The sequence below is a fragment of the Suttonella ornithocola genome (genome assembly GCF_001889065.1).
GTDB lineage: Bacteria > Pseudomonadota > Gammaproteobacteria > Cardiobacteriales > Cardiobacteriaceae > Suttonella_A > Suttonella_A ornithocola.
On the sequence record NZ_LWHB01000012.1, the window covers coordinates 1 to 51,440 of the forward strand.

Below are 51,440 nucleotides of genomic sequence, written 5' to 3' on the forward strand. Positions count from 1 at the left end.
GTTYTGTTGTTGATTTTGTTTTGTTTTGTTTTGTTTTGTTTTGTTTTGTTTTGTTTTGTTTTGTTTTGTTTTGTTTTGTTTTGTTTTGTTTTGTTTTGTTTTGTTTTGTTTTGTTTTGTTTTGTTTTGTTTTGTTTTGTTTTGTTTTGTTGTATGCATAGTTGGGGGATTGGGATATAGCGATAATTTTTTTATAAATTATGAGTATTTTCATTGGTTAAAATCTCTGTATAATATTTTCGTATGTTAAATTTAAACTTTACGAACTATATGGCAAAAAGATTACTATCTGTGGCTTTAGGACTAACTTCTGCTTATTTATTTAGGACAGCAAGCGCTTGCTGAAACTAGCGATAATTTAGCGGAAAAAATGAATACTTATATTGATTGTTATAATGATGCGGATGAACGTGCAATCAGTAGTATTCATCGTTATGAAAGTTGGGTTAAAGACAAGCAAAAGAGTCCTACTGGTAAAGAAAAAAATATTTATGGCTTATATAGCTTAAATGGTGTAGAAGCTTGTAAAGAGAATATGCCTCAAGCGATTGCTGCCGAACCTAAGAATGAAGCGTTAGATACAGCAGCGCAAAAATATTTAGATGCGTTATTAGCATTAGATGAAAAAGTGCAAGAAGCAGATAAATATTATAGTCGTGAGAATTACAAAGACGACAATTTTGCCAAAGGAAAAGAAATTCATCCCGGTCTAGTGAAGGCAATGGATGACTTTGAAGTGGCAAGTGAAAATCTTTCTGGTGAGCTTGATAACATCAATGATAAAAGCCAACGTGAATTATTAGAAAAACTCAAAGCAGAAGATCCAAAAAGTACAGAATATGCAACGCTTTTAATGGTGGTTACTGCAAAAGATTTGACAAATTCAATGACGAACGATGAGTTTGATATTGATAACGCCACTAAAGAAATTAGCACTTTTGAGGATGCAAATGATATTTTGCTGAATTACCTTAAAGAGCATCCTAATGAGGAAGTTGATTTTATTAGGGTAAACCAAGCAGCAGAAAACTTTATTGTTGCAGCGAAAGAGCGTATGCGTCGTGTCAGAGATAAAACGCCTTATAGTAAAGGTGAGCAAACCCAGTTAAATCCGCAAAGTGGTTGGATGGTTTCTGGCAGTCCTTATAAACTACTTCGTGCTTTTAATCAGTTGATTGATGCATTTAATGGCTAAAATCTTTTTCTAAGAATAAAGAATGTCTTTAAGAAATTATTTATTCTTATTTTTTATCTAAAACAAAAGGAAATGAAATGAAAAAATTATTAATCGCTTCTTTAGCAATGACTGCTTTTGCTGCTCATGCAGATGACTATCCTGCAGCTTGTGCTGAGTTAGAGGATTTATCTGCTCAAGCAGCTGAAATTATGCCAGAAATGAAAGCGCAATTTGAAGCAGTTGGTGATGAAGCTACTCGTAAGAAAATGGCTCGTGAAGCTTATGAAAAAATGTCAGATACTGAAAAGGAACAAGCTAAAAAAGGTTGTGAAGCGGCTGTGCCACAAGTGAAACAAATTATTGAAATGGCGAAAGCACAGCAAAAATAATTCTTTATTTTTGCTAAGAGTATTTTTGATTTAACTCAAGTACTCTTAATCTAGATGCTATCTTTGAGATAGCATCTTTTTTTTTTTTGAAAAATTAGTATTAGGACTTTTATTTCTGGATAAGAAATAGTCTAATCAAATAAGATTTAGGGTATTCTTTAATACTTTGAGCTTTCTTATAATGAAAGCGCAATTTTATGTTTATCTGCCAAATAATTATTAAGCTATAGCAGAAAGAGAAAAGTCTAAATAGACAAAGGGTTTTAAAATATGTTGAATTTTTTTGAACGCTGGACCAATCCATTTCCTGATAATTCTCTCGATTCTCCACCCAAAAAGTTATTAGCTTTTTGTCGATTTTATGCGAAAGGTTTTTGGCTACCAGTGATTTCGGTAGCTGTATTTAGTTTGTTGTTAGCCATTATGGAAGTGTCTTTATTTGCTTTTATGGGGCGCATTGTAGATTGGCTAGGCAATTCACATCCAGAAACTTTTTTACAAGATGAACAATGGCGATTATGGTCAATGGCCTTTGTTTTGGTTATCGCTTTACCAGTTGTCAATACATTATCGTCTTTAGTCCGACATCAATCTTTGATGGGTAATTTTCCAATGGCAGTGCGTTGGCGAATGCATCGTCATCTTTTAGATCAAAGTATGAGTTTCTATCAAGATGAGTTTGCTGGACGAATTTCAACTAAGGTGATGCAAACAGCATTAGCTATTAGAGAGTTGATTTTAAAAACAATGGATGTCATGGTTTATGTGGCAGTGTATTTTTTATCGATGTTTGTATTGCTGGCAAGCTTGCATTGGGCATTGTTAATTCCAATCGGTTTATGGTTTATTGGCTATATTTTTCTACAACGCTGTTTTGTCCCTCGTTTAAAGCAAGTGTCTCAAGAGCAAGCACATGCGCGCTCAACGATGACTGGGCGAATTACAGACGCTTATACTAATATTTCAACAGTCAAGCTTTTTGCGCATACACATAGGGAAAGTGAGTATGCAAGAGATTCTATGAATGGTTTTATGCAAACGGTTTATCGGCAATTTCGGTTAGTAACAGGGCTTGATGTCCTTATGGGGCTAATGAATTATCTTTTAATTTTCTTTGTTGCAGCGACAGGGATTGGCTTGTGGATAGAATGCGTTCTTGGTGCAGGTGCGATTGCAGTTGCGGTAAGTTTGGCATTAAGAATGAATGGTATGTCGCATTGGGTTATGTGGGAAATTAGCGGACTTTTTGAGCAGATTGGCACGATTACTGATGGGATGAATATGTTGGCACTACCAAAAACAGTGATGGATGCGGTAGATGCTAAGCCATTGGTCTTAACAGCAGGTGATATTCGATTTGAGCATGTGAGTTTTAGTTATCGACGAATGGCAAAGGATGGAGAGGCGCATTTGTCGGTGATTAAGGATTTGAATTTACATATTCGAGCAGGTGAAAAAATAGGTTTGGTTGGAAGAAGTGGCGCAGGAAAATCCACTTTGGTTAATGCGCTATTACGTTTTTATGATGTTCAATCGGGAAAAATTTTGATTGATGATCAAGATATTGCACAGGTTACGCAGGAAAGTTTACGTTCGCATATTGCAATGGTAACCCAAGATACATCTTTATTACATCGCTCTGTTCGCGAGAATATTTTGTATGGAAAACCAGATGCGACAGAGGCAGAGCTAGTAAGAGCCATTGCACAAGCTGAAGCAGCGGAATTTATTGCGACGCTTTCTGATCCGCAAGGAAATACTGGTCTGTCAGCGCAGGTAGGGGAAAGAGGCGTGAAATTATCAGGCGGGCAACGCCAACGAATCGCGATTGCAAGGGTATTGTTAAAAGATGCGCCAATTTTAATTTTAGATGAAGCAACTTCTGCATTAGATTCGGAAGTAGAAGCAGCTATTCAGGAAAGTTTAAATCAATTGATGGAGGGTAAAACGGTGATTGCGATTGCACATCGTCTTTCAACGATTGCTCAAATGGATAGATTGATTGTTTTGGAAGCGGGACAGATTATTGAGCAAGGTAGTCATGATGAGTTATTAGCTCAAAATGGGATGTATGCACGGTTATGGTCACGGCAAACGGGTGGGTATTTAGGAGATGATGAGTAAAGTTTTTTGATATTTTGAGTTTATATCTAAATTATTATAAAAAACGGTACATTCTATACACGTTATTTGGTCATTCTTTAATGATTTGAGACCTTTGCAAAATTCCGTTTTATACTAATTTTTGCTACTAGTAGAAAAGTTAACACTATGATTTTAATATATTTTCAAAACTTAAAAAATTGAAATTTCTCTATTTTATGTTTTTTTGCAAAGGTCTCAATTTAATAATATCTCTCATAAGTGGCTATTTCTATATACATACTAAGAAGTTTTGAAAATTATTTTGTTGAGGTTTAGTGTGCGCAGGCCGCTGACGGTCTTTAATGGCATTATATGAATTTTTAAGTGAGTTAAGCAGAATGAAAAGCAGCAGTGAATTAGAGAAGTATGCACAGAAAATGAAAGGGAAAAAGGGGTTATATAGAATTCGTAATGCTTATTTTTATTCCATAGATGGACTTAAAGCGGCTTGTAGTGAATCTGGGTTTCGTCAATTATTGGTATTGCACAGTATTTTATGTTTAGTGGCGGTTTTATTTATTCCTAATATCGCCGTTAAAATGTTACTGATTTTTGCTTCTTTTTTTTCATTGATTGTAGAGTTAATCAATACGGCAGTCGAGGCGGCAGTTGATCATACGTCTTTAGAGAAACATCCTTTAGCGAAACGTGCTAAAGATGTTGTATCCGCCGCACAGTTTATCAGTTTAGGATTATGTGCTTTGCTTTGGCTCATTGCGTTGATAGGTTAAGAAATTTATTTTAGAGATTAATGTTTTTCTCTGGGTCTTAGACGAACCAATACGGCCCCACTTTCTCCTCGGCTATCTTGGATAGAAACCAAAGCAGAAATTGCTGAATGAATGCGCAAGTGCTCAATAATAAAGACTTTTAGAGGAGAAATGGTTTCGTTTTGTGTATTTCGTCCTTTGCCATGAATAATTTGCCAATAAATTGGGCGGCGGTTGCGTCGTTCTATTAGGGCATCATCTAAGACACGTAAGGCTTCATCGACAAAGTAACCATGAAAATCTAAAATTCTATCGATGAAAACGCGTCCAGATTGCATGGCATTCCATTCATGAGGCGAGAGAAAATCGTAACACTCAGCAATTTGGGATGAATAAGTTCGTGTTGCAAGGCGAATATTTTGAGCTCAATTCGGCGTTTTTGTCGGATTTTGGGTTGTCGTCCAAAGTCTTTAACGGTTTTTGATGGCTTGATTGGTTCGATTTTGCCAATAAGCGCCGCAAAACTATTAGGTTGATCATCAGAGTGAGACATTGAACATGCTTTTTTCGTGGAAAACGGTATGATACCGTTTATAGTAGGATATGTTGAGTTGTAATTGGGTAGATAAGGAGTTAAAAAGTGAAAATCGCTATTCACGGTGTTAACGGGAAAATGGGGCAGGAAATTGCTAAAGCTGCTTTGGCAGATGAGGATGTTGAGTTAACAGCAGTATCCGTGCGTAGTAGCCATGAATGGTATAACAAGCCATTAGATAAGATTTCTGATATTCCCTCTTCTTTAAAGCCGACAGCAAATTTAGAAATTTTGTGTCAAAAATCAGAGGTGATTATTGATTTTACTCGTCCTGATGCCACATTGGCACTTCTCCCTTTGTGTCAGCGATATGATCGCCCTTTGATGATTGGAACAACGGGATTTAATAATGATACAAGACAGTGGATAGAAAAAGCGGCAAAACATATCCCGATTGTGTTAGCAGCAAATACGAGTTTGGGAGTCAATGTTTTAATTGAAGTGACTAGGCGTGTAGCAGAGGTTTTGCCAGCCAAAGATTGGGATGTAGAAATTTTTGAAAGTCATCATCGTAGAAAGATTGACTCGCCTTCAGGAACAGCGTTACGGCTTGGGGAAGCGGTTGCACAAGGGCGAAAAATTGATTTTGCACAGCATAAATCTTATCCCCATGATACTGCCAGAAAAGAAGGAGAGATTGGCTTTTCTGTGTTGCGCGGTGGCGATATTTGTGGTGAGCATACGGTATATTTCATTAATGATCATGAAAGACTAGAGCTAACACATCGCGCTCAAGATAGGACTATTTTTGCAAGAGGTGCTTTGGTAGCAGCAAAATGGTTGAAGGGACGTGAGCCAGGCTTATATTCAATGAGCGATGTTTTGGGCTTTTAGGAATGCGTTTAAATGCTTGGCATTTATCGGTATGATAATAGACTTTAGGCCGGTTTATAAGGAGTAGATGATGAAACGATGGGGTTTATATATAGTAGTTATTCTATTAGGCATATTATTTGCTGTTTTGGGATTATTTAATAGTACAAAAGTAAATTTTGATTATGTTGTTGCGCAAAAAGAAATTCCTCTGATTTTTGTTATGCTAATTTCATTTGTTTTTGGCGCATTGCTAACTTTATTAGTGTTTGGTATTAAAACTCTCTATTGGCGTAGCCGTGCTTTAGCTTTAGAAAAACAGCTTGTAGCAGAATATGATAAATTTGAAGAATCTGAGTTGCGTCGTGAATTTGAGAATAGCAGAAAAGTTTAATTTTTGCTTAAATCAAAATGAGTGAGTGGTTAGTTATTTTTTTACTCCCACTGGCAGCATGGTCTGGCTGGTGGATTGGTATGCGTAAAGAGGCGCGGGATTTGCGTTTATCAAAATCTCGTACGGCTTATTTTGAAGGGTTAAGTTTTTTATTAAATGATCAAACGGATAAAGCGATAGATGTATTTCTTTCTATGGCAGAAATTGATCGTCAGACATTTGATAACCAGCTAACGCTAGGTGCGCTTTTTCGTAAGCGTGGAGAGTTAGATAGGGCACTTCATTTACATCGCCAGTTGGCAGATTTACCGGCCTTAGAGCAGAATCAGCTTTTTGCAGTTGAGTATGAGCTAGCAGAAGATTATTTAGCGTCAGGTATGTTTCGTCAGGCGCAAGAGTTGCTTGAACCATTAGCAGATAAAAACTTTCGTTCGCAAGAGGTTTATATCGCTTTATGGCGGATTTATGAGCGAACCGCACAATGGCAGAAAGCAATAGAAATTAGTGAGCTATGGCAAAATTCAGGCTATGGTAATCGTCGATCACAAATTGCACATTATTATTGTGAGTTGGCTGAAAAATATTTTTTAAAAAAATGTCTTACGAAGGCAAATGAATATTTGAAGTTGGCATTGGAAAGTGACTCTCGTTGTGGAAGAGCGTATTGGATGCAAGCGCAAATTGCTGTCCAAAATGCCAACTGGGTATCTGCTATTTATCATTATCATTCTATTGCAGAACAAGCAGATGATTTTGTTCCCGATATTTTGCCAGCTATGTTTGAGGCTTATCATGCTATTGCTAGAGACGATGAGTATTTGAGTTGGTTAAAAGACAAAGAAGCTTCGCTAAAACAAACTCGTTTAACTTTAGCTGTTGCGCAATATCTTGCCACCTTCGATGTGTCAAAAGCTTTTGCGCTAATAAAATCGCGTTTAGAAGGGCAACATCAACCTTTGTTATTATCGGCTTTTCTTCATTATCATCCAGATGCCTCAGCTAAAGCACTTGGGGAGTTATTGGGACGCAGTATCGAACCTAAAACGGTTTATCAATGTAATGAATGCGGATTTCGTCAGCAAAGAATAGTATGGCATTGTCCTGCTTGTCATGCATGGAGCAGTTTTAGACCTTTAATTGAGCTTAAATTGGAGCAGCGTTAATGCCAAATTCTCCCATTATTGTCGCAGTAGATACGGCTAATTTATCTGAAGCGATTGCGTTAGCCGAACAGCTTTCACCAAATCAATGTCGTTTGAAAATCGGTAAAGCAATGTTTACGCGCTCTGGTATTGCTGTGATTGAAGCACTTCATCAAAGAGGTTTTGAAGTTTTTTTAGATTTGAAATATCACGATATTCCCAATACAGTAGCAGATGCGGTTAGTGCGGCAGCAGATTTAGGGGTTTGGATGGTGAATGTTCATGCTTCCGGTGGGCAGAAAATGTTGGCTACAGCTGCCGAACGATTAGCCCAGTATCATCATCGACCATTACTTATTGCAGTAACGGTTTTAACCAGTTTGTCTGAAATAGAGTTAGCTGTTATTGGAATTCGTGATCATTTAGATGAGCAGGTCAACCGTTTAGCGCGTTTATCTTATGATTGTGGGTTAGATGGTGTCGTTTGCTCTGCTCACGAAGCTTCTGCAATTAAGGAGAGAACTGCTCAATCGTTTTTAACGGTAACGCCTGGTATTCGGCCAGAAGGAACAGCAGTTAATGATCAATCTCGTATTATGACACCAAAGCAAGCGCTAGCAGCAGGTAGCGATTATTTGGTTATTGGTCGCCCAATTACAGCCTCATCTTCACCTGCTAATATATTATTGAAAATTTATCAATCTATTACAGGAGAATAATATGACAAGCCCTAGTCGCGGCGTATATATTCTGCCAAATTTAGTAACAACAGCAGCAATGTTTTGTGGCTTTTATGCCATTTTAGCTTCTGCTGATGGAAGATTTGCTTTTGCAGCAGCTTTAATTTTTGTGGCGATGATTTTTGATGGTCTTGATGGACGAGTGGCAAGGCTAACAGGTACACAAAGTGATTTTGGTGTGCAATATGATTCGTTATCCGATTTGGTTTCTTTTGGCGTTGCGCCTGCCATGGTGATGTATCAATGGTCTTTGCATTTAATTGCAGAAGAACCGATGGTACCTAGTCGACTAGGATGGATGGCCGCTTTTATTTATGCTGTTTGCGCAGCTTTACGGTTAGCGCGCTTTAATACACAAGTAAATGTTGTTGATAAGGCTTTTTTTGTAGGATTACCTAGTCCAGCTTCAGCAGGCGTCGTTGCGGGATTTGTTTGGGTGGGGACGCATTATGATTGGTCGCCTAAAGCAGTAACACTTGTAGCGACGGGTTTGTTAATTCTTTGTGGATTAGCAATGGTAACAAATATTAAGTATTTTAGTGGTAAGTCATTAAAAATAGAAGGAAGAATTCCTTTTACTTATGCTGTTATTCCTGCAATTATTCTAGCATTAGTTTTTTTAGAGCCGGCTCCGATGTTATTTGGTTTGTTTGTTGTTTATGCCTTACATGGTCCTGTGTGGATGATATGGCGATGGTACAAAAAACGTCGTCCTCGTTAGAACCAACGCCAAAGCTTAGGCGGACTTGGCAGTTATTAGGGTATCGACGTTATTTACCTAGAGCGCAGTTTCTTACTCAGCAATCAACAACTAGACAGATAGTATCCGATAGTCCTACTGAGCATTCGACGTGCTTGGTTCAAAAAGCGGATAATTTGTCTTCTTTGTCTGATCAACAGTTATTAACCGATAATAAATCTTTATCCATAGGCTATACAATAGGCGACTTACAGGTTTTTGACGCTAAGACTTTTACGGCTATTTATGCCAAAAATACTTCGCTAGCTTGGCTATTTCCCCCACTGTGGTATCGAAACCCTCATTTTCATTTATTTGCAGCAGTTGCTGAAGAAGAATTATTTTTGAATGCTTTGCAATCTGTTAATTTGGTAAAAATAGCTGAAGATTTTAAACAAGTATTTAGTCATTCGTTTGAGCAAGCGCCACGTTATGCCGTTTCTAAAGAAATGTCTTTTGTTAAGCGGCTTTCAGAACGTCAATGGATAAGTGTTGGTTCAGACAATGTGGTAAAGCAGCTAATAGAATATGGTTATAGGTTTTCTATACAGCCTTTAAAGCTAACTCACCCTGCCTTGCTCTTAGACAATCCTCTGGAAAAAAAAACATTATGGATAGAATTATTAGCCTTAGCGCAACGAGAGAATATTTAAAGAGAGAATGTTTTATGAAAAGATTGATGATTTCGCTGATTGGCTTGTTAGGTTTTTGTTTGTCTATATCAAGTTATGCCGCTGAGCAAGCTTGGATTAGCGATGCATTGCAAACTTCTGTAAGCGATGCGCCAGAAGTTAATGGGAAGTATATCGGTTCATTAAAAGCAGGCGTACCTATTACGGTTTTAGGCAAAAGTAAAGATGGCCGATATATGCATATTAAAACGGAGCACTTAGAAGGCTGGGTTTGGGCAAAAAATATTATGTATAGTCCCAGTATTCAAATCCGCTTTAATGAACAAAATACGCAGCTTAATCAGCTACAAAGTCAAAATACAGTATTAGCAAATGATAAAGAAAATCATACTGCAATGATTTCAACACTTCAAAATCGTCTAGCAGTGGCAGAAGAAAATGCCACCAGAAGTCGAGCTGAATTAGTCGCATTGCAAAGAGCATCCGCAAATGTGGTTGCTATTGATGCACGTAATCGCGAGTTGCAGAGTCAAGTAGTGACACTTGAGCAAGAAAATTTAAATTTAAGACATAGTAACAAGCGATTAGAGGAAGATAAGTCTCAAAAGCAAATGACTATAGGTGGACTATTAGTTGTTGCAGGATTCTTATTAAATGGGCTTTTAGGAATGATGCGCACTCATAGACGTAGAGACAGTTTTAACGACTTATAGTTAAAAAGCCAGTAGAAGGGTATATGACTATTCAGGTAGAAACTCACGAGAGGATATAGCTTGTGCTATGATTGCGTCGTTTTTTTCAATGTTAGGTAACGGTAATGGCATTACACCATCCGCAATTTGATCCGGTTATTTTTTCAATAGGTCCTGTTAGCGCCACTTGGTATGGGCTAATGTATGTAATTGGTTTTCTATTAGGTTATTGGCTAGGGCTTTATCAAGCAAAAACCCGTCCCGGGCTTGGCTGGAATGCAGAACAAGTTGGTGATTTGCTGACATGGTTGATGATTGGCACCATTGTTGGGGGGCGATTAGGTTATGTTTTGTTTTATATTATCGGTGCAGATGGTTTAGCGCCAATTATTGCAGATCCGTTGCTGCCTTTTAAAATTACAGATGGTGGAATGTCGTTCCATGGTGGATTGATAGGCGTAACGTTAGCTTGCATCGGCTATGCTTATTGCTATCATCGCCACACTTTAGATATCGGGGATTTTATTGCGCCGTTAGTACCATTTGGTTTATTTTTTGGTCGAATGGGTAATTTTATCAATGGGGAATTATGGGGCAGACCAACAGATTTACCTTGGGGAATGATTTTTACAACCGCGCCTGACCGTCTTCCTCGACATCCTTCGCAATTATATGAAGCGTTTTGGGAGGGGATTGTGCTGCTGATTTTGCTAAATTGGTATGCCCGTAAACCTAGACCACGCGGTAGAGTGACAGGACTTTTTTTAGTGGGATATGCATTAGGTCGTTTCTTGGTAGAATTTGTCCGCGAGAAGGACGCACAAATGAGTTATTATCTTTTCCATATGACAATGGGGCAGATGTTAACTATTCCTATGGCAGCCATTGGAATATGGCTTTTGGTTCGTCCAGTAAAAGCCGCGTCACTTCCCTTTGTTAATAAGGCATCGGTATGAAAGTTTATCAAGATTTACTCAATCATATTTTAATGCATGGTAGTCAAAAAACAGATCGAACAGGCACAGGAACGTTATCAATTTTTGGTTATCAAATGCGGTTTGATTTGAATCAAGGATTTCCTTTATTGACAACCAAAAAAGTTCATTTCAAGTCAGTGGTACATGAACTATTATGGTTTTTAAAAGGGGATACAAATATTGCTTATCTTAAAGAAAACGGCGTGTCTATTTGGGATGAATGGGCAGATGAGTCAGGCAATCTAGGACCTATTTATGGTAAGCAATGGCGGGATTTTGGCGGCGTTGATCAAATTACAGAAGTTTTACAGATGTTAAAAACGCAGCCAGATTCTCGCCGAATGTTGGTATCTGCTTGGAACGTTCCTGAATTAGGGCGTATGGCGTTGATGCCTTGCCATGTATTGTTTCAATTTTATGTTGCAGATAATCGTCTTTCTTGTCAGCTTTATCAGCGTTCCGCAGATGTTTTTTTAGGTGTTCCATTTAATATTGCTAGTTATGCTTTATTGACGATAATGATGGCGCAGCAGGCAGAACTTGAGTTAGGAGATTTTGTTTGGACAGGTGGAGATGTGCATTTATATCTAAATCATTTAGACCAAGCAAAAACGCAATTATCAAGAGAGCCTTATCCGTTACCAACATTAAAATTAAGTAAAGCATCGAACATTGACAAATATCGTTTTGAAGATATTCAGTTAGAAAATTACCACAGCCATTCAGCAATTAAAGCGCCTGTTGCGGTCTAAGAAAAGGAAAAATCGTGTTAAAAATTCTACGAAATTTGTTTTATGTTGGCGTGGTATTATTTATTTTCGGTATTATCATTGCTTGGACGTATGCAAAGAAATTAGAGCATGATTATCATTTGGACGATCAAGATTTGGGTGGGGCTTTATGGTCAATGCCAGCTCGAGTTTACGCCCGACCATTAGAGCTATATGTAGGCGCGCCGATAAGCTTAGAGCAATTGGTTCGAGAGTTGAAATTACTGGAATATCAGAGAACAAGCAATGTTATTAAACCGGAGCAATATAGTGTTAGTGAAAATAGTGTTATTTACTACGCGCCTGAATTTCATTTTTGGGATCAAACTCGTCATGCCCGCCGGATGCAGATTCAATTTGATAGTGATAAGATTTCTGCCGTTGATGATTTAACCAGTTTAGAGTCAGTCGCTTTAGAAAGGCTGAATCCGCTTAGAATTGCAAGTATCTATCCTCAACATAGAGAAGATAGAATTCTGGTTAAACTCAGCGAAGTGCCAGAAGTGCTAATTGATACTATTTTAGTCACAGAGGATAGAAATTTTTGGAAACATCCGGGTATAGACCCTAAAGGGCTTATTCGCTCTATTTATGTGACTTTTGTTAAAAAACAAGATCAACAAGGTGGTTCGACCTTAACACAGCAATTTATTAAAAATCATTATTTGACCAACGAGCGTAAAATTTCTCGTAAAGTTAAAGAAATGCTCATGGCATTGGTATTAGAGCGTCATGCAACTAAAAAGCAAATTTTAGAAGGTTATCTCAATGAAATTTATTTGGGACAAGATGGACAGCGGGCTATTCATGGTTTTGGTCTGGCCAGTGAGTATTATTTTAATAAAAAGCTAAATGAATTAAATCTTCATCAAATTGCTTTGTTAGTGGCTTTAGTGCGAGAGCCGGGTAATGCTGATCCAAGAGCGCATCCAGAATATGCAATTCGCCGAAGAAATTTAATTTTATCGGTAATGGCGCAACAAGGTTTGATTAGTCATGAAGATGAAAAATTGGCGACAGCCCTTCCGCTAGATGTTGTACCAAAAGAAAAAACACGAGATAGAATCCGCTTCCCAGCGTTTGTGGATTTGGTGTATCAACAGCTTTACCAAAACTATAACAAAGAGGACTTAACGAAGCAGGGATTAAATATCTTTACCACTTTAAATCCTCAAGTCCAAGAAGATATGCAAAATACTTTATCAGACACTTTGCCAAAATTAGAGCGTAGCAAGGGATTGAGAAGTAAGTTCTTACAAGGAGCTGCGGTCATTGTGGATTCTCAAACGGCGGAAGTGGTTTCTGTTGTTGGCTCAAGAGTGGCTGGAGAACAGGGCTTTAATAGAGCGCTATCTGCGAAGCGGCAAATCGGCTCTTTAGTGAAACCAATGGTATATTTGAGCGCTTTGGAATATCCAACACGTTATTCGCTTTCGACTTTATTAGATGATAGCCCGCTAAATTATTCACGAGGTGGAGAAAAATGGTCACCTAAGAATTATGACCGTCGTAATCATGGGCAAGTGATGCTGATAGATTCACTGGTTAAATCTTATAATATTCCAACGGTGAGAATTGCGCTGGATTTAGGATTAAATGATATTGTAGGAACGTTAAAACGTTTGGGCGCAAGAGATAATATTCGTCCCTATCCTTCATTGGCACTAGGCGCAGTACAGATGACGCCTTTGGAAGTCGCGCAGATTTATGAAACTTTCGCATCTGGTGGTTATTATCAGCCTTTGCGCTCAATCCGTGAAATTACTACACCAGATGGTAAAGTGGTTCATCGGTTTGAAATGAAAAGTATTCGTGCCATTGAGCCAACCCCTTACTATTTAATTATGACGGCAATGCAAGAAATTCCTCGCCGAGGAACAGCAGCTTCTATTTATAAAAGCTTTGATAAGAAATATAATTTTGCAGGAAAAACAGGAACGACTGATGATTATCGAGATAGCTGGTTTGCAGGATTCGCTGGCAATTATCTAACGGTTGCTTGGGTAGGTAATGATCAAAACCGTTCTACTAAGCTTTCTGGTGGAACTGGCGGTTTACCTTTATGGGTTGCTTTAATGAAAAAGCTCTCTTTAGAACCTTTAGTGGTTAAGCAACCTGACGGCATCGTAAATGCTAAAATTAACCGTAATAATGGATTAGTTGCGGGTAGTGGTTGTGGTAATACGCTTAATTTGCCTTTTATTGCTGGTTATCAACCAAGTTTTGGTGGAAATTGCGCAGCACCTAGACCAGTCACGCCACAATATGATGATATTTATGACAGTGGTTTTGGTGGCTTTAGTGCGCCAAGAGTTGATATGACGCCACCAAGAGTAGACAATCCGCCACCGGTTAGCAGCGGTGATCCAAGCGGTTGGTTTAACAATTAACATTTTTTAGATTAAAATTGTGCTTTTATCTCACTCAAAAATAGAATTTAAGGTGGAAAATATGAAAATCTCCCGGTTGACACTTGTTGTGGCTATTGCGCTTTTAACCGGCTGTAGCAATATGATGTATGGTGGTGGAATAGCACCAGTAGCGAATCAAAACACTTATTATGGACATCAGCAAGCTCAGCAGATGCCAAACTATCAGCCACCTGTTACACAAGCACTGCCTACTTCAACAGTTGTAAATCAGCAACCTGCTCAGACGGCTGTTTATCGCGTTCCAACACCGCCGTATTCGGTGAGAAATTCGGCAGAAAATTATGGCGGAGGCATTCAAGAAAGTAGTTCATCGCCTTATGCGACCACGCCTGTTAGACCAACAGCTGTGCAAAATAATACAGCAAATGTAGATGACGGTTGGTCGGTTCGCCCGAATAATACTCGTAATGAAGCTCCGCCCAGTGTAACGGATACGCCTAAAGTTGCAGAAGAGACTTCAACAAATAATACAACGCTTTCAGAAAGTCGTTCAGATGCGCGTCCAGTTCGTCCAGTTCAACAAGAGGTTGTTAAGCAATCGGTGAGTGATGAAGTTAGTGCACCAGCATCTGAAAATAGAACAAATAATAATTCTCAAGAGAGTGATACAAAAGTTGCAAAAGCAACAAACCCGCCTGCGCAAAATAAGTCTGGCGGAACAGCAGTTAGTAGCTTACTGAAACAAGCAAATGCTGAGCTAGGAAAAGGCAATTTAGATGGTGCTGTAAGCTATTTGGAAAATGCGCATCGTATTGACAGTAAAAATGCAAAAATTCTCTATGACATTGCCAATATCCGTTATCATCAAGGGCGTTATCGTGATGCGGAAAATATGGCAGTAAAATCTATTAGAGAGGGGGGCAGTAATGCAATGATGAAAAAAAGTTGGTCATTAATTGCTAATGCGCGTAAAGCATTAGGCGATAATCAAGGCGCAATTTTAGCTGCTGAAAAAGCAGCCTCTTATTAAGTTCTCTGATCTTGGTGAATGAGATTGAAACGCTATTTGCCCCGAAAGGGGCTTTGGCGTCTTTATTAAAAGGTTATCGTCCGCGAGAAAGTCAGCAACTATTGGCACAAGCGGTTGCAGATAATCTTGATGATAATTCAGTTTTATTAGCAGAAGCGGGTACAGGTACAGGCAAAACATTTGCTTATCTTTTACCCGCTATTTATCGTGGTAAGAAAACGCTCGTTTCAACGGCAACCAAAACTTTACAAGAGCAAATTTTTACCCATGATATTCCTTTGGTTAAAAAAGGTTTGAAAAGTGGTGTTTCAGTAGCCTTATTGAAAGGCAGAAGAAATTATTTTTGTCATTACCACTATGCACAACTTCAATCTCGTCCTTTGCTGTCTGCTGAAGATAAGACGTATCGTTTACGCATTGATCATTTTGCGAAAACGACTAAGGATGGAGATTTAGTTAATTTAAAAAATATTCCGGAAGATCATGAGATTATTCAACACATCACCAGTACGACAGATAATTGTTTAGGCAGAGAGTGTGAATTTTTTGAAGAATGTTTTGTGCAGAAAGCTCGCCAAAAAGCAAAAGAAGCTGATTTAGTTGTTGTCAATCATCATTTATTATTAGCTGATTTTGCATTGAAAAGCGATGGATTTGCGGAAATTCTTCCAGATATTGAAGCGTTTATTATTGATGAAGCGCATCATCTTCCACAAATTGCCGTTAATTTTTTAGGAGAGCGTGTTTCTCAAAGACAAATTCGTTTATTTCTGGATGATTTAAACATTGCTGTTGCTGAAGAAGCGCCTGATGCGCTAGATTTGAGAGCGGCAATTTCGCCTTGTGCACTAGCGTTAGCAGAAGTTATTAATTCGCTAAAGGAAACTAAAGAAACGCATTATGAAAGTGAGGAGCTGTTAGCTTTAGCGCCTTTTTGGAAAGCTTTAAAATCTTTATCAGACAGGCTTTATAAGATTAAAAAACAGTTCTCTCCACATCATGAGCGTGGGAAACAGCTTCATCAATTAAGTGAACGACTTGGAAAAATGCTAGATATTCTGGCATTATTTATTGATCGATCAGGCAATCCAGTATTATCTAAACAGACTGTTGAAGCAGCCTCTGTTAAAGCGGTTGCTGAAAATCTCTCCTTATCAGAGAAAGTAGATATTACTTCCTCTGAGCAAGCAGAAAGTGAAAAAAAGGAAAACTCATCGATTTTTTTAGCGCAATGGCTAGATGTTGGTCAAAAGAGTTTTGTTTTAAATTCTGTTCCTGTCAATGCGGCTGGACGCTTTGCTTATTGGATTAAGCAAAGCGGAGCTAGTTGGACGTTCTTATCCGCTACTTTAGCTGTGGGCGGAAAATTTGATCATTTTAGACGAGAATTGGGGTTATCGGAGCAGGTATCAACATTGCAATTGGAAAGTCCTTTTGACTATCGTATGCAATCTTTGCTATATCATCCTCAAAATTTACCTAATCCGAATGAAAATAGTTATACAAAAAAGCTTATTGAAGCAAGTTTGCCCGTATTAAAACGAACCAAAGGAAGGGCCTTTTTATTATTTACTAGCTATAAAGCGATGCATACGGCAAAAGAGGTGTTGAAAGATGAACGTTTTCAGCTTTTTGTACAAGGTGATGCACCAAAGGCGCAGTTACTAGCTGATTTTCGTGAAAGCAAACAAGGTTTATTATTAGCGACGGCAAGCTTTTGGGAAGGGGTCGATGTCCGCGGAGATCGTTTAGTCTGTGTGGTAATCGACCGTTTACCATTCGCTGTTCCTAATGATCCAGTGACGAAAACACGACATCGTTTGTTAGAAGAAAAAGGGTTATCGCCTTTTATCCACGATAGCTTACCTCAGGCGGTGATTTCTCTTAAACAGGGCGTGGGGCGTTTAATTCGCGATGTGGAAGATTATGGTGTTTTAGTAATTGGTGATCCGCGTCTTACAGGAAAGCGTTATGGAAAGATTTTTTTAGAGAGTTTGCCTAGAATGACTCGTACAACTAAGCTTGATATCGTTAACCGGTTTTTTGATTATCATGAACAATCCTGATTTTTCTTGCCCATTATTGGCGATTGATACTTCAACTCCTGCCTGCTCAGTCGCACTACGTGCGGATGAACGTATTTTTTCTCGCTTCCATCAAGGTCATGGAAAGCACACAGATGTTATTTTGCCGATGATTGATGAGTTATTTCAAGCATCTGGCTACACACTGCAATCTTTAGCAGGCATTATTCTTTCCGCTGGACCTGGAGCTTTTACAGGTTTGCGCGTTGGCGCTAGCGTTGCTGCTGGATTAGCTGCCGCTTTTAATACGCCGATAGGTTGTTTGTCATCTTTGGCTTTACTGGCAGCAGGTAGCGAAAAAGAAGGCGCTGTTTTAGCGCTTTTAGACGCCAGAATGCAGCAATGTTATGCAGGGCTATATCAAAGCGTAAATAGTGGTTTTCAATGCTTACAGAAAGATAGATTGGTAATGCCTCAGCAATTGTCTGATTGGCAAGTCAGCAATGTAGTTGGTCCGGGCGCAATTTATTTCCCACAATGGGCGCATTTAGAGAGTGTTCAATCCATTCCTGATGCAAAGAATGCTTTTAAGGCATTGAACTTAGTACGCTGGCAGTCAGCCAGTCAGCCGATTGAGATTGATTATTTGCGTAATGATGTAACGAGTTAATATTTAAGAGAGAAGAAATGAAAAAAATAACGATTTATCGTTTTAAGGTATCTTTGCTTGAGGCATCTTATCTGTTTGATTGTTTAAATTTAAATAAGAGTGGTTAAAGAGAAAAGTCATGAATGGAAAAGCGAATTATCAAACAGCGTTAACGGTTCGAGTAGGCGATATTAATTATGGAGGGCATCTTGGGCATGACCGTTTGATTACGCTACTACATCAAGCCAGAATTGATTTTTTTAATGCCCTTGGTGGAAATGAATTGGATTTTTTTGGCATCGGGTTAATTATGCGACGGCTGCAAGTGGATTATTTAGCAGAAGCCTTTTTAGGAGAGGTATTAACCGTCGAAATGGAAATTGTGGAGGTTAAGCCTAGCCGTTTTTCTATTGCTTATCGTGTGCTAAATAGTGAAAAATTAGTGGCAACAGCACAGACTTTAATGGTTGCTTTTGATTATCAGTTGCGCAAGGTTCGTCCGTTACCAGATGAATTTTATGCAGCCATAGGAGCTTAGATGGATAGTGTAAAGTTATTACGTCAAATTTTTATTTTATTGACCGTAATTGTTATTTTGGCGGTTTTTTTAATTATTTTTCAATTAACGGATTTAGGCTTTCGGGCGTATGACCGCTTATCTACCGCTTCTCCATGGTTAATTGGTGCTTATTTATTGATGGTGGCAGTCATTGCTGGCACTGGCTTATTTTTGATTATTAAAATTTGGACGATAGGGCGTCGGAAGCCTAAGTCTAGCAATGCTGCTAAACCTAAAGCAACAGCCGAAGCTTTGCGAACTAAGCTTAATAAGGCACGTGCACAAGGTGCTGATGTTGCTGCTATTGAAGCGGATTTAGAGGTTTTGTCTGATGAACCGCCAACGACTTTAGAGATTGCTTTTTTTGGTAAGATTAGCACAGGAAAAAGTTCTTTAATTCGTACATTGTTGCCTAATGCGCATGTAGAAACGTCTGTTATTGGGGGCTCAACAGCAGCGATTGAGCGTTTTCACTATACAACAGAGCATGGATTGTCTTTGACGTTAATTGATATGCCAGGAACGCATCAAGCACAAACGATTGCTTCTTTAGATAATAGTGTGATGCAGGCAGCTCGTCGGGTGCATATTGTCTGCTATGTGTTAGATCAAGATATAACGGCTTCAGACCAAGAATCAATCGCTTTATTACATCAATTCGGCAAACCTTTAGTGGTGATTTTAAATAAAAGTAACCGTTATGATGAAGCTGAAAGAGCGTTATTAAAAGAAAGAATTCAATCAAGAATTCCAGCAGATGCGCAATTGGTTTTAGCTGCTAGCGCTTATCCTCAGGAAGTAAAACGCATTGCCAAAGACGGAACGGTAAGTTTTACTGAGCGATTGACAGGTGGAGATATTCATCCTTTATTAAAGGTTTTTGCGCAGTTAGAAGGTCAAAGAGGCGAACTGGGTAAACGTCAACAGCAGGCTTTATTGGAATTGGCAGATGATTCTTTAGCACAAACTTTAGGCGCATTTCGTCGTGAACGCGGACAAGCCATGGTAAAAGCCTATTCTCGCAAGGCGATGTTGGGTGGGGTTGCAGCAGTAGGGCCGGGAACAGATGTCTTAATTCAAGGCTATTTGGGTATGGATATGCTAAAAGCATTGACGAAGCTTTATGATGTCCCAGCGCAAGAGATTGATTTGCAATCGTTGTTAGAAACGATTAGTGGCAAGATTAAATCGCAAGTCACTTTAGTATTAGCTTTAGCGGGTAATGTTTGTAAGGCGTTTCCAGGTGTGGGAACTGTTTTAGGTGGGGCAAGTCATGCGGTTGCTTATGGCTTGATTTTTGAGAGTCTAGGACAAGCGGTTTTAACGGTTTTAGAACAAAATGATGGTAAATTAACTTCACAAAATATTTTGCAACAGTTTGAAACGCAAATAAATAAAGATTTAGAAAGTCGAGCGATTGGCTTAGTGAAGACAGTCATGCTCAGTAAAAAGGAAGACGCTAATGAATAATGAGCGTGGTCAAAACCATTTAGGTAAAGCAAGAGATTCTTTAAGTCGTTTATTAGAAGATAAGCGCTTACCTGGAGAAGCAAAAGCACGATTATCTGAGGATTTTCGACAATTACAGCGTTTGTTAGATAAGTTAGAAAAAGGGCATGTACATGTTGCGGCGTTTGGTCGTGTTAGTGTTGGAAAGTCTGCGTTATTAAATGCATTAGCAGGTAAAACGGTTTTTGAAACCAGTGTCTTACATGGCCATACGAAACACAGCGCCGAAACGTTATGGCAAAGTTTTGATACGGGGGGCGTGTATTTATTAGATACGCCAGGGATTGATGAGGTTAACGGCGAAGAACGCGCCAAAATTGCGGATAATGTGGCTCGTCAAGCAGATGTGATTCTGTTTGTGGTTGATGGTGATATGACTGATATTGAATATGAAGCGTTATTTGCACTGCATCAGGAAACGCAGCCAATTATTTTGGTATTAAATAAAGCAGATCGTTATAGTGCGCGTGAGCAAGAGGCATTATTAAAGCATTTGCGTCATCGCGTCGCTGAGATGGTTCCGTCTGAGCGAGTGGTTGTCGCAGCAGCTCAGCCTGATAAGCAGTTAGAGATTATCGAACGAGAAAATGGTTCTGAAGAAGAACGTTGGGTAATGCCAGAACCGCGTGTAGAAGAATTACGCCAAGTTTTATGGCAGTTATTACAGGCTGGCGGGCAAAGTTATGCCGCGCTCAATGCCAGTGTTTTTGCTGGTCGAATGAGTGAAAAGATTGGAATGGAAATTATTGAAGCAAAAAGAAGCATTGCTGAAAAGATTATCCGTCAATATGCTTTGTTTAAATCCATTGGGGTGGCAATTAATCCTATTCCTGCCGTCGATTTATTAGCTTTAGCGGCTGATAGTGGAATGGTCGTGCATTTATCAAAAGTGTATGGGGTTGAGCTTACCCGCCATGAAGCAGGTAGTTTGATACGAACGATTGCGGTGCAAACGGGTATGTTAATGGGAACGGTTTATGGCATACAGGTTTTATCTTCTGTTTTAAAAGGCTTAACAGGTGGTCTTTCCACAATTATTACCGCAGGGGCACAGGCAGGTGTCGCTTTTTATGGCAGCTATGTTGTCGGAAAAGCTGCACAACAATATTTTGCTCAAGGTGCTAGCTGGGGCGAAGGCGGTGCCAAGCGCGTGATTGAGGAAATTATGGCAGATTTGGATAAGGATCAATTAATGAGCGAGGCAAAGGCTTCTGTTCAGCAGCTATTAAAAAAGGGTAAAAAATGACAGGACAATGGTGGGAAGAAAATTTATCTATGCAAGCGCTAGATAAAGGGCTATCGCTTTTAAGTTTTCAAGGTATTGATGACGCTGATATTTATTTACAACGGAGTCGTACAGAAAACTGGGGGCTATCCGAACATCAAGTAAAAACAGCTTCTTATGATGCAGAAGCGGGACTAGGAGTAAGAGCGATTATCGGAGAGCGGACGGGGTTTGCTTATGCCGATGCACTGCAAGAAGAGGCTTTATTTGATGCTTGTCGTTTTGCACGCCAGATTGGTCGAGAAGCAAAAGATTATGCTATTCAAGTTCCTCAAAAGGCGATTACGGTTTCAGCGCTTTATCCAGATATTGATCCATTAGCCAGTCTAAGTGCAGAAAGAAAGGTGGCTTTATTACATTTGGCAGATGAGTATGCTTATCAAAAAGATTCTCATGTAGTTGATGTTAGTGCTAGCTTTGCTGCCAGTTATGAGGAAATCTTTGTTTTGCGTTTGGATGGACAGTTTGCTTGGGATATTCGTCCATTAGTGCATTTTAATGTTTCTGTTGTTTTAGAAAAAGCGGGACGTCGAGAAAGCGGATATGCTGGCGGTGGTGGTCGTGATAGTTATTTAGCGCTATTAGATGAGCAGACAATACGCCATTATATTGATGAAGCAATCGCACAAGCGCAAGTAAATTTAGAGGCAATTGCTGCACCGGCAGGACAAATGTCTGTGGTTTTGGGCAATGGTTGGCCGGGAGTTTTGCTGCATGAAGCGGTTGGTCATGGATTGGAAGGGGATTTTAATCGCAAAGGAACCTCTGTTTTTGCGGGTAGAGTGGGCGAGCAGGTGTGTTCGCCACTATGCACGGTGATTGATGATGGAACGTTATCTGGCCGCCGTGGATCTTTGTCTGTAGATGATGAAGGAACGCCTACTGCAAAAAATGTGCTAATTGAAAAGGGTGTTTTAAAGGGCTATATGCAGGATAGGTTAAATGCGCGACTAATGGGCGTTGCCCCAACAGGCAATGGTCGGCGGGAAAGCTATGCGTATTTACCGATGCCAAGAATGACGAATACGTATTTAGCAGCTGGTGAGCATCAACGAGAAGAAATGATTCGCTCGGTTAAGCGCGGTATTTATGCTGAACAGTTTGGCGGTGGACAAGTGGATATCACTAACGGGCAATTTGTTTTTGCAGCAACACAAGCTTATTTGATTGAAGATGGAAAAATTACTGCGCCGATTAAAGGAGCAACTTTAATTGGAAATGGTCCAGAGGTTATGGGAAAAATCTCAATGGTTGGGGCGGATTTGGCATTAGACAGTGGCATTGGTGTCTGTGGAAAGAATGGGCAGTCAGTTCCTGTTGGTGTTGGGCAACCTAGTGTCAAAATTGATGAACTGACAGTAGGAGGGACAGCGCTATGAGTTTGGCAGAAAAGCGTATCTTTGAAGAAAAAGCGGCTTTTATTCTCAATAAAGCTAAGGCTTTAGGAGCGGATGAAGCTTCTGTGAGTTTGCATCAAACAGAAGGCGCTTCTGTTGATTGGCGCATGGGGGCGATTGAAGGCATTTCACGTGAGCAATCTTTAAATATTGGTATTGCTGTGCTTAAGAATAAAGCACAAGGGATGAGTACGTTAAGTGATTGGTCAGAGGCGGCATTAGAAGCGGGTGTTGCTGCGGCGATAAATGCCGCCAGTTTTACAGAGGCAGACGAGCATTATGGCTTGCCTTCTCCCGAGCAATATGCTCAGATAACGGCTGAACAGTTAGCAGAATTGAATTGCGATAGTGGCGAATTACCTGATAGTGCTTGGTTAGAGGCTCAGGCGGAGGCTTGTGAACAAGCAGCATTGGCATTTGATAAGCGGATTGTGATGAGTGATGGTGCTAGTGCAGATGCTATGCGCAGTTATCAATATAAGGCAACTTCTAATGGTTTTTCGGCTGGAATTTCACGAAGCCAAGTCAGTCTTTCAGTATCTGTTCTAGCGCGTGAGGATAATGATCAACAAAGTGATTATGATTGGGACAGCGCTTGCTATCGACAAGATTTGCGTTTAGCAGATAATATTGGTCGAGTGGCTGCTGAACGTGCATTAGCGGCCTTGCAACCTAAAAATATTCAAACAGGCAGTTATCCTGTTATTTTTTCTCCAGAGATGGCGACTGGTTTATTCGGGCATTTATTAGCCACATTGGGCGGGCGAGCGCAATATCGTCAGTTGAGTTTTTTAAATGACAGTTTGGGGCAAAAGATATTACCAGAATGGTTAAGCTTGCTAGAAAAGCCCTATTTGCCGAAAAGCAATGTTTCAACGCTTTTTGATAGCGATGGATTACCGCCAGCGCAAGGCGCTTTGATTGAAAATGGACGCGTTGTTCACTATTTATTAAGCCTTTATTCTGCTCGTCGGTTAAATTTATCACCGACTGGAAATGCTAGCGGTGTGCATAATTTGTGTTTTGAGGCAGATAAGACATATGCACTGCCTCCTCAGCAGCTTTATCAAACAATGAAGCGGGGACTAATTGTTACGCGTTTAATGGGGCAGGGCGTGAATACACTAACGGGCGATTATTCTCGCGGTGCCAGTGGTTTTTGGGTGGAAAATGGGGAAGTCGCTTATCCTGTTGACGGATTAACAATTGCTGGCAATTTACGCGATATGTATCAAGGCATTCAAGCCATTGGTACGGATGTTGATACTAAAAGAAATATTCGCGCACCTTCTATACTACTTTCTCCAATGACGGTTGCCCAATAATTGTGATGACAGATGAAGACTGGATGCGTCTTGCGCTTGAAGAAGCGAAGCTTGCAGCAGATAATGATGAAGTACCGATTGGTGCGGTTTTGATACGGGGTGAGCAACTATTGGCAAAAGCGGGTAATCGAACCATTCGTGATTGTGATCCTAGTGCGCATGCAGAGGTATTGGTTTTACGGGAAGGCGCAAAATGCTTAGGAAATTATCGTTTAGGCAATTGTGCTTTGTATGTCACCGTAGAGCCTTGTGTCATGTGTGTGGGCGCATTAGTACAAGCAAGAGTTCGTAAATTGGTTTATGGTGCGTATAATCTGCGAGGTGGCGCGTGTGGTACGAGCTTTGATTTAGCGCGTCACCCTATTTTAAATCATCAGATTACCGAATTAAAAAGTGGTATTTTGGCGCAAGAATGTGGCGCATTGATGCAAGATTTTTTCGAAAAAAAACGAAAGAGGTAATAAAAAATGGCGACGATTTTTACCGTAATTGGATTAGGCGCGTTTGGTCGCTCTGCTGCCATGACTTTGCAATCTTTAGGGAATACAGTTATCGGTATTGATACTGACCCTAAAATGGTAGATGAAATTAAAAATGATATTCCACACGCAATGATCGCCGATGCAACCAGTCGTGATATGTTAGAAGAAATCAATGTGGCACAATCTCAAGGAGTGTTGGTAAGTATCGGTGAGGATTTGGAAGCGAGTTTGCTGTGTGTGTTAAATTTAAAACAGCTTGGTGTCACCAATATCTGGGTAAAAGCTAAAAGCCATGCGCATCATGCGATTTTAACGGATATGGGCGTGCGTCGCGTGATTCATCCTGAAAGTAGCATGGGAAAACGGGTTGCTCAGAAAATGAATTTCCCATTGATGAAAGACATGCTGAATATCGCTTCAGATTGTGTGATGACAGTCATGGATATGCCAGTGAGAGAAGAACCATTAACAGTAGGCGATGTTTTAAATATGCATGAATCGGTTAGATTCTTTGGATTGTATCGCGATGGTGAACTCTATACGAATCTAGCGCCAGAAAATGAGCTTCATGCGGAAGACCGCTTATTATTTGCTGGCAGTCAAGCGGCTTTACGAACTTTGATTAAAGAGTTTCGTGGGAAATAAGTTGATTTATGATCAGTTTTAAACGTATCGCCTTTTTGCTTAGACATCCCCCTGTTGTGTTAGCAATGGGATTTTTAGTGTTGATTATTGGCGGCGCTATTTTATTAAAATTACCGGGATTTACGACTAAGCCGTTAGGTTTTCTGCAAGCAATGTTTATGACAACTTCGTCTGTTACTGTTACAGGGCTTGCGGTCGCAGATTTAAGTGATTTTACATTGTATGGACAGCTGGTGATGCTGTTTTTAATGGAAACCGGTGGCTTAGGATTTATGACATTCACAGTTTTAGCCATTATGGCACTCCAGCGCCGGATAGGGATGCATGGACAGCTCATTGTTTCTCAAGCAATGGGTGGCGTAAAATTGAGTGAAATTAATGAAATTGCTAAGAAAATTATTTTCTTAGCACTGATTGTCCAAAGTATCGGTTGGTTTTTATTATGTGTATTATGGGCAGGCGATTTCGGATGGAAAGAATCGGCGTATAGTGCGTTTTTCTATACAATTTCTGCGTTTAATAATGCTGGGTTTGCTCTTACTGGCGATAACTTGATGGTTTATTCGCATCAAACCACGGTGCTTTTTATTTTCACTTTGCTGATTATGATCGGTGGGCTGGGCTTTTTCGTCGTGACAGATTTTGCGAAAAAACCCTTGGGTCAAGAGCTAAGTGTGAATACGAAAGTCATTATCATTGCGACATTAGGGCTAAATTTAATTGCTGCGACCATTTTCTGGCTACTTGAACATAAAAATTTACATACGATTGGCACGATGCCGCTTTCTGAACAAGTTATGAATTCATGGTTTGCGGCAGTAACGCCGAGAACAGCCGGTTTTAATACGATTCCAACGGATCAATATACCGATGCCAGTACGTTTTTAACGTTAGTCTTGATGTTTATTGGCGCGGGCTCTTTTTCTACCGGTGGGGGAATTAAGCTCGGAACAATGGTTGTCTTACTTTTAACGACTTGGTCATTCATTCAACAGCGCGATAGCGTAACAGTTATGCGTCGAAAGATTGCGGAAAAACAAGTGAAAAAGGCAATTGCGGTGGTGATTGTTACGGCATTGATGATTGCATTAAGTATTTTTATTTTATTAGCGATTGAAGCGCATCATGAATTTATTGATGTGTTATTTGAAGTGGTATCAGCTATTTCGACTGTGGGGTTATCGCGAGGAATTACTTCTGTGCTCACTCCAATGGGAGAAGTAGTAATTATGTTTATGATGTTTGCTGGAAGGGTTGGGCCATTAACTATCGGTTATTTAATTGCTTTACCTAAAACGACAAAAATTGAATACCCTGAAGCAAGAATTGATGTGGGTTAACCTTTTTAAGGAAAAATTATGCGTAGCGAAAGATTGTGGTTTAGTTTTTTTACTTTATTGGCATTAACGCTAAATTTTGGGTTTGTCTACGGCGATATTGGCAACCCAGAACACCATGATAAATTAGAATTGTTTTTCACCTTTGTGGTGAGTATCGTTTGTACTATCTTAAAATTTGGTGACCGAACACAAATGGGGGCGCTTTTATTAGCGACCAGTTTGGTGGCAGACGTTCAGTTGTTTTGTGCAGTAATGGCGTGGACATTTGGCGTTGGACCTTTAGATGGTGCAACAATGGCAACGATTGTTTCTTTCACGGCTGGTGCATTGGTAGCCAATATTGTATCAGTGGCTTTATTGGTGATTGAAACCGCTAGTTTACGTCGATAAAACCCTGTGAACGAAGTCGTCTATCTTATTTTCCGACAAATGCGCCGACCCGCTTTGGTGTTGGTCATTGGTTATTCTATTGCTGTGCTTGGAATGTCATTGATGCCAACCGTAGGCGAAGATGGCGAAATCACGCATCTCACTATTTTCCAATCATTTTATTGGCTGTCTTATACGGCTACGACCATTGGTTATGGGGAAGTTCCCGTAGAATTTTCTGACTGGCAGCGTGTTTGGGTCGCATTTAGTATTTACTATACGGTTCCGGCTTGGCTATATGCGGCAGGGAAAATTATTGCGCTACTAAGTGATCCCGTTTTTCAGCATGCAATTCGTGAAAATAGCTTTGCGCGACGTGTACGAAATATGCGTACGCGATTTGTTGTCGTTTGCGGATTTGGAGAGTCTGGGCATAGAATTGTAAAGCGTTTACTGCATTCTGGTTATGAATGCGTAGTGATTGATAATGATTCTGATCGAATCAATCGAATGTCATTAGACCCAGTATTGCATAATGTTTTGGCAGTTTCTGGGGATGCGGCAGATGTTGAGTTATTAACCAGAGCGGGTATTGGTTCTCCTTTTTGCCGAGCGGTTATTGCAATTACAGATAATGAGGACGTTAATATTAAGGTGGCATTATCCGCACGCTTACTGTCTTCAAATCGTGAAAAATTTCAAATTATTTGCCGAACAATGACGCGTGAGGGGAGCGCAAATGCCAAATCGTTTAATACCGATTTAGTCATCAATACGCATCATATTTTTGCAGAACGTTTAACCACAGGTTTAAGACGCCCAGCAATTGCGGATTTAATGTCGCGTTTCTATTCAGAACCAGGGACTTATCATGAACCGCCACCTCAGCCACCAGCAGGAAGTTGGATTATTTGTGGTTATGGAGCCTTGGGTAGAACATTAGAGCGATTTTTAGAGTATGAAGGTGTCGATGCTGTCATTATTGATGATCAGATTGCTGTGGATAAAGGACATGTGCAAGGCAAAGGAACGGAAGCAGTTACATTGCGTGAGGCACGTATTGACCATGCGCAAGCCATTGTTGCAGGAAGAGATTACGACCCAGACAATTTATCCATTGCAATGACAGCAAAGGCAATGCAACCATCATTATTCGTTGTGGGACGGCAAAACCGTAGCTCTAATGAACGGTTATTTGAAGTTGCAGGGTTTAACCGAGTCATGGAAGAAGCAGAGCTCATTGTGAGTGAGATTTTTCCACATTTGGCGCGCCCTTTATTAGGGCGGTTCTTACGAGCTTTACGTCATCAAAATGAAATGTGGGGCGAACAATTACTTTTGCAAATTGAGAAACTTTCGGGCGGCTATAATCCGCATCACTATGTGCTAAGAATTACGGAAAAACACGCGCCAGCCATCATCGAACATTTAAAAAGTGGACATTTATTACGTTTACAATCTTTATGGACGCAGCCGGATAATCCAGATACGTTTAAACAAGCTTTACCGCTTTTATTATTGAAAGAGGATAAAGAAATTTTACTCCCTAATCCCGCAACCAATTTACAAGTGGGCGATCAGGTACTAATCGCGTATCAAGAGCCGTATGTTGCGTCGCGTTTATCAAGAAATTGTTTTGATGAAGCTTCTTTATATTGGGCGCTTCATGGACGAGAAAAAACAACGTCTTATGTACTTAATTATTTACTGAAAAAATTTGAATGAAACAGATTCCTTATTATCAACGTTTTGGTGAAGGTAAAGAAACCTTAATATTGCTTCATAGTGGCGGTATGGCAGGGGTTGAATGGCAGCCACAAATTCCAATATTGTCTAAGCGCTATCAACTATTGGTTCCTGATTTACCTGGGCATGGTAAAACATTACTATCAGATGAGCGCTTAACCATTGCGAAACTTGGTGAGTCTGTATTAGCAATGATGGATGATGCAAATATTGAGAAAGGGCATATCTGTGGCTCATCTATGGGCGCCGCAACGGCGATGTGGCTGAATCTTAATTATCCTGAAAAAGTTGATAAAGCTATTTTTTATCGAATTAGCTATCAAAAAAATGTGGAAACTTATCAGCAAACTCGCAATATGTCTGACCCAGCTTATTGGAAAAAGTTTGGCTTACATAAATGGCTTTCTGAACTCCATTTCCCACAAGGGGGAGAAGATGCTTGGGAGCGTGTTATTGCAAGCGTGAGTGAGGCTTTAGATCCTACTGAGAGCGAACATGCACACACACTAGACGCATTTTCAAAGATAACCAATCCGGTTTTATTGGTTGCCGGAGATAGAGACCCTGTGGCACCTTTGGAAGATATTTTGGCGCTTTATCGTACTATTCCAAATAGTGGTTTGTGGGTATTGCCTTATGCAGACCATATTACCGCGACAAATACCTGGCGTGCTCAGGCATTTGCCGAAGAAATTTTGCGGTTTCTTACCCGTGTTGAAAGAGATAAAATGATATAATCGCTTTTTTAAAGCGTCTGATTAGGAGACACCATGAAAATTATCACTGTTACCCCCAATCCCGCCATTGATTTAACTATTCATGCTACTGATTGGCAAAGAGGTTTAGTTAATCGTGGTCAAAGTGTTGATAAAACCGCAGGCGGTAAGGGGATTACGGTCGCCATTAACCTTAATGACGCCGGCGTAGATGCTATTGTTACCGGCTGGATGGGCGCGCATAACGATAGTACCTTTGTAGAGGAATTTGAAGAGCATCATGTGGTTGATGAGTTTATCCGGATACCGGGTGATACTAGACGATGCTTTAAAATCATTGATGATAATACCGGTGAAACTACTGATATCAATATGCCGGGATTAGAAATTCCAGCTGATGCACGTCAAGCACTCATCGATTATTTAGACAGAGAAGTAACAAACGAAACCATTCTTGTTCTAGGCGGAAGTTTGCCAAAAGGCGTTGAAAAAGATTTTTATGCTGGTATTACCAAGCGTTATCGCGATAAATGCCGTTATTTAGTGATTGATACTAGTGATGAAGCTTTGAAAAAACTGATGGAATGTGATGTGCTTCCTCATATTATTAAGCCTAATATTCATGAGTTAGAAGACCTGTGCGGTCGAGAGTTAGAAGAAGATGCTGATATTGTCAAACAAGCAAGGGAATTTGTGGCTCGTGGTGTGGAGCTTTGCGTGGTTTCTATGGGTAGCCGTGGTGCTTGGTTTGTGACCGAATATGATGCCATTCATGCATCACCTCCGCGTGTAAAAGTCATGAGCACTGTTGGCGCAGGAGATGCGATGGTAGCTGGTGTTGTACGTGGTATGAGTTTAGGAGAAGACTTAGTCACAATTGCTAAAACAGCGACTGCTTATAGCGCAGCAAATATTCAGCATATGGGAACAGCCTTACCGCCACAAGATAAGATTGAAAAATTAATGTCTCGTGTAGTAATTTCTCAATTACCTTAAAATAAAAAAATGCTTTGGTTAATAGCAGTGCATTTTCTAAATATCATTTCGCCCTATTGAAAAATAGGGCGAATATTTTTTTAAAGTTTACCCACTAAAATATTGAGCATTCTACGTAAAGGTTCTGCAGCGCCCCAAAGTAGCTGATCGCCAACGGTGAAAGCTGTTAGATATTCACCACCCATATTCAGTTTGCGTAAGCGACCGACAGGAACGGTTAACGTTCCAGATACTGCGGCTGGTGTTAATTCATGCATAGAAGCTTCGCGATCGTTTGGAATGACTTTTACCCATTCGTTGTGTTCGGCAATTGCTGATTCAATGTCAGATAAAGGAATATCTTTCTTCAGTTTAATGGTTAACGCTTGAGCATGAGAACGCATCGCACCAATACGCACGCACAAACCGTCAATTAAAATAGGATTGTCTTGACGTTGCATGATTTTATTTGCTTCTACTTGTGCTTTCCATTCTTCTTTACTTTGTCCGCTTTCTAATGCTTTATCAATCCAAGGAATTAAGCTACCTGCCAAAGGAACACCAAAATTGGCAATATCTAAACCGTTATGCAAGGTCTGGGTGACTTGGCGGTCAATGTCTAAAATATTGCTTGCGGGATCTTCTAGTAAGGTATGCACACGGTTTTCAAGTTGTCCCATCTGTGTGAGAAGTTCGCGCATATTTTTAGCACCTGCGCCAGAGGCAGCTTGATAGGTCATTGGGCTAATCCATTCTACCCAGTCATTCGCAAGGATTCCGCCAATCCCTAGCATCATGAGTGAAACGGTACAGTTTCCACCAATGAAGTCTTTTTTACCTTCTGCTAAAGCGCGATCGATAACGTCTCTATTCACTGGATCAAGAATAATAACGCTGTCTTTTTCCATTCTTAGCGTTGAAGCTGCATCAATCCAATAGCCATCCCAACCGCTATCTCGTAATTTTTGATGGACGGCGTTAGTATAATCTCCCCCTTGGCAAGTGATGATAATATCCATTTCTGCTAAGGCTTGGATATCATTTGCATCTTTAAGCGTTTTACCTTTGCCAGCAAATTCAGGTGCCACTTGTCCGGTCTGTGAAGTGGTAAATAAAGTGGTATCAATGCCTTCAAAATCATTCTGTTCTAGCATTCTTCCGACGAGTACAGAACCTACCATTCCACGCCAACCAACGATTCCCAATTTTTTCATATAGTTCTCCGATAAATTTTTACTAGCCGTTTATTTAATCGGTATTTTTAATGAGATGCAAGCAAAATGCTTATCTATCGCGCGCTTTTATTGTTGTTGGTTTACATTTTTTAAAATAAAGTAAATGTTTAAATATGAATTTTTTGCAATTTTAATAAGTCACCGCTAAAATTCTCATTCTTTAAATGACGTTCGGATTATTCGTGAATTTTTCTTTTTCCATTTCAGCATGGCAAGCGTTTTCACCCTATCATCATCAATTTTCAGATTGGCAACAATGGGCAAAAGAAAAAGAGACTTATTGCAAAGCGAAAGAGGCTGTGTTACCCGCTTTAACTTTTATTCCTGCTATGCAACGCCGTCGCTTAAATTTGCCGGCAAAATTGATGTTTTCAGCGCTTTATCATTTAGATTTACCGAGTGATATTCCAGTAGTGTTTGCTTCCCATGATGGAGAAACCAATCGTAGTTTCTCGCTTTGGCTTGAGTTATTACGCGAAGGCGCAATGTCGCCAATGTCTTTTGGTTTGTCTGTGCATAATGCGCATTCTGGCAGTTGGTCGCTTTTTCGAGGTAATCAAGCAGAAATGAATGCGGTTGCTGCTAATGATGGGGTATTAGAAACGGCTTTAATAGAAGCGGTTGCTTTATTACATGATGATGCAGAGGAAGTAGCGGTAGTGGTAGTAGAAGAACCTTTAAAAGAGGAATATGCCGTGCCAGCTTCTCGTGCACCGTTCCCTTACGCACTTGCGCTGCGGGTTGTTAAAGGAAATGATTATTCTCTGCGCTATCAAGGAAAGGATTTTTCACAATCCCCCAATAGCTATTGGCAAGCCTTAGATTGGATTGCAGCTCAGTGTGAACAACGAAGAGAGTGGCAGTATTCTTGTGCCGGTGGCACATGGTATTGGCGGAGAAAGATATGAATCGCGTTTATCGCGGTTTAATGACGGCTTTAGGCTATTTACTGTTTGGGGTTGGTGCCATATTGATGGAGATTTTGGTGCCGTTATGGTTATTACAATTCTCTCCGGGTGCTCAACGTCAATTAGCCGCAAGAAGAGCCATTGCTTGGTTATGGCGTAATTTTCTACGATATTTAAAAGTAACAGGGGTTATTCGTTATCATTTTGAAAATACGGGCTTGCTAGGCAAGCCCGGTCAATTGATTCTTGCTAATCATCCCTCACTATTAGATGTTTTATTGCTGCTTTCGGTGGTTCCAGAAAGTAATTGTATTGTGAAAAAACAACTGTGGGATAACCTTTTTTTGGGTGTGTTAATTCGCGCGGCGGGCTTCATTCCTAATAATGAAAATGAGACGACGTTAGAAGCAGCGACTCATGCACTTGAACGCGGGGAAATACTGATGATTTTTCCAGAAGGGACGCGTACTGACTATGATGGTAAAATTGCGTTTAATCGTGCTGCTGTCAGTATTGGCTTAAGAGCGGCTAAGGAGATTTGTCCAGTTAGTATTTGTATGCGACCTTTGGGCTTAAAAAAAGGAGATGCGTGGTACCATATTCCTAAGAACCCTTATTCTTATCATATTCGCGTGGGTAAAGTCATTAGTCCGAAAGAATATATCGGAACACGTGCATTACCAATCGCAGCAAAACAGTTAAATAAAGAATTGATTGATTATTTTCAAAGAGAGGCTTAAATGGCATTAAAAACACAAATTAAAGAACTCATTATTAGCCGCTTGGGCTTGGAAGATATTAGCGTGAATGATATTGAAGATGATATGGCGTTATTTGATGAAAGTGGCTTAGGATTGGATTCTGTTGATGCTTTGGAATTGGGGTTAGCCATGCAGAAAACATTTGGTTTACCAATGGAAAGCGATTCAGCTAAGCTAAGACATCATTTTGAAAATGTAAATACTTTAGCGGCATGGGTTGAAGCAGAAGGGAAGCAGCCATAATGTTGGAAAAGCAAAAGATTAAAGAAATGCTAACAGATGCTCTGGTAGAGTTATTTGAAATTCCACCAGAAAAAATTCATGATAAAGCAAATTTATATGAAGACTTGGAAATTGATAGTATAGATGCGATTGATTTGATTGATCATATTCGTCGTCAAACGGGTCATAAATTACAAGCAGAAGACTTCCGAAATTTAAGAACCATAGAAGATGTGGTAGATACGGTTTATGCCAAGCAATTAGAAAGTGAGGCATAATTTTTGATGCTACGCTTATTGGCAGCGCTGCTTTGGTTGGCGAGCTTAGCTTATCCTTTTTTATGGTGGCTATTTAATCAAGAGCCTCATTTGATGGGGTTCTTAGCATTCGCAATGGCAATACTTTGGGCAATTCGAGGTTTTTTTGCAGTTGCAGCTTTTCGAGTAATAGCATTTTCAGTGGCAATTATTTTTTTGCTAGCTGCAATCTCCCGTCAATCTCAATGGTTATTATGGTATCCATTTATGGTAAATGGGTTGATGCTGGGTATTTTTTCAATGAGCTTACGAGGAATGCCTATGATTGAGCGGTTTGCGCGTCTGCATCATTCTAATTTACCCGAACAAGCCATACCGTATTTAAGAAAAGTCACTTGGCTATGGTGTGGCTTCTTTATATTTAATGGCAGTGTCATCGCGATATTGATTGTCATTGGGAATTATCGTGCATGGGCAATTTATACTGGCTTTATTGCCTATGTGTTGATGGGAGCACTATTGCTTGGAGAGTATATTTACCGAATAACAGTGCTTAAAAAGCGAGAGGGAATAGAATGAAAGAAGGTTGGCAGCGATTTGAAGCAGCGGTCACAAGAGAGCAGAAATTAGCAGAAGAAGGGCATTTACTCGCTACAACGTTAATTAAGCATCAGGCTCATGCCATTGCGGTAAGCACACAAAATGCGCGAGAAATGTTAGTCGCAGTTGTGGCGGCGAGCTATGCGAATTGTATGCTCATTTTACCGCCTAATCTTGCTGCGCAAACAGTGAAATGGTGTGATGCGCATTGTGATTATTGGTTTGGTCAGAATATTCCTGCACAAAAAGAAAAGCCCAGTTTACAAGCGACTGATACTGAGGCGGTTGAATGTTCTTTGCAAGATATTCCTATTGCTTTAATGACCTCTGGTTCAACAGGACAACCTAAAATTTTACAGTTTTCTCTTAACGTTCTGTGTCAGGAAGTGTGTGGGTTTGCTTGCGCCTTAGATGGACGCTCCCAGGTTTTAAGCACGGTTAGTTTACAACATCGCTATGGGTTAACAAGTCATGTCCTTTATCCTTTTTTATTTGATGTGCCTTACACCCCACAAAGTGCAGAAATGCCAGATGTCTTACTTGCCCCAACAGGGCAAGTACCCGTTTGGTGGATTAGTAGTCCAACTTTTTTACAGCATCTTGTGCAACATCCAGATTTACCTGCTTGGAAAGGTAAAGTCGCTGGTATTTTTAGCGCTGGTGGGAAGTTATCAGATAAATTACGAACGCGCTTGGAAACGATACTTGAGCTTGAAGTCAGTGATATTTACGGTAGCAGCGAAACAGGCATTATTGCTTGTCGTAAAGGTCAGCCAGATTTTTGTTGGTTACCTGCAATACAAGCCACTGTCGAAGAGGAGCAATGCCAGATTAGTGCCGTATGGTTAGAAAATCCCGTTACTTTGGGGGATAGAATTCGATCTAATCAAGATGGTAGTTTTCAGGTGCTTGGGCGTTTAGACAGTATCATTAAAATTGCGGATAAACGAGTCGATTTAAGTTATTTAACGCAGGTATTGATGGCAGATGCGCGCGTTGCAGATGTGCATTTATGTTTGCATAGCAAAGGTAGTCATTTATTTGCTTGGGTAGCGCTTTCGCCAAAAGGTATTGATGTTTTGCGCGAACAAGGTAGAAAAACGTTAGTAAAACAGCTACAAGCCATCATTGCAGAAGATCAAGCACGAATAGCTATTCCGAGATATTGGCATTTTACAGACCAACTGCCGAGAAATGGTATGTCTAAGTTAGCAAAATCAGCGATTGAACACGCCATGCATACGGCACCTGAGGCGCCAGAATGGGAAGTGCTGAATGAAACGAAAGAAACCGCTATTTTTCAGGGACGTGTACCGCTAGATTTACGCTATTTACGTGGACATTTTGATGAAATTGGTATTGTTGCTGGTGTTATTGAGGTGAAATGGGTTTGTGCGTTGGCACAACGTTGGTTAAATCAAACGGTTTCTGCGCAAATCATTGAAAATTTAAAATTTCAGAAATTGTTAAGACCCTATGATTTATTAACGGTAGAGCTATCGCTTAATAAGGAGGGAAATAAGCTGATATTTGTTTGTAAAAATGCGTTAGGCGTTTGCGCTTCAGGGAGAATTGTTTTATGCGAATAAAAACGATAGCTGTCATTCCGCACTATCGTCATGAACGAACGATTCAATCAACAGTAGAAGATTTATTGCAACTACAGCTACCTTGTATTGTGGTGGATGATGGTTCTGGCGAGCAAACGGAAGTCGTTTTAGCTGAATTAGAGCGTAAAGAAAATGTGACTGTCATCCGACATTTAGACAATGGCGGTAAAGGTGCAGCGGTTAAAACGGGTTTACAAACTGCTGCTGAATTAGGCTATACCCATGTTTTACAAATTGATGCCGATAGACAACATCAATTTTCTGATATTCCAAAATTTTTAGCAGCAGCTGAAAAAGCACCACATACCGTTATTTGTGGAAAGCCTATTTATGGTGAAGATGCCCCAAAATCTCGCCGTTATGGACGAGAAATTACCAATTTTTGGATATGGGTGAACACGGGAAGTAAAGGGATTCATGACGGTATGTGTGGATTTCGTTTATATCCTTTAGCGGAAACGCTATCTGTTATTCAAAAAGAAAAAATAGGGAACCGAATGGATTTTGATACCGAAATTTTGGTACATCTCCATTGGGCAGGATTGCCAATTGAGTGGATTGATACGCCTGTTCGCTATGCTGAAGATGGTGTATCACATTTTCGTATGGTTAAAGACAATATTGATATTAGCTTAATGCATACCCGGCTATTTTTTCTTGGGATGAAGAAGCGATTATGGAAAAAATAAATCCTCAGCATTGGGCAAAGCAAAGCGAACGCGGTAATCGTTGGATATTAGCAATCACTATTTGGATTGTTCGCTATTTGCCCAGTTGGTTGATTCGTCTCATTATTACTTTGGTAGCTTTCTATTATTTTTTAACTAGCCCAAGCGCACGCTGTTATGTTTCCTATTATCAAAGACGTTTACGTCGCGCTTATGGGGAACAATGTTTGCCAAAATATTTTCCTCGCTTGCGACAATTTATGGCATTTGCCGAATCTATTGCAGATAGATTTGCTGTTTGGCAACATCGCTTAACATTAGATGATATTGTTATTCATCGTCCACAATTTTTAGAAGAAGAAAGTTTACGTCCAACAGCAGGGTCACGTGGGCAGCTTGTGCTTTGTTCTCATTTGGGAAATATTGAAATTACTCGTGCATTTGCAGCGCGTTATCCGCATTTTAAGTTAAATGTCTTAATTCATAGTGGGCATGCAAAAGCCTTTAATGCTGCATTAAAAAAAGCCGGTGCGGATGATTTACGTTTGTTACAAGTAACAGAATTAAATCCTGCAACCATGATGATGCTAGCAGAGCGTGTCGATGCTGGTGAATGGATTGCCATTGCCGCGGATAGAGTTCCCGTGCGGGGCGAGAAAATTCTGGCAGCTGATTTTTTAGGCGATTCTGCAGATTTTGCGCAAGGTCCATGGTTATTAGCAGGTTTATTAAAAACACCAATAAATACGCTATTTTGCTTAAAAGAGCAGGGTAGATATCATATTTATTTTGAGCGTTTTATGGATGAATTACAGTGGCAACATAGCACGCGAATGGCAGCTATCCAATCCGCATTGAATGGCTATAGCAAAATGTTAGAAAACTATTGCCGAAAAGCACCGCTGCAATGGTTTAACTTTTTCAATTTTTGGCAAGATAAACATGACTAATCCCATTTATACTCACACTTTAGAAATTCCTTTCTATGATGTGGATACATTGAGAATTGCTTGGCATGGAAACTATGTAAAATATTTAGAAGAAGCGCGATGCGCTTGGTTAAAAGCGGTGGGCTATACCTATATTGATATGGAAAAAGCGGGATATTTATTTCCTATTGTGCGGGTAGAATTAAAATACTTACGTCCTGCTAAATTTGGACAAAAGATTTTTGTGCATCTCTTTTTACGAGATTTTGAAACAGCTTTAAAAATTGATTATCGAATTGAATCAGAAACAGGAGAATTGTTAACCAAAGCCTATACCATGCAAGCAGCCGTAAAAGCACATCCTTTTGAAACACAGTATCAAATTCCATTGGCGTTTCAAACTGCTATTCAGGCTTATTTGGAGAAACAACAAAATGATTAAACGTTATCTGATTCTTATTTTATCCGCATTAATGACGACGTGGGCATACAGCATAACGCCAGAGCAAATCGCGATTCAGCTTCAGCAACAAAAAAGTTTAGAAGGAAGCTTTTTTCAGCAGCGTTATTTAAGAGGATTAGAAAAACCCATTGAAAGTTGCGGAAAATATCTCATTGAAACCATTAAGGAGACAAAAGAGAAACAACTGATTTGGCAAGTGGAACAGCCTTTTAAGGTTAATTTAAAGATTACCTCAGAAGGAATTTTCCAAGAAAAAAATCAAAAATGGCAAAAGACATCCTCAAACAATGCTAGACAAATGCAATTGTTTTTAGATTTATTAAGCGGTGATTGGCATGTATTAGAAAAAGCTTTTGAATTAACTGCAAATGGTGATTCTAAACAATGGACACTGGTATTAACGCCTAAAACGACGACACTCAAAAAAATCTTCCATTCTATTACTTTAAAAGGCAATCAGTATTTAACTCATATTGAATTGGAAGAAGCGCAAGGGGATAAAAGCACTATTGAGTTTTCACCCGTATTATAATTTTAACCACCTTAATCGCATGGCGTTACCCAATACCGATAAAGAGGAAAGCGCCATTGCCGCACCTGCGATAATAGGGCTGAGCAGTCCAATTGCTGCAAGCGGAATGCCTAATACATTATAAAAGAAGGCAAAAAATAGATTTTCTCGAATATTTTTTAAAGTTGCTCGCGCAATCACTAAACCGTCAACCATTTGATTAACACTATGCTGCATCAACGTAACATCTGCGGTATTTTCAGCCACTTCTGCGCCTTCCTTCATCGCAAAACCAATCTCTGCTGCTGCCAGCGCTGGTGCGTCATTGATACCATCACCAATCATGGCAACATGTGCGCCTTGCGCTTGTAAATGCTGAATAAAATCTGCTTTTCCTCTTGGAGTAAGCTCACCTTTGGCCTCATCTATACCGAGCTGTTTGGCAATATGATCAACTACACTTTGTCTATCACCACTTAAAATAACAGTGCGAATCCCCATAGACTTTAATCTCGAAATAGCAGTCTGGCTATCTGCTTTTAGCGTATCGGCAATCGCAAAAATAGCGGCTGGTTGGTTATTGATTCGCATGCCAACTAGTGTCGCAATTTGCCAAATAGAATCTGTTTCAGGTGCAGAAATTTGGGTAAAAGCCGGACTACCGATTTGGACTTCGCCAATTCCTTCAACCTGTGCGCTAATTCCTTTTCCTTCTAAAGTATGTAAATTGGAATTTTTTTTAGAAAAAGCATGCGTTTGATGATTTTCTGTAAAAGCCTTTGCAATCGGGTGAGTGGTTTGTGCTTCTAAAGCAGAAGCGATTGTTAGAACTTGTTCTTCTGAATATGCGCCGAGCAATTGAGTGGCTGCAATTGTTGGGCGCCCTTCAGTGAGCGTTCCTGTTTTGTCTAAAACAACGGTATCTATTTTTCCAGCTGCTTCTAAAGCCGTTGCATTTTTAAACCAAATTCCTTGCCGAACGGCTAATCCCACGCCAACCATAATGGCAGCAGGAGTCGCTAGTCCTAATGCACAAGGGCAAGCAATGACTAAGACAGAAACCGCATGGACTAAGGCTTTAACAGCATCATGGGTTATCAACCAAGTCGCAATAAAAGTCACTACGGCAATACTTACGACCACAGGAACAAATACACCAGCAACTTTATCCGCAATTCTGGCAATAGGTGCTTTGCTACCTTGCGCTTCGGAAAGCGCTTTAATCATATCGCCAAGTAAAGTATCGTTTCCTAAGGTATCTGCGCGATAAATAGCGCTTCCATCAGTGACTAATGCTCCAGCCAGTACCGTGTCGCCAATACGCTTTTTAACTGGAACAGATTCACCAGTCAGATGACTTTCATTACACCAAATTTCACCTTCGATGATTTTACCATCCGCAGCAATCTTATCGCCGTGATTAGCTCTTAAATAATCGCCTATTACAACATCACTTAGCGGGAGCAGTTGCCATTGCCCATTTTTTTGTACATTGACTTGTTTAGGCGTCATTTGAATAAGCTCACCAAGACTATTTAAGCTATTATGTTTACTTCTGTCTTCTAAGTATTTTCCTAGACTCACGAAGGTAACGACCATCACCGCAGCTTCAAAATAAACAGGCTGAGAAAGATTCAGAAGAAAAACTGCTAACGAATAGAGATAGATGGCGCCTGTGCCTAAACTGACCAATACATCCATATTCGCCAATCCACCTTTAATAGAAGCAATCGCACCTTTATAAAAAGGAATCGCTAACCAGAGTTGCACAATGCTAGCTAAAATAAATTGCCAAAGAACTGGTAGCATAATAGCGTGCCCGATTAACATAGAAAGCATGCTGATTAAAAACGGTGAGCAAATGGCTAGTAATAAATACAATCGCCAAGGTAAACTTTTTTCTTGCGTAAAAGTCAGCGGGGTTTCGTTGGTAATGAGGGTAGGCTGATAGCCAGTTTTAGTAATCCATTGTGTGATTTCTTCGGGGGTAGCCGCATCTTTATCATAGGTCACCTGCGCTTCCTCACCAGCAAAATTAACACTGGCGTTAATAATTGCCGATTTCTTATTTAAAACTTTTTCAATCCGACTCGCACAGGCTTGGCAAGTCATTCCATCAATATGGAAGCGCAAGGTAGTATCCATAGAAACCTCTTTATGATTTTAGGGTTGCATCATATCCAGCATCTTCAATAGCATCGATAATGTCTTGAGAAGAAATTTTCTTTTCATCAAAGACGACAGCGACTTGTTTCTCTGCTAAATTTACAGTGACTTCACTAATGCCTGGTACAGATTCCAAAGCATTTTTTACAGAGTTGGCACAACCGTTACAAGTCATTCCATCGATAGTAAATATTTTTTGCATGAGAAACTCCTATAATGAAAGAGCCTATTATAATAATAACTACTATCGATAAATTCCATTACTATTTGGCGTAAAAAAGTTTGATACTGAAATTTTAATATGACTAAATTTCCAGAAAGATACATAAATATTTATGTATGTGAATTTTATTGTATTTAATAAAAATTATTTTTGACAAGAATTTAAATGTATTATGCATCATACTGTATACTAATCATAAATAGCATACAGTATGATGATACAAACTATTACTTAAATACGGTTTCTATTGTATTATGATTATATAAAGTAGAAGTATTACTTGTATTGAGAATGTTTTTTGTGAGTTTTTCAATTTCGGCAATAATGCAATCAGACATCGCATTTCCATAGCTAAATCTTTGCACGCCTAAATTTTTTAATTGCTCAATATCAGTTAAATTCGGTAAAGACATTACATTGAGTGGAATATTAATTTTTTCTAAAACAGCTTTAATATCTTCTTCTGTTTGAATACAGGGAATAAAAATACCATCTGCACCAGCATTTTGATATAAAACAGCTCTATCAATAGTTTCTGCCAAAGGATTTTCAAGATTTAAATAGGTATCGGTTCTGATATTAAGATAAAAATTATCAAATCCTTCTTTTAATAGCTTATCTTTGATTTCTCTTATTAAGAGAGAAAAACTTTCTTTATCTTTTAATCCATTATTAGGAATGGCATCTTCTAAATTGACGCCTGCGCATCCCATTTTTGCCAGCGTTAGTATATTATTAACAATTTCTTTATTATCTTCTGAATAACCCGCTTCTATATCCACAGACAAAGGAATGCTAATCACTTTTAGAATTTGTGCTACCACATTTTTGAGGTCTTCAAAAGAAATAGCTTGCCCATCTTTTCGACCTAGTGTGTTAGATATTCCCCAGCTAGTGGTTCCTAATGCTTTAAAATCTGCTTGTTCATGAATGATTGCTGAAAGACTATCCCAAACATTACCTATAACTAAACATTCATTTTTCTGAATTAGATTTTTCATTAAATTACCTTAGATAAATTTACTATATTCGCTCTATATTAAAAAATATATTATTTACTAATATGATTATAAAAATAGCTGTTATTTACAACGTAAACTAACGACAACGCCAGTATTACTAATAACAGCATCGCAAGCTTTGTTTGCCCCTGATGGATAATTACTTTGACACCAGCTAGCCTCAATTTTTTGACCGTTAATGGCGCAAGTATTGGCATTACCACCAAAAACTAATATGCCACTCACTTTATTAAATTTTCTACCAGTTCTAGATTTTTGAACAGTTGAGGTTTGTTTGGCTTGCGCGGCTAATTGCGCTTGACGTTGTGCTTCAGCTTGTCTGGCTTGTGCAGCTAATTGCGCTTGACGCTGTGCTTCAGCTTGTTTGGCTTGTGCAGCTAATTGTGCTTGTCGTTGCGCTTCAGCTTGTTTGGCTTGCGCAGCTAATTGTGCTTGACGTTGTACTTCGGCTTGTTTGGCTTGCGCGACTAATTGCGTTTGACGTTGCGCTTCTACTTGTTGGGCTTGAGTAGTTAGTTGTGCTTGACGGCGTTGAGCCTCTGCTTGTTGAATAGCTTGTAATTGTGCTCTCTGGCGCTCAAGTGCTAAGGCATTTTGGCGACGTGTTGCTTCAGCATCCGCTTCTGCTTTGGCTTTTCTTTCCGCTGCTTTTCGTGCTTTTTCTTGACGCGCAAGTTCCTCTTTGCGCTTACGTTCGGCTTCTTTTTTGGCTTGCTCTTTTTTCGCTTCTAAGGCTTTTTGTTTTGCAATGGCTGCAGCTTTTTCTTCTTCCCGTTTTTTAGCTAATCTTTGTTTTTGGATTTCATTTTGTGCCAGCATCAGTTGATAAATCAGCTGATCATCTACTCTTGGATAGTCTGGTACAGCGACTTTGTGCTTTTCTCTAAAGCTTTTCATCGCTTTTTGTGTTCCTGCACCGATAATGCCGTCAGCGGCTCCAATGTTATAACCAAGAATAGAAAAATCGTTTTGCATGGCTTTAACAAGTTGGCGATAGAAGTTCGGTAACCAGGAAGCACTAATTCTTCCTGTGGGAGTTTGCCCAATGCTTTTTTGATAGGCTTTAATGGCATTTTTGGTTTCTGACGTAAGCTTGCCGTTGATAACCCCCGCATCAATATCTAGATAGCGCAGCCCTGTTTGGATAAGTTTTATCATTGCTGGACTGTATTGTCCTTCTTTGGCGATGTGTTGATTTACTAGCCATTTCATTAGCTCTCCGCGACCATGTAGCGCAGCGCTGTCGTATAAGCTAAAGCCACGAGCGTCTTTAATCGTCATCGGGCATTTCTCAGCATAAGCGGTGAGAATTTCTCTGTTATCTGCTCTAGTCGCATTAAAAGACTTAGAAATGTCTTTGCAATTGACAGCAGCAATTGTTGCTGTTGAAAATAGACCAAAGAGAGAGAGTAAGCAAAGCTGAGAGGCGTATTTCATAGGAAAATTCTTTAAGGTTGGGGGGTAAGTAAAAATTGTTGTAAGGCAATAATGAGCGTGGCGTTATAGATTTTTCCTTCTTTGAGCCAACTAAAAGCAGTTTCATAAGGAAGACGTATGGTGCGGATATCTTCACCTTCTACATGAAGGCCGGTATAGGGTTGAATATTAGCGGCATCAATCTCAGCAAAGTATAGATAGGTTTTTCCACCACTTCCACCAAGATTAGGATAGTATTCTCGAGCTAGGATGAGTTTTTGAGCAGATATACCAATTTCTTCTACTAGCTCTCTTTGCATGGCTTCTTCTGCGGTTTCGCCAGCTTTATCCATAAAGCCTGCAACGGCTTCAATCTGCCATGGATGTAAACCTCTAGCCATTGCCCCAATGCGAAATTGCTCAATGAGTATAAATTCTTTTCGATTAGGGTCGTATGGGAGCGCAGCAACCACACAACCATTTTTTCCTAGGCATTCTCGCATAATTGGACCGCTATGTGTCCCGTTATAGTATTCAATATCAACTTGATACTGGGTTACATGGAAAAAGCCGTTATAGGCCATTTTTTCATTAAGGATATTGAATTGATAGTTCATGGCAGTCGCTTAGTATCTGGGAGTTGTGCCAATATAGGCATAAGGATTAACGGGCTTGCCTTGTTTTCGTGTTTCGAAGTGTAGCATGGGCGTATTACGCGGACCGATACCCATTGTGCCTAGCGGTTGTCCTCTTTGAATTTTTTGTCCTTCACTAACGTGGACTTTATCTAAATAACCATAAGCAGATAATATTCGATCTTTGTGTCGAATAATAACCATACGACCAAAACCAGATAAGCCTGTGCCGGTATAGGCAACTTCGCCGTCAGAGGCAGCGCGAATATTTTGTCCTCGCACACCGTTAATTCGAATGCCTTGTTTACCGGGCTGGGTAGGGGAGAAAGATTGGGTAACATTTCCGCGTGTCGGCCAAATCCAACCATTTAAGCCAGACTGGCTGACACTTGGCGCAATAACCGTTTCGCGCTCAATGCCAATAGGCGGTGAGGTTCTTAAAACCGTTCCGGCAAGAATATGATTTTTATCGGTGATATTGTTCCAGCGTGCAAGTTCATCCATATCAAGTCCATATCGCCAAGCAATACCAAATAAGGTATCTCCTCGCTTAATGATGTAATTACCCCCCGGTTTTAAAGCACCTCTTTGCCCATGAAGTTCTACAGCTGTTGGGGCGCGATAACCGCTACAAGCTGTTAAGAGTGCGATACAAGAAGTTATTAAGAAAAAATATTTAATCATGGGAAATCCCTTTTAGCCAATGCTCGATGGGTTCGAGTTGCTGATAGTGAGTAAGATTGAATTGTAAAGGAGTAATGGAAACATAGCCATCAGTGACGACTGCCATATCCGTTGAGGAATGTTGCTTTTCTGCTGCGCTAAATCGTCCTACCCAAAACATTTTCTGTCCGCGCGGATTTTGAACTTCAATAGCAGGAAGTGCTGGTCCTCTATGTCCTAAGGTAGTTATTTTAAAGCCTTTAATATCTTTATAAGGTAAATCTGGAATATTAATGTTTAAAAAGATTTTTTTGCTTAGGGGATATTTGAGAATATGTCTAAGAATATCGCGAATAATTAGCGCAGAATCGGCAAAATATTTGGGATTTTCACTAATATTAGAAACAGCAATGGCTGGCATGGAAAGATAACGTCCTTCAAATGCAGCAGCAACGGTGCCTGAGTAAATGACATCATTACCTAAATTGGCACCTCGATTGATTCCAGAAATTACCATATCAGGAATGCAATCAAAATAGCCAGAAGTGGCTAAATACACGCAATCTGCTGGCGTACCATCTACGCTATAAACTTCTTGTCCATGTGCATAAACAGATAAGGGACGCGATAAGGTTAAGCAATGACTGGCAGCACTGCAATTTCTATCTGGTGCCATAATGGCTAAACGCTCCACTTCTTTGCGTAAAACATCTGCCATTAGCGTTAAGCCCGGAGAGAGATAACCATCGTCATTTGAAAGCAGTAAAAACATATAAAAATCCTAATAATCTACATACAGTTTACCCGACGAGAGGCAATTTTCAAGGCGTAAAAAATAAGATTCTGTTATTCTCTTGCACTATCTCTAAGCGATAATTTTTTAAACATTATTTAATAATAGAAATTTCACTGAAAAAGAATGGAAGTAGCAGTATCTATCTAGAAATCGCTTTCTTGTTAATATTTTAATTGTATGATTATATTAGATAAAATTTCATTATACCGTGGAGCAAATCCACTAATGATTGATGCAGAAGCAACAATTTATCCAGGGCAACGCGTTGGTGTAGTGGGTAATAATGGATGTGGAAAATCCAGTTTGTTTGCGTTAATTCGTGGCGAATTAGAAGCAGATAAAGGCGAGCTTATTTTATCGCCAGATTGGTTAATTGCCAGTGTTCGACAAGAAACACCGGCTTTAGCGCAAACCGCTTTGGAGTACGTCTTAGATGGGCATAAACCTTATCGGCAAGCGCAGCAAGCTTTAGTGCTTGCTGAACAGTCCGGTGATGGCTTTGCTTTAGCAAAAGCACATGAAGCGTTTGAGCAGGCAAGTGGCTACGCATTGCCAGCAAAAGCAGCGGAATTGCTTTATGGTCTAGGCTTTCAAACACAGGAATATCAACAATTCGTTGCCGATTTTTCGGGTGGTTGGCGGATGCGCTTAAATTTGGCGCAGGCATTGATTGCTCCAGCTGACTTATTATTATTAGATGAACCGACAAACCACTTGGATTTAGATGCCGTTATTTGGTTACAAGATTTCTTAAAAACGCATCCAGCAACGCAAATGATTATTGCGCATGATAGAGAGTTTTTAGACCATTTAGCGACTCATATTTTTCATATTCATCATCAAACCTTAGATACTTATAAAGGTAACTATAGCCAATTTGAGCAACTCCGCCATGAAAAGCGGGCGCAAGCAGATGCGGCGTATGCGAAAGCTGCTGCAGAGCGTGCGCATTTGCAGAAATTTGTGGAGCGCTTTCGTGCCAAAGCGAGCAAAGCCAAACAAGCACAAAGTCGTTTAAAAGCATTAGCAAAATTAGAAGTTGCTCCACCACCTGCAACTGAGCAACAGTATCATTTATCAATTCCAACGCCTGAGCAAAAGCCAAATCCTGTTTTACGTTTAGAAAAAGCCAGTATGGGCTATGCTGAAAAACCTTTAATTCAGCAATTAACCTTAAATATCGCTGGTGATGCGCGTATTGGGCTATTGGGGAGAAATGGCGCAGGTAAATCAACCTTGATGAAAGTATTGGCAGGCGTTTTACCTGTCCAAGAGGGACAAAGAGAACCACATAAGCATTGTCAAATAGGCTATTTTACCCAGCATCAATTAGATAGATTAACGGCAGACCAAACGCCGTTATGGCACATGCGAGCTGTGCGACCTAATAGTAGCGAACAAGAAAATCGCAATTTCTTAGGCGCTTATGGTTTTGGTGGAGAAAAAGCTGAGCAAGCGATTGCCCCTTTTTCAGGAGGAGAAAAAGCGCGTTTGGCATTAGCGCTTATTGTCGCGCAAAATCCAAATTTATTGTTGTTAGATGAACCGACAAACCATTTAGATATTGCGATGCGAGACAGTTTGACAATGGCATTGCAAACATATGATGGGGCGATGGTGATTATTAGCCATGATCGTGCAATGTTAAGAGCCACTTGTGATCAATTTTATTTGATTGATAATGGAAAATGTTTGCCATTTGACGGTGATTTAGAGGATTATCGGCTATATTTACAAGCGAGCCAAAAAACGAGTTCAGCAGGAAAAAATCTTTCTGATAATAGTGCTGAAGCTCGACAAGTGCAAAAACGCAGAGAGGCAGAGCAACGCCAATTTTTACGTCCATTTAAACAAGCCGTAGAAAAATGGGAAAAAGCCATTACCCGTTTGGAAGAAAAAGCGAAACAGATTGAAGAGAAGCTTACCAATACGGATTTATATGAAGAAGCGAATAAAGAAAAGTTGAAAGCTTTATTAGACGAACAAACTCAAAACCAGCGCGCCTTACAAGAGGCAGAGGCGCAATGGATGGAAGCCGCAGAAATCTTAGAAAAGGAAGAAAAAGCTTTTGAAGAATAATTTGGTAGTAAACGACTCTAAATAAATATGCCTTCTTCTTTTATCACTACAAATCTTATTTCTTGGTTAGGCGTAATGGTTTTAATCCTTGCGCTTTTAGGACTTTTTAAAAAGCGAAAGAAAAAATTTAATGATAAAGCGTTTTATCAAGCACAAAAGCAACGCGTGCAAAAGGGGGGCTATTGTCGGCAAAAATTGTTAAATGAAACAGAAAAGGCTGCGTATCAAGCTCTATTGAATATGCGACAAAATAAAGCATTGCAGATATTTGCACAGGTTTCATTGGGTGAGATTTTATCACACCAAGATTATCAACGTTATCGGGATATTATGTCCAAACGTGTTGATTTTCTTATTACTGATAAAGCCTTTTTACCGCTATTTGCAATAGAGATTCATGGTACAGGACATTATTTATCTCATAATGCTAAAAAACGCGATGAAATTAAACAACTCGCGTTAAATTCTGCGGGAATACAGTATATTGCAATAGAAGTAAATCGTAATAATGTTAAGCAGAAAGTAACGAAAGCTTGCCAAGTTTTATTTAAAAAGTATTAAGAAATCATTGACTAAACGCTTTTCCTGTAGAAAGGCAAAAATATCTGTCTGATTTGATTGAGTAATAAAATATTTTTGGTTTACGAGTTAATCAGGGTTTCTTTAGTAAGGTTTTTGATTATCTGATTTGAATTAGCTAAAATTTTTTGCTAAATGAGATATATGGCTGAATGTCTTTAACTCGCATACAGGATTTGAGCGTCTTTCCGTACTAATGTGTGCTGTCTGTAGCTAGTTGATTTGTATGCAATCTAAACTCATTCAGCTATATAGTTAAAACTTAACATTGCATGCAGACTTTAAACAAAGTATCAATACAATCTATCTTCCATAATCGCCAAATATGTTTCACTTTTGCCCACTTCTTCTCAATCGGATTTAAGTCTAGACTGTAGGCTGGTAACCAAAGGATTTGATGTCCTGCATTTTCAATGTGTTCTTTTGTACTTTCTCTCTTATGAAAAGCTGCATGAACATAAAGGATTTATTCAGCTCGCACAACGAAGTTTTCTAAGCCGCCTGTGCGGCGGGGAACAAGCGGAAATGCTTTCCGATGGCTAACCTCTGTTTCTAAGCCGCCTATGCGGCGGGGAACGGTGGGGTTGAGCCATAGCCCGACACTAAGCATTTCTAAGCCGCCTATGCGGCGGGGAACTCATGGTGTATTTAGATGCGCAGGCTTGCTTGTTTCTAAGCCGCCTATGCGGCGGGGAACTGGAACCCGTATTGCCTGACGGCTCAACAGTCTTTCTAAGCCGCCTATGCGGCGGGGACTGATAGAATTAAAAGAAAAGCCACAACAATATTTTCTAAGCCGCCTATGCGGCGGGGAACTCGAATTTTATTCGATTTGATGCACTTGCCACAAGGGTTTTAAAGGTTTTTTGTTGGTTGACCTTTTGTTTTTTTGCTTGTTGCAAGTATTTGTTTTTTATTCGGTTGTTAAAGAGCGGGGAAAAAAGGGTTTTATGATCAAAAATGATTGTTTGGATTATAGCTGAATGGGGTTAGCTTGCATATGAACTGACGAACCACAGATAGCCAACCTCAGTATGGCAAACGAGCTAACGTTGTATGCGAGTCAGAGACATTTAGCTATATTCTCTAAAAGATTATTCAAAAATTGCAAAGATTCCTTTGCGCCTAAAGGCAGACCAAGATGTCTGTCATTATTCGTTTGATATTCATTAAGATTAATCCGAATTAAAGGCGCTTTAAAATGCTCGCTATAGCCTTGAGAAAAATTACGCACCGTTGGAATAACTGTTCCTGCGCCCAGCTCAATAATCACCAGATTTTTCACTTCTCGCATCCAATGGCTAAAATACTTCTCTTGAGCCAACATTCGCTGTGATAACCATCTACTATCGCCAAACATCATCACATTCGGTCGAGCCAATCCCCCACAATGCGGACAGCGTGGCATGGTATTGAGCAATAGACAGTCCTGCTCATTTACTCTTGGCTCAAACGACTTTGCTGACCAAATCTCATCCTGACACGGCAAACAACACTGCAAATAATGCACACTACCATGACACTCCATCACCTGCTCTTCACAAAATCCCGCTTTTTGAAACTCTCCATCTACATTGCTGGTATAGACAAAAGCACCATATTTCATCTTATTTGCCCACGACTTTAAAATGTCAAACCCTTCATGGGGAATAACTTTACGATAAGCATTTAACTGCCATCCAGAAAATCCCCATGCCAATCGTGGATTTGTTCGAAATAAATCTGGCGTCATCATTTCAACATAGTTCTTATTTAAGCGCGCCAACGGTGGAAATGCGCGCCAAAAGCCATTCTCACCACGATAATCAGGTAAACCTGAATCAATTCCCATACCAGCGCCAGCGGTAATCAATAGCGCATCTGCTTGATGAATATAACTTGCTGCAAGCGCTAATTTTTCATTTAATTCCATTGCTCATTCCTCTAACCATCATAAATATTTAAAAATCATCATGCGCTATTCGGGAGATACAAGATTATCCATCTGTTGTAGCGCTTCTAATGCGCCAAAAGGCAATCCAATATCCTGTGCTTGCTTCACCTGCTCATTCGTCGTATTAATTCGGACGAGCGGTGCTTTAAAATGCTCACTATAACTTTGAGAAAAATTACGAACCGTTGGAATAACTGTTCCTGCGCCCAACTCAATAATCACCAAATTTTCCACTTCTCGTATCCAATGGCTAAAACGCTTCTCTTGATCGAACATACGATGTGGCAACCACTTCCCATCGTTAAACATCAAAATATTTGGTCTGACCATCCCACCACAATGCGGGCAAGCTGGCAACGGACTAATCAACGTGCAATTACGTTCATTCACACTTGGAAAAAATTTATCCGCCGACCAAATTTCCTTATCGCACGGCAAACAACACTGTAAATGATGAATACTGCCATGACACTCCACAACCCGTTCGCTATCAAAACCCGTTTTTTGAAATTGCCCATCCACATTGCTGGTATAAACAAAAGCGCCATATTTCATCTTTTCAGACCATGCTTTTAAAATCCGAAACCCCTCATGGGGAATAGTGTTGCGATACGCATTTAATCGCCAACCATAAAATCCCCATGCTAATGTTGGCTCTTTATAAAACAAATCAGGCGTTGCCATTTGCACAAAACTCTTCCCTAATTTTTCTAACGGTGGAAACGCGCGCCAAAAGCCATTATCACCGCGAAAATCAGGCAAACCTGAATTCACACTCATCCCAGCGCCAGCCGTAATCAATAGCGCATCCGCCTGTCGAATATAATCCGCCGCGCGCATTAAACGCGCATTTAATTCCTTTAGCTCCATAGGTATCTCTCCGTATGGCATGACAATCATTCATTTCGTCATCGCCTTAAAAAACTTCTCACTACCGCTTTTTGAAAGCGATATAGTGCGATCAGCTAAAAAACAAAACATCCTATAGCCCTTATCTAGCCATTCTGGCGGTAGATAACGTTCTGTTTTTTAGCTGATTTGACTATATATAGTAAAATCACTTATAATCCAATCTATCCAAAGCAGATATAAAGAACAACTTGTAGTAGAATTATTGGTAGTTGTTTGAAAAGTATGCTAAACATACTCTTACAAAAAATACTTCTTTTAATATATTGATATTTAAATATTTAACTGTCATTGGATTATTTGATAATATTCCAGCATACTTTTCAAACCACTACCGAATTATTAAAAACAAACTGAGCATATCCTATGACCTACTGCCGCCAATTCCGACAGAAAATTCTTAACGATATTGCTAATGGAGAAACTTGGCGCGCTGTTGCAAAGCGCTACAAAATCAGCAAATTCACCGTCTATAGCTGGATTAAAAATCCCCATCCTAAAGGCTTTACTGAGCGTAA

At 39.8% G+C, this 51,440-nt stretch carries 56 protein-coding genes and 1 CRISPR repeat array; of the genes, 42 read left to right on the plus strand and 14 right to left on the minus strand.

Going from position 1 to position 51,440, the window contains the following annotated elements; all coding sequences use genetic code 11:
* Window positions 1–213 (minus strand): hypothetical protein (locus A5N85_RS15510; RefSeq protein ID WP_211268023.1); only part of this gene is annotated, 213 nt, incomplete at its 3' end.
* A 102-nt stretch (window positions 214–315) separates the two neighbouring features.
* Here A5N85_RS15510 and A5N85_RS00840 point away from each other — a divergent pair.
* From A5N85_RS00840 to A5N85_RS00855, 4 genes are all read left to right on the plus strand, one after another.
* Complete coding sequence (locus tag A5N85_RS00840) at window positions 316–1,194, plus strand: YiiG family protein (protein ID WP_281268181.1); 879 nt, start codon at window positions 316–318, stop codon at window positions 1,192–1,194.
* A gap of 77 nt (window positions 1,195–1,271) precedes the next feature.
* Window positions 1,272–1,565, plus strand: a complete 294-nt coding sequence (locus tag A5N85_RS00845) for a hypothetical protein (RefSeq protein WP_072575523.1) — start codon at window positions 1,272–1,274, stop codon at window positions 1,563–1,565.
* A 270-nt stretch (window positions 1,566–1,835) separates the two neighbouring features.
* A complete protein-coding gene (locus A5N85_RS00850) occupies window positions 1,836–3,689 on the plus strand; it encodes an ABC transporter ATP-binding protein (RefSeq protein ID WP_072575524.1) in 1,854 nt (617 codons plus the stop codon).
* A gap of 359 nt (window positions 3,690–4,048) precedes the next feature.
* Window positions 4,049–4,441 carry a diacylglycerol kinase gene (locus tag A5N85_RS00855; protein WP_072575525.1) on the plus strand — a complete coding sequence of 131 codons (393 nt, stop codon included), beginning with the start codon at window positions 4,049–4,051 and terminating at the stop codon, window positions 4,439–4,441.
* 17 nt (window positions 4,442–4,458) lie between these two features.
* On the opposite strand, the gene A5N85_RS00860 is transcribed toward A5N85_RS00855, so the two are convergent.
* Window positions 4,459–4,758: a Smr/MutS family protein gene (locus A5N85_RS00860; protein ID WP_072575526.1), complete on the minus strand. Its 300-nt coding sequence runs from the start codon at window positions 4,756–4,758 to the stop codon at window positions 4,459–4,461.
* Window positions 4,722–4,973, minus strand: coding sequence for a hypothetical protein (locus A5N85_RS14940; protein WP_143143138.1), 252 nt, complete (start codon window positions 4,971–4,973; stop codon window positions 4,722–4,724). The genes A5N85_RS00860 and A5N85_RS14940 overlap by 37 nt, the downstream gene beginning before the upstream one ends.
* Window positions 4,974–5,060: 87 nt before the next feature.
* Here A5N85_RS14940 and dapB point away from each other — a divergent pair, with 87 nt between their 5' ends.
* The 25 genes from dapB to pfkB all read left to right on the plus strand — a co-directional run bounded on the left by dapB (window position 5,061) and on the right by pfkB (window position 30,358).
* A complete protein-coding gene (gene dapB, locus A5N85_RS00865; RefSeq protein ID WP_072575527.1) occupies window positions 5,061–5,849 on the plus strand; it encodes a 4-hydroxy-tetrahydrodipicolinate reductase in 789 nt (262 codons plus the stop codon).
* 67 nt (window positions 5,850–5,916) lie between these two features.
* Window positions 5,917–6,222: a LapA family protein gene (locus tag A5N85_RS00870; RefSeq protein ID WP_084601495.1), complete on the plus strand. Its 306-nt coding sequence runs from the start codon at window positions 5,917–5,919 to the stop codon at window positions 6,220–6,222.
* Window positions 6,223–6,239: 17 nt separating this feature from the next.
* Window positions 6,240–7,385, plus strand: a complete 1,146-nt coding sequence (locus tag A5N85_RS00875) for a hypothetical protein (RefSeq protein ID WP_072575529.1) — start codon at window positions 6,240–6,242, stop codon at window positions 7,383–7,385.
* Complete coding sequence (gene pyrF / locus A5N85_RS00880; protein ID WP_072575530.1) at window positions 7,385–8,083, plus strand: orotidine-5'-phosphate decarboxylase; 699 nt, start codon at window positions 7,385–7,387, stop codon at window positions 8,081–8,083. The genes A5N85_RS00875 and pyrF overlap by 1 nt, the downstream gene beginning before the upstream one ends.
* Before the next feature lies 1 nt (window position 8,084).
* Complete coding sequence (gene pssA, locus A5N85_RS00885; protein WP_072575531.1) at window positions 8,085–8,825, plus strand: CDP-diacylglycerol--serine O-phosphatidyltransferase; 741 nt, start codon at window positions 8,085–8,087, stop codon at window positions 8,823–8,825.
* Entirely contained in the window at window positions 8,792–9,496 is a 705-nt protein-coding gene (locus A5N85_RS00890; RefSeq protein ID WP_143143139.1) for a hypothetical protein, read from the plus strand. Before pssA ends, A5N85_RS00890 begins: the two co-directional genes overlap by 34 nt.
* A gap of 14 nt (window positions 9,497–9,510) precedes the next feature.
* Window positions 9,511–10,188, plus strand: coding sequence for a TIGR04211 family SH3 domain-containing protein (locus A5N85_RS00895; RefSeq protein WP_072575533.1), 678 nt, complete (start codon window positions 9,511–9,513; stop codon window positions 10,186–10,188).
* Between the two features lie 104 nt (window positions 10,189–10,292).
* On the plus strand, window positions 10,293–11,123 hold the full coding sequence (lgt, locus tag A5N85_RS00900; protein WP_072575534.1) for a prolipoprotein diacylglyceryl transferase: 831 nt from the start codon (window positions 10,293–10,295) through the stop codon (window positions 11,121–11,123).
* On the plus strand, window positions 11,120–11,896 hold the full coding sequence (locus tag A5N85_RS00905; protein ID WP_072575535.1) for a thymidylate synthase: 777 nt from the start codon (window positions 11,120–11,122) through the stop codon (window positions 11,894–11,896). The genes lgt and A5N85_RS00905 overlap by 4 nt, the downstream gene beginning before the upstream one ends.
* Before the next feature lie 14 nt (window positions 11,897–11,910).
* Window positions 11,911–14,304 carry a penicillin-binding protein 1B gene (gene mrcB, locus A5N85_RS00910; protein WP_072575536.1) on the plus strand — a complete coding sequence of 798 codons (2,394 nt, stop codon included), beginning with the start codon at window positions 11,911–11,913 and terminating at the stop codon, window positions 14,302–14,304.
* 61 nt (window positions 14,305–14,365) lie between these two features.
* Complete coding sequence (locus A5N85_RS00915; protein WP_072575537.1) at window positions 14,366–15,316, plus strand: tetratricopeptide repeat protein; 951 nt, start codon at window positions 14,366–14,368, stop codon at window positions 15,314–15,316.
* Between the two features lie 14 nt (window positions 15,317–15,330).
* Window positions 15,331–17,382: a DNA repair helicase YoaA gene (gene yoaA, locus A5N85_RS00920; protein WP_072575538.1), complete on the plus strand. Its 2,052-nt coding sequence runs from the start codon at window positions 15,331–15,333 to the stop codon at window positions 17,380–17,382.
* The gene (gene tsaB, locus A5N85_RS00925; RefSeq protein WP_072575539.1) at window positions 17,369–18,010 is read left to right on the plus strand and encodes a tRNA (adenosine(37)-N6)-threonylcarbamoyltransferase complex dimerization subunit type 1 TsaB; all 642 of its coding nucleotides are present in this window, start codon (window positions 17,369–17,371) and stop codon (window positions 18,008–18,010) included. Before yoaA ends, tsaB begins: the two co-directional genes overlap by 14 nt.
* A 118-nt stretch (window positions 18,011–18,128) precedes the next feature.
* The gene (locus tag A5N85_RS00930; protein WP_072575540.1) at window positions 18,129–18,527 is read left to right on the plus strand and encodes an acyl-CoA thioesterase; all 399 of its coding nucleotides are present in this window, start codon (window positions 18,129–18,131) and stop codon (window positions 18,525–18,527) included.
* Window positions 18,528–20,018 (plus strand): GTPase, encoded by a 1,491-nt coding sequence (locus A5N85_RS00935; protein WP_072575541.1) that lies wholly within the window; start codon window positions 18,528–18,530, stop codon window positions 20,016–20,018.
* Complete coding sequence (locus tag A5N85_RS00940) at window positions 20,011–21,303, plus strand: YcjF family protein (RefSeq protein WP_072575542.1); 1,293 nt, start codon at window positions 20,011–20,013, stop codon at window positions 21,301–21,303. Before A5N85_RS00935 ends, A5N85_RS00940 begins: the two co-directional genes overlap by 8 nt.
* Complete coding sequence (gene tldD, locus A5N85_RS00945) at window positions 21,300–22,721, plus strand: metalloprotease TldD (protein WP_072575543.1); 1,422 nt, start codon at window positions 21,300–21,302, stop codon at window positions 22,719–22,721. Before A5N85_RS00940 ends, tldD begins: the two co-directional genes overlap by 4 nt.
* A complete protein-coding gene (locus tag A5N85_RS00950; protein ID WP_072575544.1) occupies window positions 22,718–24,064 on the plus strand; it encodes a TldD/PmbA family protein in 1,347 nt (448 codons plus the stop codon). Before tldD ends, A5N85_RS00950 begins: the two co-directional genes overlap by 4 nt.
* A 5-nt stretch (window positions 24,065–24,069) precedes the next feature.
* The gene (gene tadA / locus A5N85_RS00955) at window positions 24,070–24,525 is read left to right on the plus strand and encodes a tRNA adenosine(34) deaminase TadA (RefSeq protein WP_072575545.1); all 456 of its coding nucleotides are present in this window, start codon (window positions 24,070–24,072) and stop codon (window positions 24,523–24,525) included.
* A 6-nt stretch (window positions 24,526–24,531) separates the two neighbouring features.
* Window positions 24,532–25,191 carry a potassium channel family protein gene (locus tag A5N85_RS00960; RefSeq protein ID WP_072575546.1) on the plus strand — a complete coding sequence of 220 codons (660 nt, stop codon included), beginning with the start codon at window positions 24,532–24,534 and terminating at the stop codon, window positions 25,189–25,191.
* An 8-nt stretch (window positions 25,192–25,199) separates the two neighbouring features.
* Window positions 25,200–26,531 carry a TrkH family potassium uptake protein gene (locus A5N85_RS00965; RefSeq protein WP_072575547.1) on the plus strand — a complete coding sequence of 444 codons (1,332 nt, stop codon included), beginning with the start codon at window positions 25,200–25,202 and terminating at the stop codon, window positions 26,529–26,531.
* A gap of 18 nt (window positions 26,532–26,549) precedes the next feature.
* A complete protein-coding gene (locus A5N85_RS00970; protein ID WP_072575548.1) occupies window positions 26,550–26,921 on the plus strand; it encodes a DUF6394 family protein in 372 nt (123 codons plus the stop codon).
* Window positions 26,922–26,927: 6 nt separating this feature from the next.
* A complete protein-coding gene (locus A5N85_RS00975; RefSeq protein ID WP_072575549.1) occupies window positions 26,928–28,625 on the plus strand; it encodes a potassium channel family protein in 1,698 nt (565 codons plus the stop codon).
* Window positions 28,622–29,383 carry an alpha/beta fold hydrolase gene (locus A5N85_RS00980; RefSeq protein WP_072575550.1) on the plus strand — a complete coding sequence of 254 codons (762 nt, stop codon included), beginning with the start codon at window positions 28,622–28,624 and terminating at the stop codon, window positions 29,381–29,383. The genes A5N85_RS00975 and A5N85_RS00980 overlap by 4 nt, the downstream gene beginning before the upstream one ends.
* Before the next feature lie 33 nt (window positions 29,384–29,416).
* Window positions 29,417–30,358, plus strand: a complete 942-nt coding sequence (gene pfkB, locus A5N85_RS00985; protein WP_072575551.1) for a 1-phosphofructokinase — start codon at window positions 29,417–29,419, stop codon at window positions 30,356–30,358.
* Window positions 30,359–30,438: 80 nt separating this feature from the next.
* On the opposite strand, the gene asd is transcribed toward pfkB, so the two are convergent.
* On the minus strand, window positions 30,439–31,551 hold the full coding sequence (gene asd, locus A5N85_RS00990; protein WP_072575552.1) for an aspartate-semialdehyde dehydrogenase: 1,113 nt from the start codon (window positions 31,549–31,551) through the stop codon (window positions 30,439–30,441).
* 203 nt (window positions 31,552–31,754) lie between these two features.
* On the opposite strand from asd, the gene A5N85_RS00995 reads away from it, so the two are divergent.
* The 10 genes from A5N85_RS00995 to A5N85_RS01040 are packed head-to-tail and all read left to right on the plus strand — an operon-like array spanning window position 31,755 to window position 38,522.
* Entirely contained in the window at window positions 31,755–32,480 is a 726-nt protein-coding gene (locus tag A5N85_RS00995; protein WP_072575553.1) for a beta-ketoacyl synthase chain length factor, read from the plus strand.
* A complete protein-coding gene (locus A5N85_RS01000; protein ID WP_072575554.1) occupies window positions 32,477–33,220 on the plus strand; it encodes a lysophospholipid acyltransferase family protein in 744 nt (247 codons plus the stop codon). The genes A5N85_RS00995 and A5N85_RS01000 overlap by 4 nt, the downstream gene beginning before the upstream one ends.
* Complete coding sequence (locus tag A5N85_RS01005) at window positions 33,221–33,484, plus strand: phosphopantetheine-binding protein (protein WP_072575555.1); 264 nt, start codon at window positions 33,221–33,223, stop codon at window positions 33,482–33,484.
* A 2-nt stretch (window positions 33,485–33,486) separates the two neighbouring features.
* On the plus strand, window positions 33,487–33,741 hold the full coding sequence (locus A5N85_RS01010) for an acyl carrier protein (RefSeq protein ID WP_072575571.1): 255 nt from the start codon (window positions 33,487–33,489) through the stop codon (window positions 33,739–33,741).
* A 3-nt stretch (window positions 33,742–33,744) separates the two neighbouring features.
* Window positions 33,745–34,299: a COG4648 family protein gene (locus A5N85_RS01015; protein ID WP_143143140.1), complete on the plus strand. Its 555-nt coding sequence runs from the start codon at window positions 33,745–33,747 to the stop codon at window positions 34,297–34,299.
* Complete coding sequence (locus tag A5N85_RS01020) at window positions 34,296–35,909, plus strand: ApeI family dehydratase (protein ID WP_072575557.1); 1,614 nt, start codon at window positions 34,296–34,298, stop codon at window positions 35,907–35,909. The genes A5N85_RS01015 and A5N85_RS01020 overlap by 4 nt, the downstream gene beginning before the upstream one ends.
* Entirely contained in the window at window positions 35,906–36,619 is a 714-nt protein-coding gene (locus tag A5N85_RS01025; protein ID WP_072575572.1) for a glycosyltransferase, read from the plus strand. The genes A5N85_RS01020 and A5N85_RS01025 overlap by 4 nt, the downstream gene beginning before the upstream one ends.
* Window positions 36,607–37,548 carry a lysophospholipid acyltransferase family protein gene (locus A5N85_RS01030; protein WP_072575558.1) on the plus strand — a complete coding sequence of 314 codons (942 nt, stop codon included), beginning with the start codon at window positions 36,607–36,609 and terminating at the stop codon, window positions 37,546–37,548. The genes A5N85_RS01025 and A5N85_RS01030 overlap by 13 nt, the downstream gene beginning before the upstream one ends.
* Window positions 37,541–37,969 (plus strand): acyl-CoA thioesterase, encoded by a 429-nt coding sequence (locus A5N85_RS01035; RefSeq protein WP_072575559.1) that lies wholly within the window; start codon window positions 37,541–37,543, stop codon window positions 37,967–37,969. Before A5N85_RS01030 ends, A5N85_RS01035 begins: the two co-directional genes overlap by 8 nt.
* On the plus strand, window positions 37,962–38,522 hold the full coding sequence (locus tag A5N85_RS01040; RefSeq protein ID WP_084601501.1) for an outer membrane lipoprotein carrier protein LolA: 561 nt from the start codon (window positions 37,962–37,964) through the stop codon (window positions 38,520–38,522). Before A5N85_RS01035 ends, A5N85_RS01040 begins: the two co-directional genes overlap by 8 nt.
* Here A5N85_RS01040 and A5N85_RS01045 read toward each other — a convergent pair.
* From A5N85_RS01045 to surE, 7 genes are all read right to left on the minus strand, one after another.
* A complete protein-coding gene (locus A5N85_RS01045) occupies window positions 38,517–40,646 on the minus strand; it encodes a heavy metal translocating P-type ATPase (protein ID WP_072575560.1) in 2,130 nt (709 codons plus the stop codon). The genes A5N85_RS01040 and A5N85_RS01045 overlap by 6 nt on opposite strands.
* A 10-nt stretch (window positions 40,647–40,656) precedes the next feature.
* Window positions 40,657–40,869 (minus strand): heavy-metal-associated domain-containing protein, encoded by a 213-nt coding sequence (locus A5N85_RS01050; protein ID WP_072575561.1) that lies wholly within the window; start codon window positions 40,867–40,869, stop codon window positions 40,657–40,659.
* 248 nt (window positions 40,870–41,117) lie between these two features.
* On the minus strand, window positions 41,118–41,891 hold the full coding sequence (locus A5N85_RS01055; RefSeq protein WP_072575562.1) for an isocitrate lyase/PEP mutase family protein: 774 nt from the start codon (window positions 41,889–41,891) through the stop codon (window positions 41,118–41,120).
* 81 nt (window positions 41,892–41,972) lie between these two features.
* Window positions 41,973–43,349 carry a peptidoglycan-binding domain-containing protein gene (locus A5N85_RS01060; protein WP_072575563.1) on the minus strand — a complete coding sequence of 459 codons (1,377 nt, stop codon included), beginning with the start codon at window positions 43,347–43,349 and terminating at the stop codon, window positions 41,973–41,975.
* An 11-nt stretch (window positions 43,350–43,360) separates the two neighbouring features.
* The gene (locus tag A5N85_RS01065) at window positions 43,361–43,945 is read right to left on the minus strand and encodes an NUDIX domain-containing protein (protein ID WP_072575564.1); all 585 of its coding nucleotides are present in this window, start codon (window positions 43,943–43,945) and stop codon (window positions 43,361–43,363) included.
* Window positions 43,946–43,954: 9 nt separating this feature from the next.
* Entirely contained in the window at window positions 43,955–44,647 is a 693-nt protein-coding gene (locus tag A5N85_RS01070; RefSeq protein WP_072575565.1) for a peptidoglycan DD-metalloendopeptidase family protein, read from the minus strand.
* The gene (gene surE / locus A5N85_RS01075) at window positions 44,640–45,398 is read right to left on the minus strand and encodes a 5'/3'-nucleotidase SurE (RefSeq protein WP_072575566.1); all 759 of its coding nucleotides are present in this window, start codon (window positions 45,396–45,398) and stop codon (window positions 44,640–44,642) included. Before surE ends, A5N85_RS01070 begins: the two co-directional genes overlap by 8 nt.
* 249 nt (window positions 45,399–45,647) lie before the next feature.
* Between surE and A5N85_RS01080 the strand changes: the two genes are divergently transcribed.
* Both A5N85_RS01080 and A5N85_RS01085 read left to right on the plus strand, forming a co-directional pair.
* Window positions 45,648–47,501: an ATP-binding cassette domain-containing protein gene (locus tag A5N85_RS01080; RefSeq protein WP_245935990.1), complete on the plus strand. Its 1,854-nt coding sequence runs from the start codon at window positions 45,648–45,650 to the stop codon at window positions 47,499–47,501.
* A gap of 27 nt (window positions 47,502–47,528) precedes the next feature.
* Window positions 47,529–48,062: a DUF2726 domain-containing protein gene (locus A5N85_RS01085; RefSeq protein WP_072575568.1), complete on the plus strand. Its 534-nt coding sequence runs from the start codon at window positions 47,529–47,531 to the stop codon at window positions 48,060–48,062.
* A 280-nt stretch (window positions 48,063–48,342) separates the two neighbouring features.
* On the opposite strand, the gene A5N85_RS16860 is transcribed toward A5N85_RS01085, so the two are convergent.
* The 3 genes from A5N85_RS16860 to A5N85_RS01100 all read right to left on the minus strand — a co-directional run bounded on the left by A5N85_RS16860 (window position 48,343) and on the right by A5N85_RS01100 (window position 50,883).
* Window positions 48,343–48,546, minus strand: coding sequence for a transposase (locus A5N85_RS16860; protein WP_084601502.1), 204 nt, complete (start codon window positions 48,544–48,546; stop codon window positions 48,343–48,345).
* A gap of 23 nt (window positions 48,547–48,569) precedes the next feature.
* Window positions 48,570–48,894: direct repeats of the CRISPR family, unit length 26 nt; unit sequence TTTCTAAGCCGCCTATGCGGCGGGGA.
* Between the two features lie 249 nt (window positions 48,895–49,143).
* Window positions 49,144–49,992: an SIR2 family NAD-dependent protein deacylase gene (locus A5N85_RS01095; RefSeq protein ID WP_072575569.1), complete on the minus strand. Its 849-nt coding sequence runs from the start codon at window positions 49,990–49,992 to the stop codon at window positions 49,144–49,146.
* Window positions 49,993–50,037: 45 nt separating this feature from the next.
* Window positions 50,038–50,883: an SIR2 family NAD-dependent protein deacylase gene (locus A5N85_RS01100; RefSeq protein ID WP_072575570.1), complete on the minus strand. Its 846-nt coding sequence runs from the start codon at window positions 50,881–50,883 to the stop codon at window positions 50,038–50,040.
* Between the two features lie 405 nt (window positions 50,884–51,288).
* On the opposite strand from A5N85_RS01100, the gene A5N85_RS17500 reads away from it, so the two are divergent.
* A partial coding sequence (locus A5N85_RS17500) for a helix-turn-helix domain-containing protein (RefSeq protein ID WP_143143141.1) occupies window positions 51,289–51,440 on the plus strand: 152 nt, incomplete at its 3' end.

Bases quoted from the DNA above. Each gene is read 5' to 3' on its own strand.
- A5N85_RS01085 (WP_072575568.1), top strand. From the start codon at position 47,529: ATGCCTTCTTCTTTTATCACTACAAATCTTATTTCTTGGTTAGGCGTA.
- A5N85_RS01060 (WP_072575563.1), bottom strand. From the start codon at position 43,349: ATGAAATACGCCTCTCAGCTTTGCTTACTCTCTCTCTTTGGTCTATTT.
- A5N85_RS01030 (WP_072575558.1), top strand. From the start codon at position 36,607: ATGGAAAAAATAAATCCTCAGCATTGGGCAAAGCAAAGCGAACGCGGT.
- lgt (WP_072575534.1), top strand. From the start codon at position 10,293: ATGGCATTACACCATCCGCAATTTGATCCGGTTATTTTTTCAATAGGT.
- A5N85_RS00875 (WP_072575529.1), top strand. From the start codon at position 6,240: ATGAGTGAGTGGTTAGTTATTTTTTTACTCCCACTGGCAGCATGGTCT.
- A5N85_RS01095 (WP_072575569.1), bottom strand. From the start codon at position 49,992: ATGGAATTAAATGAAAAATTAGCGCTTGCAGCAAGTTATATTCATCAA.
- A5N85_RS00895 (WP_072575533.1), top strand. From the start codon at position 9,511: ATGAAAAGATTGATGATTTCGCTGATTGGCTTGTTAGGTTTTTGTTTG.
- A5N85_RS01100 (WP_072575570.1), bottom strand. From the start codon at position 50,883: ATGGAGCTAAAGGAATTAAATGCGCGTTTAATGCGCGCGGCGGATTAT.
- A5N85_RS00850 (WP_072575524.1), top strand. From the start codon at position 1,836: ATGTTGAATTTTTTTGAACGCTGGACCAATCCATTTCCTGATAATTCT.
- A5N85_RS01040 (WP_084601501.1), top strand. From the start codon at position 37,962: ATGATTAAACGTTATCTGATTCTTATTTTATCCGCATTAATGACGACG.
- tsaB (WP_072575539.1), top strand. From the start codon at position 17,369: ATGAACAATCCTGATTTTTCTTGCCCATTATTGGCGATTGATACTTCA.
- A5N85_RS00935 (WP_072575541.1), top strand. From the start codon at position 18,528: ATGGATAGTGTAAAGTTATTACGTCAAATTTTTATTTTATTGACCGTA.
- pfkB (WP_072575551.1), top strand. From the start codon at position 29,417: ATGAAAATTATCACTGTTACCCCCAATCCCGCCATTGATTTAACTATT.
- A5N85_RS01005 (WP_072575555.1), top strand. From the start codon at position 33,221: ATGGCATTAAAAACACAAATTAAAGAACTCATTATTAGCCGCTTGGGC.
- A5N85_RS01080 (WP_245935990.1), top strand. From the start codon at position 45,648: ATGATTGATGCAGAAGCAACAATTTATCCAGGGCAACGCGTTGGTGTA.
- A5N85_RS00870 (WP_084601495.1), top strand. From the start codon at position 5,917: ATGATGAAACGATGGGGTTTATATATAGTAGTTATTCTATTAGGCATA.
- A5N85_RS00905 (WP_072575535.1), top strand. From the start codon at position 11,120: ATGAAAGTTTATCAAGATTTACTCAATCATATTTTAATGCATGGTAGT.
- A5N85_RS00940 (WP_072575542.1), top strand. From the start codon at position 20,011: ATGAATAATGAGCGTGGTCAAAACCATTTAGGTAAAGCAAGAGATTCT.
- A5N85_RS01070 (WP_072575565.1), bottom strand. From the start codon at position 44,647: ATGATTAAATATTTTTTCTTAATAACTTCTTGTATCGCACTCTTAACA.
- A5N85_RS00970 (WP_072575548.1), top strand. From the start codon at position 26,550: ATGCGTAGCGAAAGATTGTGGTTTAGTTTTTTTACTTTATTGGCATTA.
- A5N85_RS00980 (WP_072575550.1), top strand. From the start codon at position 28,622: ATGAAACAGATTCCTTATTATCAACGTTTTGGTGAAGGTAAAGAAACC.
- A5N85_RS00930 (WP_072575540.1), top strand. From the start codon at position 18,129: ATGAATGGAAAAGCGAATTATCAAACAGCGTTAACGGTTCGAGTAGGC.
- A5N85_RS01035 (WP_072575559.1), top strand. From the start codon at position 37,541: ATGACTAATCCCATTTATACTCACACTTTAGAAATTCCTTTCTATGAT.
- surE (WP_072575566.1), bottom strand. From the start codon at position 45,398: ATGTTTTTACTGCTTTCAAATGACGATGGTTATCTCTCTCCGGGCTTA.
- tldD (WP_072575543.1), top strand. From the start codon at position 21,300: ATGACAGGACAATGGTGGGAAGAAAATTTATCTATGCAAGCGCTAGAT.
- A5N85_RS01050 (WP_072575561.1), bottom strand. From the start codon at position 40,869: ATGCAAAAAATATTTACTATCGATGGAATGACTTGTAACGGTTGTGCC.
- A5N85_RS00915 (WP_072575537.1), top strand. From the start codon at position 14,366: ATGAAAATCTCCCGGTTGACACTTGTTGTGGCTATTGCGCTTTTAACC.
- A5N85_RS00855 (WP_072575525.1), top strand. From the start codon at position 4,049: ATGAAAAGCAGCAGTGAATTAGAGAAGTATGCACAGAAAATGAAAGGG.
- tadA (WP_072575545.1), top strand. From the start codon at position 24,070: ATGACAGATGAAGACTGGATGCGTCTTGCGCTTGAAGAAGCGAAGCTT.
- pyrF (WP_072575530.1), top strand. From the start codon at position 7,385: ATGCCAAATTCTCCCATTATTGTCGCAGTAGATACGGCTAATTTATCT.
- A5N85_RS00960 (WP_072575546.1), top strand. From the start codon at position 24,532: ATGGCGACGATTTTTACCGTAATTGGATTAGGCGCGTTTGGTCGCTCT.
- A5N85_RS01045 (WP_072575560.1), bottom strand. From the start codon at position 40,646: ATGGATACTACCTTGCGCTTCCATATTGATGGAATGACTTGCCAAGCC.
- A5N85_RS01000 (WP_072575554.1), top strand. From the start codon at position 32,477: ATGAATCGCGTTTATCGCGGTTTAATGACGGCTTTAGGCTATTTACTG.
- A5N85_RS01020 (WP_072575557.1), top strand. From the start codon at position 34,296: ATGAAAGAAGGTTGGCAGCGATTTGAAGCAGCGGTCACAAGAGAGCAG.
- pssA (WP_072575531.1), top strand. From the start codon at position 8,085: ATGACAAGCCCTAGTCGCGGCGTATATATTCTGCCAAATTTAGTAACA.
- asd (WP_072575552.1), bottom strand. From the start codon at position 31,551: ATGAAAAAATTGGGAATCGTTGGTTGGCGTGGAATGGTAGGTTCTGTA.
- A5N85_RS01055 (WP_072575562.1), bottom strand. From the start codon at position 41,891: ATGAAAAATCTAATTCAGAAAAATGAATGTTTAGTTATAGGTAATGTT.
- A5N85_RS00845 (WP_072575523.1), top strand. From the start codon at position 1,272: ATGAAAAAATTATTAATCGCTTCTTTAGCAATGACTGCTTTTGCTGCT.
- A5N85_RS00860 (WP_072575526.1), bottom strand. From the start codon at position 4,758: ATGCAATCTGGACGCGTTTTCATCGATAGAATTTTAGATTTTCATGGT.
- A5N85_RS00965 (WP_072575547.1), top strand. From the start codon at position 25,200: ATGATCAGTTTTAAACGTATCGCCTTTTTGCTTAGACATCCCCCTGTT.
- A5N85_RS14940 (WP_143143138.1), bottom strand. From the start codon at position 4,973: ATGTCTCACTCTGATGATCAACCTAATAGTTTTGCGGCGCTTATTGGC.
- A5N85_RS00890 (WP_143143139.1), top strand. From the start codon at position 8,792: ATGGCGATGGTACAAAAAACGTCGTCCTCGTTAGAACCAACGCCAAAG.
- A5N85_RS00950 (WP_072575544.1), top strand. From the start codon at position 22,718: ATGAGTTTGGCAGAAAAGCGTATCTTTGAAGAAAAAGCGGCTTTTATT.
- A5N85_RS01065 (WP_072575564.1), bottom strand. From the start codon at position 43,945: ATGAACTATCAATTCAATATCCTTAATGAAAAAATGGCCTATAACGGC.